Annotated in this window: 40 protein-coding genes, 1 tRNA gene and 1 pseudogene (1 of these 42 running past the window's edge); 20 read left to right on the top strand and 22 right to left on the bottom strand. The window is 69.6% G+C overall.

Annotation, left to right across the window (positions count from 1 at the left end; translation table 11 throughout):
* The 3 genes from F787_RS0108115 to rpsU form a co-directional block, all read right to left on the bottom strand.
* Positions 1 to 818, bottom strand: the 5' portion of a protein-coding gene (locus tag F787_RS0108115; RefSeq protein WP_019021733.1) for an FAD-dependent oxidoreductase. Its footprint begins 592 nt before the window's first position; only the first 818 of its 1,410 coding nucleotides appear in the window; it begins with the start codon at positions 816 to 818; the stop codon falls past the left edge of the window.
* 109 nt (positions 819 to 927) lie between these two features.
* Positions 928 to 1,377 carry a GatB/YqeY domain-containing protein gene (locus F787_RS0108110; RefSeq protein ID WP_019589802.1) on the bottom strand — a complete coding sequence of 150 codons (450 nt, stop codon included), beginning with the start codon at positions 1,375 to 1,377 and terminating at the stop codon, positions 928 to 930.
* A 68-nt stretch (positions 1,378 to 1,445) separates the two neighbouring features.
* Positions 1,446 to 1,661 (bottom strand): 30S ribosomal protein S21, encoded by a 216-nt coding sequence (gene rpsU, locus F787_RS0108105; protein ID WP_018870999.1) that lies wholly within the window; start codon positions 1,659 to 1,661, stop codon positions 1,446 to 1,448.
* Positions 1,662 to 1,896: 235 nt separating this feature from the next.
* Between rpsU and aroB the strand changes: the two genes are divergently transcribed.
* The 10 genes from aroB (at position 1,897) to F787_RS0108055 (ending at position 17,493) form a co-directional block, all read left to right on the top strand.
* Positions 1,897 to 2,994 (top strand): 3-dehydroquinate synthase, encoded by a 1,098-nt coding sequence (gene aroB, locus F787_RS0108100; protein ID WP_019589803.1) that lies wholly within the window; start codon positions 1,897 to 1,899, stop codon positions 2,992 to 2,994.
* Entirely contained in the window at positions 2,984 to 4,171 is a 1,188-nt protein-coding gene (locus F787_RS0108095; protein ID WP_019589804.1) for a deoxyguanosinetriphosphate triphosphohydrolase, read from the top strand. The genes aroB and F787_RS0108095 overlap by 11 nt, the downstream gene beginning before the upstream one ends.
* A 5-nt stretch (positions 4,172 to 4,176) precedes the next feature.
* Positions 4,177 to 5,925 (top strand): SPOR domain-containing protein, encoded by a 1,749-nt coding sequence (locus F787_RS0108090; protein WP_028491872.1) that lies wholly within the window; start codon positions 4,177 to 4,179, stop codon positions 5,923 to 5,925.
* Positions 5,926 to 6,067: 142 nt separating this feature from the next.
* Positions 6,068 to 10,528 carry a glutamate synthase large subunit gene (gene gltB, locus F787_RS0108085; protein WP_028491871.1) on the top strand — a complete coding sequence of 1,487 codons (4,461 nt, stop codon included), beginning with the start codon at positions 6,068 to 6,070 and terminating at the stop codon, positions 10,526 to 10,528.
* A gap of 169 nt (positions 10,529 to 10,697) precedes the next feature.
* Positions 10,698 to 11,294 carry a Uma2 family endonuclease gene (locus F787_RS0108080; RefSeq protein ID WP_028491870.1) on the top strand — a complete coding sequence of 199 codons (597 nt, stop codon included), beginning with the start codon at positions 10,698 to 10,700 and terminating at the stop codon, positions 11,292 to 11,294.
* A 204-nt stretch (positions 11,295 to 11,498) separates the two neighbouring features.
* A complete protein-coding gene (dnaG, locus tag F787_RS0108075; protein ID WP_028491869.1) occupies positions 11,499 to 13,319 on the top strand; it encodes a DNA primase in 1,821 nt (606 codons plus the stop codon).
* 188 nt (positions 13,320 to 13,507) lie between these two features.
* A complete protein-coding gene (rpoD, locus tag F787_RS0108070) occupies positions 13,508 to 15,391 on the top strand; it encodes an RNA polymerase sigma factor RpoD (RefSeq protein ID WP_028491868.1) in 1,884 nt (627 codons plus the stop codon).
* A gap of 121 nt (positions 15,392 to 15,512) precedes the next feature.
* Positions 15,513 to 15,589, top strand: a tRNA-Ile gene (locus tag F787_RS0108065).
* A 352-nt stretch (positions 15,590 to 15,941) separates the two neighbouring features.
* Positions 15,942 to 17,282, top strand: coding sequence for a nuclear transport factor 2 family protein (locus tag F787_RS0108060; RefSeq protein WP_028491867.1), 1,341 nt, complete (start codon positions 15,942 to 15,944; stop codon positions 17,280 to 17,282).
* A gap of 25 nt (positions 17,283 to 17,307) precedes the next feature.
* Positions 17,308 to 17,493, top strand: a complete 186-nt coding sequence (locus F787_RS0108055) for a hypothetical protein (protein WP_019569558.1) — start codon at positions 17,308 to 17,310, stop codon at positions 17,491 to 17,493.
* Positions 17,494 to 17,552: 59 nt separating this feature from the next.
* Here F787_RS0108055 and F787_RS0108050 read toward each other — a convergent pair whose 3' ends face one another.
* From F787_RS0108050 to F787_RS0107975, 16 genes are all read right to left on the bottom strand, one after another.
* Entirely contained in the window at positions 17,553 to 20,789 is a 3,237-nt protein-coding gene (locus F787_RS0108050) for a DEAD/DEAH box helicase (RefSeq protein WP_231373419.1), read from the bottom strand.
* A gap of 68 nt (positions 20,790 to 20,857) precedes the next feature.
* A complete protein-coding gene (locus tag F787_RS0108045; protein WP_019021722.1) occupies positions 20,858 to 21,124 on the bottom strand; it encodes a type II toxin-antitoxin system RelE/ParE family toxin in 267 nt (88 codons plus the stop codon).
* The gene (locus F787_RS0108040; protein ID WP_026300806.1) at positions 21,108 to 21,353 is read right to left on the bottom strand and encodes a DUF6290 family protein; all 246 of its coding nucleotides are present in this window, start codon (positions 21,351 to 21,353) and stop codon (positions 21,108 to 21,110) included. Before F787_RS0108040 ends, F787_RS0108045 begins: the two co-directional genes overlap by 17 nt.
* A 163-nt stretch (positions 21,354 to 21,516) precedes the next feature.
* On the bottom strand, positions 21,517 to 22,218 hold the full coding sequence (locus F787_RS0108035) for a hypothetical protein (RefSeq protein WP_019589813.1): 702 nt from the start codon (positions 22,216 to 22,218) through the stop codon (positions 21,517 to 21,519).
* Positions 22,219 to 22,237: 19 nt separating this feature from the next.
* Positions 22,238 to 24,373 carry an adenosylcobalamin-dependent ribonucleoside-diphosphate reductase gene (locus F787_RS0108030; RefSeq protein WP_051246090.1) on the bottom strand — a complete coding sequence of 712 codons (2,136 nt, stop codon included), beginning with the start codon at positions 24,371 to 24,373 and terminating at the stop codon, positions 22,238 to 22,240.
* Between the two features lie 172 nt (positions 24,374 to 24,545).
* Positions 24,546 to 24,965: a hypothetical protein gene (locus F787_RS0108025; RefSeq protein WP_028491864.1), complete on the bottom strand. Its 420-nt coding sequence runs from the start codon at positions 24,963 to 24,965 to the stop codon at positions 24,546 to 24,548.
* A 124-nt stretch (positions 24,966 to 25,089) separates the two neighbouring features.
* A complete protein-coding gene (locus F787_RS0108020; protein ID WP_019021717.1) occupies positions 25,090 to 25,428 on the bottom strand; it encodes a nucleotidyltransferase family protein in 339 nt (112 codons plus the stop codon).
* Positions 25,425 to 25,844 (bottom strand): nucleotidyltransferase substrate binding protein, encoded by a 420-nt coding sequence (locus F787_RS0108015; protein ID WP_028491863.1) that lies wholly within the window; start codon positions 25,842 to 25,844, stop codon positions 25,425 to 25,427. Before F787_RS0108015 ends, F787_RS0108020 begins: the two co-directional genes overlap by 4 nt.
* Positions 25,845 to 25,905: 61 nt before the next feature.
* Positions 25,906 to 27,969: an exodeoxyribonuclease V subunit alpha gene (gene recD, locus F787_RS0108010; protein ID WP_028491862.1), complete on the bottom strand. Its 2,064-nt coding sequence runs from the start codon at positions 27,967 to 27,969 to the stop codon at positions 25,906 to 25,908.
* Positions 27,966 to 31,754 (bottom strand): exodeoxyribonuclease V subunit beta, encoded by a 3,789-nt coding sequence (recB, locus tag F787_RS0108005; protein ID WP_042805792.1) that lies wholly within the window; start codon positions 31,752 to 31,754, stop codon positions 27,966 to 27,968. The genes recD and recB overlap by 4 nt, the downstream gene beginning before the upstream one ends.
* Positions 31,751 to 35,311 carry an exodeoxyribonuclease V subunit gamma gene (gene recC, locus F787_RS0108000; RefSeq protein ID WP_081694111.1) on the bottom strand — a complete coding sequence of 1,187 codons (3,561 nt, stop codon included), beginning with the start codon at positions 35,309 to 35,311 and terminating at the stop codon, positions 31,751 to 31,753. The genes recB and recC overlap by 4 nt, the downstream gene beginning before the upstream one ends.
* 74 nt (positions 35,312 to 35,385) lie before the next feature.
* Complete coding sequence (locus F787_RS0107995; RefSeq protein ID WP_028491859.1) at positions 35,386 to 36,075, bottom strand: 2OG-Fe(II) oxygenase; 690 nt, start codon at positions 36,073 to 36,075, stop codon at positions 35,386 to 35,388.
* A gap of 227 nt (positions 36,076 to 36,302) precedes the next feature.
* Entirely contained in the window at positions 36,303 to 38,204 is a 1,902-nt protein-coding gene (locus F787_RS0107990) for a diguanylate cyclase (RefSeq protein ID WP_028491858.1), read from the bottom strand.
* A 91-nt stretch (positions 38,205 to 38,295) separates the two neighbouring features.
* On the bottom strand, positions 38,296 to 39,054 hold the full coding sequence (locus F787_RS0107985) for a molybdopterin-binding protein (RefSeq protein WP_028491857.1): 759 nt from the start codon (positions 39,052 to 39,054) through the stop codon (positions 38,296 to 38,298).
* A gap of 48 nt (positions 39,055 to 39,102) precedes the next feature.
* Entirely contained in the window at positions 39,103 to 40,197 is a 1,095-nt protein-coding gene (hemH, locus tag F787_RS0107980) for a ferrochelatase (RefSeq protein WP_028491856.1), read from the bottom strand.
* 71 nt (positions 40,198 to 40,268) lie between these two features.
* A complete protein-coding gene (locus F787_RS0107975) occupies positions 40,269 to 40,865 on the bottom strand; it encodes an HNH endonuclease (RefSeq protein WP_028491855.1) in 597 nt (198 codons plus the stop codon).
* A 349-nt stretch (positions 40,866 to 41,214) separates the two neighbouring features.
* Between F787_RS0107975 and F787_RS0107970 the strand changes: the two genes are divergently transcribed.
* The 8 genes from F787_RS0107970 to F787_RS0107935 all read left to right on the top strand — a co-directional run bounded on the left by F787_RS0107970 (position 41,215) and on the right by F787_RS0107935 (position 54,363).
* On the top strand, positions 41,215 to 42,345 hold the full coding sequence (locus F787_RS0107970; protein ID WP_018869262.1) for an NAD(P) transhydrogenase subunit alpha: 1,131 nt from the start codon (positions 41,215 to 41,217) through the stop codon (positions 42,343 to 42,345).
* A complete protein-coding gene (locus F787_RS0107965; RefSeq protein WP_018869261.1) occupies positions 42,342 to 42,650 on the top strand; it encodes an NAD(P) transhydrogenase subunit alpha in 309 nt (102 codons plus the stop codon). Before F787_RS0107970 ends, F787_RS0107965 begins: the two co-directional genes overlap by 4 nt.
* The gene (locus tag F787_RS0107960) at positions 42,647 to 44,035 is read left to right on the top strand and encodes an NAD(P)(+) transhydrogenase (Re/Si-specific) subunit beta (protein ID WP_018869260.1); all 1,389 of its coding nucleotides are present in this window, start codon (positions 42,647 to 42,649) and stop codon (positions 44,033 to 44,035) included. Before F787_RS0107965 ends, F787_RS0107960 begins: the two co-directional genes overlap by 4 nt.
* 394 nt (positions 44,036 to 44,429) lie before the next feature.
* On the top strand, positions 44,430 to 46,664 hold the full coding sequence (locus tag F787_RS0107955) for a primosomal protein N' (RefSeq protein WP_028491854.1): 2,235 nt from the start codon (positions 44,430 to 44,432) through the stop codon (positions 46,662 to 46,664).
* 94 nt (positions 46,665 to 46,758) lie between these two features.
* Entirely contained in the window at positions 46,759 to 48,522 is a 1,764-nt protein-coding gene (argS, locus tag F787_RS0107950) for an arginine--tRNA ligase (protein ID WP_028491853.1), read from the top strand.
* Positions 48,523 to 48,526: 4 nt separating this feature from the next.
* Positions 48,527 to 49,129 (top strand): SPOR domain-containing protein, encoded by a 603-nt coding sequence (locus F787_RS0107945; RefSeq protein ID WP_019589830.1) that lies wholly within the window; start codon positions 48,527 to 48,529, stop codon positions 49,127 to 49,129.
* Between the two features lie 2 nt (positions 49,130 to 49,131).
* Positions 49,132 to 53,088 carry an ATP-dependent RNA helicase HrpA gene (hrpA, locus tag F787_RS0107940; RefSeq protein ID WP_028491852.1) on the top strand — a complete coding sequence of 1,319 codons (3,957 nt, stop codon included), beginning with the start codon at positions 49,132 to 49,134 and terminating at the stop codon, positions 53,086 to 53,088.
* 18 nt (positions 53,089 to 53,106) lie between these two features.
* Positions 53,107 to 54,363: an FAD-dependent oxidoreductase gene (locus tag F787_RS0107935; RefSeq protein ID WP_028491851.1), complete on the top strand. Its 1,257-nt coding sequence runs from the start codon at positions 53,107 to 53,109 to the stop codon at positions 54,361 to 54,363.
* A gap of 18 nt (positions 54,364 to 54,381) precedes the next feature.
* Here the strand turns inward: F787_RS0107935 and F787_RS0107930 are convergent, their stop codons facing one another.
* Genes F787_RS0107930 through F787_RS0107920 form a run of 3 tightly spaced genes read right to left on the bottom strand, consistent with a single transcriptional unit; the run spans position 54,382 to position 56,720 of the window.
* Positions 54,382 to 55,734 (bottom strand): ATP-binding protein, encoded by a 1,353-nt coding sequence (locus F787_RS0107930; protein WP_042805789.1) that lies wholly within the window; start codon positions 55,732 to 55,734, stop codon positions 54,382 to 54,384.
* Positions 55,735 to 55,755: 21 nt separating this feature from the next.
* Positions 55,756 to 56,457: a response regulator transcription factor gene (locus tag F787_RS0107925; RefSeq protein WP_018869253.1), complete on the bottom strand. Its 702-nt coding sequence runs from the start codon at positions 56,455 to 56,457 to the stop codon at positions 55,756 to 55,758.
* A complete protein-coding gene (locus F787_RS0107920) occupies positions 56,454 to 56,720 on the bottom strand; it encodes a hypothetical protein (protein WP_018869252.1) in 267 nt (88 codons plus the stop codon). The genes F787_RS0107925 and F787_RS0107920 overlap by 4 nt, the downstream gene beginning before the upstream one ends.
* A gap of 131 nt (positions 56,721 to 56,851) precedes the next feature.
* On the opposite strand from F787_RS0107920, the gene F787_RS0107915 reads away from it, so the two are divergent.
* Both F787_RS0107915 and F787_RS15630 read left to right on the top strand, forming a co-directional pair.
* Positions 56,852 to 57,187, top strand: coding sequence for a DUF2288 domain-containing protein (locus tag F787_RS0107915; protein ID WP_018946743.1), 336 nt, complete (start codon positions 56,852 to 56,854; stop codon positions 57,185 to 57,187).
* Between the two features lie 235 nt (positions 57,188 to 57,422).
* Positions 57,423 to 57,671, top strand: a pseudogene (locus F787_RS15630) (IS110 family transposase); the annotation flags it as partial.

Genomic DNA, 57,671 nt, shown 5'->3' with positions numbered 1-57,671 from the left:
CCCATCACTTCGCGGATGTTGGACACCAGGAACGGCAGGGCCGGATAGACCCCGGGCAGATCCTCGCCGGGAAAGCCGCCCTGCATCGCGTTGTAGGTCCCCATGCCGAGGAAGACCGCGTCGTATTCGTCCAGCAGCGCCTGGAACTCCACGTCGCGGCCGATCTCGGTATTCAGGCGAAACTCCACGCCCATGCCCTCGAGCAGTTCCCGACGGGTGCGGATCACGTTCTTTTCCAGCTTGAACGGGGGGATCCCGAAGGTCAGCAGCCCGCCGATCTCGGGGTAACGGTCATAGACCACCGCCTCGACACCATTGCGCGCGAGGATGTCGGCACAGCCGAGACCGGCCGGCCCGGCGCCAATCACCGCGACCCGCTTGCCGGTCGGCACCACATCCGACAGATCGGGCCGCCAGCCGGCCTTCAGCGCCTCGTCGGTGATGTATTTCTCCACCGAACCGATGGTGACCGCGCCGAAGCCGTCATTCAGGGTGCAGGCACCCTCGCACAGGCGGTCCTGCGGGCACACCCGGCCACAGACCTCCGGCAGGGAGTTGGTCTTGTGCGACATCTCGGCGGCGGCAAACAGATTGCCTTCCTCCACCAGCTTCAGCCAGTTGGGGATGAAGTTGTGGACCGGGCACTTCCACTCACAATAGGGATTGCCGCAGGCCAGGCAGCGCCCGGCCTGCTGGCCGGCGGTGGCGGGATCGAACTGGCCGATGATCTCGCCGAACTCGTGGATGCGGATTTCCGCGGGGGTCTTCTGGGGATCCTGGCGCGGGAGGTCCAGGAACTGCATCGGATTGGTCGCCATGGGTCAGTCGCTCCAACGAAACGGGGTCGGGGCCACAACGGCCGGAGGGGGCCCGGCACCGGCGCGGCAGGTCATACGAGGACAACATTTGACACGGGCCCGTCCGGGGTCAAGATTTCCCCAGTGCTGCGCGGACCTTGCCGCTGACGGCACCCATGTCGGCACGCCCGAAGACCCGAGGCTTGAGTACGCCCATCACCCGGCCCATGTCACCCGGGCCCTCGGCCCCGGTCTCGGCGATGACCTCGGCAATCACCGCATCCAGCGCGGCGTCGTCGAGCGGCTCGGGCATGTAGGCCTCCACCACGTCAATCTCCGCGGCCTCACGGTCGGCGAGATCGTCGCGCCCGCCCTGACGGTACTGCTCGATGGAATCGCGCCGCTGCTTCAGCATGCGGTTGAGGATCGCGAGCACGGCGTCGTCGTCCGCGTCGCGGCGCTCGTCGACTTCGAACTGGGAGATTTCCGCCTGAATCTGACGCAGGATCGCCAGGCGGTCCCGTTCCCGGGCCCGCATGGCCTGTTTCACGTCATCCTGCAACCGGGCCTTCAGCGACATTCGGCATCCCTCCTCGCAAGGATTCATGCGCAAGCCACGGGCCCGGTCGGGCCGGGGCTCCGCGGGGTTCAGTACAGCCGCGGCCGACGGGTCATGTCGCGCGAATTCTTCTTCAGCTGCCGCTTCACCGCGGCGGCCGCCTTGCGCTTGCGCTCGGCCGTGGGCTTCTCGTAGTACTCGCGGCGGCGGACTTCGGCCACCACACCGGCCTTTTCACAGGTGCGCTTGAAACGGCGCAGGGCAACCTCGAAGGGTTCGTTTTCGCGGACTCGAACGTGCGGCATACAATCTCCGGTTACAGCATTGGTTTCGACGAAACGGTGTACGTTAAGCCATGGCCGGCACACACGCCCGCCATGCAGAACGAAGCATGATAATCCAGGACAGCCCCTTTGGAAAAGCCCGTGACTCGGGAAACGCGGATCCATGTGCACGTTCGCGCTCGAGTCGCGTTTCACGAGACGCACAGGTTCACGGGCCTGACTTACGAGCACGCGACGTGCACGCTATGATGACCCTATGGAAACCTTGAACGTCGAACTGGGCGAACGCAGCTACCCGATCCACATCGGCCCCGGCGAGGCCGCGCGGGCCGAACGTTTCGCTCCGGTGCTGGAGGGACGGCGCGTCGCGGTCGTCACCAACAGTACCGTGGGTCCGCTGTATGGCGAGCGCCTGCGCGCCAGCCTGGCCGCGGCCGGTGTGCGCGGCGAGCCCCTGTGGATCGAGCTGCCCGACGGCGAATCGCACAAGACCCTGGCGACGGTGGAACAGATCCTGACCCGGCTGCTGGAGGCCCGCTTTGACCGCGGCAGCCGTATCGTCGCACTGGGGGGTGGCGTGGTGGGCGACATCGCCGGTTTTGCCGCCGCGATCTACCAGCGCGGAATCGACTTCGTTCAGGTCCCGACCACCCTGCTCGCGCAGGTCGACTCCTCCGTGGGCGGCAAGACCGGGGTCAACCACCCGCTGGGCAAGAACATGATCGGGTCCTTCCACCAGCCGCGCGCGGTGGTCATCGACACCGACAGCCTGCAGAGCCTGCCGACCCGCGAGCTGCGCGCCGGTCTCGCCGAAGTCATCAAGTACGGCCTGATGCAGGACGCGGATTTCTTCGCCTGGCTGGAGGAACACCTCGACCGCCTGCTCGCCCTGGAACCCGAGGCGCTGGCCCACGCCATCCGCCGCTCCTGTGCCTGCAAGGCCGAAGTGGTCGCCGCGGACGAACGCGAATCCGGCCGCCGCGCCCTGCTCAACCTCGGCCACACCTTCGGCCACGCCATTGAAACCGGCATGGGCTATGGCGCCTGGCTGCACGGCGAGGCGGTAGGCACCGGCATGGCCATGGCCGCCCGGATGTCCGCGCGCATGGGCTGGCTGGCGCCGGCCGACGCCGCGCGCGCCGAGGCCCTGATCCACCGCGCCGGCCTCGACACCCACCCGCCGGCGGAACTGGATGCCGCCCGCTTCCGCGAACTGATGGGGATCGACAAGAAGGTCAGCGAAGGGCGCCTGCGGCTGGTGCTGCTGCGCGGGCTGGGCGCCGCCGAGCTGACCGCCGAGTTCGACGACCACGCGCTGCAACACACCCTCGACGAGACCGCCCGTGCCGCCTGAGACCGCCTCGATCGCCCGCACCCCGAACGGCGTCGGCCTCGCCCCGTGGGCGGCCGCCCCGGAGCGGACACGCGGCCGCCGGCATCCGGAAGACGCCCCGCGCCACCGCAGCGAATTCCAGCGCGACCGCGACCGGATCGTGCATTCCAGCGCCTTTCGCCGTCTCGAGTACAAGACCCAGGTGTTCATCAGCCACGAGGGCGACCTGTTCCGCAACCGCCTCACGCATTCGCTGGAGGTCGCGCAGATCGGGCGCTCCGTCGCCCGCGCCCTGGGCCTCAACGAAGACCTCACCGAGGCGGTCGCGCTGGCCCATGACCTGGGCCACACCCCGTTCGGCCACACCGGGCAGCACGCCCTGAACGACTGCATGCGCGAACATGGCGGCTTTGAACACAACCTGCAGTCGCTGCGGATCGTGGACCACCTCGAGGCGCATTACGCGGACTTCGACGGCCTCAACCTGACCTTCGAGACCCGCGAGGGCATCCTCAAGCACTGCTCGCCGGAAGACGCCCGCATCCTCGGCGAGGTGGGCGTGCGCTTTCTGCAGCGCGGCCAGCCATCGCTGGAGGCCCAGCTGGCCAACGTCGCCGACGAGATCGCCTACAACAATCACGATGTCGACGACGGCCTGCGCGCCGGCCTGCTGCAGCTGGACCAGCTGATGGAAGTCCCGCTGTTCCGCGACTGCCTCGACGCGGTGCGCGCGCGCTACCCGAGGCTGGAGGCCCGCCGCGTACAGCACGAAACCGTGCGGCGCATGATCGACACCCTGGTCCAGGACCTGGTCACCACCAGCCGCCACGCGATCGAGAGCAGCAGCCCGGAATCGATCGACGCCGTGCGCGCGGAGAGCGGCCCGCTGATCCGCTTCAGCCCGGAGATGGCCGAGCGCAACCGCATGCTCAAGACCTTCCTGCGGGAAAACCTCTACCGGCATCACCAGGTCCATGGCGTAATGCACAAGGCGCGCCAGATCATCCTCGACCTGTTCGCCGCCTTCGACCGCGACCCGCGCCTGATGCCGGAGCACTACCAGCGCCACGCCCGCGCCCTGAGCGAGGATGATCCGCACGGACAGCAGCGCGCCATCGCCGACTACATCGCCGGCATGACCGACCGCCACGCCATCCGCGAACATCACCGCCTGTTCGACCTCGGCACCCTGACCTGACCGCCATGGCACTCCGCGACCAATGCCTGGAACAGCTGGGCCTGCGCACCGACCCGTTCGCGGAGGTGCCCGACGCGGACTTCCTGTACACCGATCCGCTGCTGGACGGAGTCCTGGAATCCGCACGACAGGCACTGGAGCACCCCGGTGCCGTGGTTCTGCTGACCGGCGACAACGGCTCCGGCCGCAGCCTGCAGCTGATGCGCCTGCTCGGCATGCTGCCCGAGGGCTACGAACTCATCGCCTTCAAGGCACGCATCAACACCCATTTCGAGTCGGTGGACCTGACCATCCGCAACTACCTGCGCTCGCAGAACGCGGATGACCCCGATCGCTCGCTGACCGAACTGCTCGCCCAGCGGGTCGTCGACGGATTCGTACCGGTGATCGCGATGGACGACGCTCACCTGGTGGGCACCGACATCGTCAACAACCTGCTGCGCATGCGCTCGGAGATCCTCGAGCAGCATGGTCGCGCACCGCGCATCGTACTGGTCGGCGGCGCGGGACTCCTGCGCCGCCGCCTGTACCTGCCGGACCCGGGTGACGAGGACCAGCTGACCCGCCTGAGCCTGCGCGCGTTCAACCTCGAACAAACCGCCGCCTACCTGCGTCATCGCCTGCTGGCCGCCGGCGCCGAAGATCCGGATACCCTGATCCCGCGCGAGGCCGTGCAGCGCCTGCAGACCGACAGCCAGGGGCTGCCGGGCGCCCTCAACCGCGAGGCGCGGATCCTGCTGGAAGCGAAATGCCGCCCGGCACCGGGCACGGCTGCGGCCCCTGCAGGCATGTCCGCCGGAGAAGCAGCCGCCACCGATGCCGCCGACGCCGGCGACAAACAGGAAGTTGCGGAATCCGGGACGGCACGGTCGGGAACCGAACCCGGGCCCGCCCCCGATCCCGGAGAAAGCCTCCGTGCCAGCCGCGACGGCGACGATTTCACCCCGGCCGCCTTCGCCCTGCGCGGCGAGCGCGATACCCCGGACGCCGCCGCCGGAACCACGGCGGAGGACCCGCCCCTCGCGCCGGCAGAAGCACAACCGTTCTGGAACCAGCGCTGGTTCGTTCCCGCCGTAGCCGCCACCGTGGCCTTCGGGATCGCCGCCCCGCTGCTGTGGCAGCTGCTGAGCGGCTCGCCCGAGCATGCCCCGGAACACGAGGAACGGGTGGAACTGCCCCTGCCGGAACGCCCGGACCAGCAGGACGCGGCCACCGACCCGCCCCTCGAAGCGGAAGAGCCGTCACCGGAGATCGCCCGGCTGGAACCGGAGCCCATCCTGCCCCCGCCAGCCACCGACGAACCGGCGGAGATGCCGGAAGAACCGGCCCCGGAACCCGAACCGGAACCCGAACCGGAACCCGAACCGGAGCCCGAACCGGAGCCCGAGCCCGAGCCCGAGCCCGAGCCGGCCGATCACACCACCGAAGCCCTGGCCGACGCCGAGGGCGACGACGAGCGCCTGCAGGGCGACCTGGAATGGCTCGAGGGTCAGGATGCCTCGCGCATGACCATCCAGCTGGTGGCCGCGCCGGACATGGACACCGCGCGCGAATACGCGGAGCGCCACAATCTCGGCGGCATCCGCTACATCCCCACCCGCACGGGCGGGAACGACTACGTCGTCATCCTCGCCGGCGCCTTCCCCGACCGGGACGCTGCGGAACAGGCGGCTGCCGAGCTGCCGGACAGCGCGCGGGACGCCGGCACCTGGATCCGCTCAATGGGTTCGGTCCAGGAGGCGGCCCGCCGCTGACACCGGTCCCGGGGCAGGGCTGTCCACTCCACCTGCGCGTGTAATTGCACCCCTCCGGTTTGCCGGAACACGATCATTCCGGTATATTCCTGCGCCCCTTTTTCCAGCCTGGTGCATACGCACCACGACCGGAGGCCTATCGATGCAGCAGACCCGACTGACCGGCACCCTCCATCGCCCCGAATTCGAACGCGACAATTGCGGATTCGGCCTCATCGCACACATGGACGGGCAGGCCAGCCACTGGGTACTGGAAACTGCAATACGGGCTCTCGAACGGCTGACGCATCGCGGCGCGATCGCCGCCGACGGCAAGACCGGCGACGGCTGCGGCCTGCTGATGCGGACCCCCGAACCGTTCCTGCGCCAGCTCGCGGATGAAGCCGGCATCGCGCTGACCGAACGCTTCGCCGCCGGCCTGGTGTTCATCAACCCCGAGGCCATCACCGAGACCCGCGCCGCGGTGGAAGACGCCCTCGACCGCGGCGGCCTGACCCTGGCCGGCTGGCGCGAAGTTCCGGTCGACCCCGACGCCTGCGGGGCGGAAGCCCTGCGCACCCAGCCGCACGTCCTCCAGCTGTTCGTCAATGCCCCGGCGGAGATGGACGGCGACGCCTTCGAACGCGCCCTGTACGTCGCGCGGCGGCGCGCCGAGATGGCGATGGCTTCGGACCCGGTGTTCTACGTGCCGAGCCTGTCGGCGCGGGTACTGTCGTACAAGGGTCTGGTGATGCCGGCCAACCTGCCGGTGTTCTACCCCGACCTGCAGCGTCCGGAGCTGGAAACCGCGATCTGCGTGTTCCACCAGCGCTTCTCCACCAACACCTGGCCGCAGTGGGGCCTGGCCCAGCCGTTCCGCTTCCTCGCCCACAACGGCGAGATCAACACCGTGCAGGGCAACCGCAACTGGGCGGTCGCGCGCCAGCACAAGTTCGCCAACGAGCTGCTGCCCGAACTTTCCGAACTGGAACCGCTGGTGAACCTGGAAGGTTCCGATTCGCAGAGCCTCGACAACATGCTCGAGGTCCTGCTGGCCGGGGGCATGGACCTGTTCCGTGCGATGCGCCTGCTGGTCCCGCCGGCATGGCAGAACGTCGCGCACATGGATCCGGATCTGCGCGCGTTCTACGAGTACAACTCCATGCACATGGAGCCCTGGGACGGCCCGGCCGGCATCGTGCTGACCGACGGCCGCTACGCCGGCTGCACCCTGGACCGCAACGGCCTGCGCCCGGCGCGCTACGTGCTCACCAAGGACCGCCATATCACCCTGGCCTCGGAGATCGGCGTGTACGACTACGCCCCCGAGGACGTAGTCGCCAAGGGCCGCCTGAAGCCCGGACAGATGCTCGCCGTGGATACCGAAACCGGCGATCTGCTGCAGCCGGAGGACATCGACCGGATCAACCGCAAGCGTCAGCCCTATCGCCAGTGGCTGCGCGCGCAGGTGCACCACCTGAAAAGCCAGCTGGACGACAACCAGCTGTTTTCCGGTGAGCCGATGCCCGCCGACCGCCTGGAGACCTACGAGAAGCTGTTCGACGTCACCTTCGAGGAACGTGACCAGATCCTGCGCGTACTGGCCGAGGCCGGCCAGGAGGCCGTCGGCTCGATGGGCGACGACACCCCGTTCGCCGTGCTGTCGCAGCAGACCCGTTCGCTGTACGACTACTTCCGCCAGCAGTTCGCCCAGGTCACCAACCCGGCGATCGATCCGCTGCGCGAGAGCATCGTGATGTCGCTGGAGACCTGCTTCGGCCGCGAGCAGGGGCTGTTCGAGGAAACCCCGGAACACGCCCACCGGCTGGTGGCGGATTCTCCGGTGCTGTCCGAGGCGAAATTCCGCGAACTGTGCAACGCCACCGACGATGCCTTTCGCGTTGAACGCCTGGACCTCAACTACGACCGCCAGCACCACGGCCTCGAATCGGCGCTGAAGCAGCTCACCGAAGACGCGGTACAGGCGGTGCGCGACGGCGCCGTGATCCTCGTACTATCCGACCGCGCGATCGATCGCGAGCGCCGGCCGATCCCCGCGGCGCTGGCGGTCGGCGCGGTGCATCACGCCCTGATCGCCGCGCGCCTGCGTACCGACGCCAACATCGTCATCGAGACCGCCACCGTGCGCGACCCGCACCACTTCGCGGTCCTGATTGGCTATGGCGCGACCGCGATCTATCCCTATCTCGCCTACTCCGCGCTGCACGGCATGAGCGAATCCGGGGAAATCCCGGGGGTGGACGCCCTTACCCTGGCGCAGAACTATCGCAAGGGGATCAACAAGGGCCTGTTCAAGATCCTGTCCAAGATGGGCATCTCGACCATCGCCAGTTACCGCGGGGCCCAGCTGTTCGAGATCGTCGGTCTCGCCGACGAGGTCGTGGAGACCTGCTTCAAAGGCACCACCAGTCGCATCCGGGGCACCCGTTTCACCGATATCGAGGAAGACCTGGATACCCTCGCACAGCGTGCCTGGAATCCGCGCAAGGCGCCCAAGCAGGGCGGGCTGCTGAAGTACATCCACGGCGGCGAATACCACGCCTACAACCCGGACGTGATCCAGACCCTGCACCGCGCGGTGCAGTCCGGTGACTACGGGGTGTACCAGGAATACGCAGCCCTGGTAAACGAACGCCCGGTGGCGACCCTGCGCGACCTGCTCAAGCCGCGCGAGGACATCGAGCCGATCGAGGTCGACGAGGTCGAATCCGAGGCCGACATCCTGCCGCGTTTCGACTCCGCCGGCATGAGCCTGGGCGCGCTGTCGCCGGAGGCCCATGAGGCTCTCGCCACCGCGATGAACCGCCTCGGCGGGCGTTCCAACTCCGGCGAGGGCGGCGAGGCCGTCTCCCGCTACGGCACCGAGCGCATGTCCAAGATCAAGCAGGTGGCCTCCGGCCGCTTCGGCGTGACCCCGCATTACCTGGTCAACGCCGAGGTGCTGCAGATCAAGGTCGCCCAGGGCGCGAAGCCCGGCGAGGGCGGCCAGCTGCCGGGCCACAAGGTCAACAAGATGATCGCGGAGCTGCGCTATTCGAATCCGGGCGTGGCCCTGATCTCGCCGCCGCCGCATCACGACATCTATTCCATCGAGGACCTGGCGCAGCTGATCTTTGACCTCAAGCAGGTGAACCCCAACGCCCTGGTCTCGGTGAAGCTGGTCTCCGAGGCCGGCGTCGGCACCGTGGCCGCGGGTGTGGCCAAGGCCTACGCCGATCTGATCACCATCTCCGGTTACGACGGCGGCACCGGGGCCAGCCCGCTGACCTCGGTCAAGTACGCCGGCACGCCGTGGGAACTGGGCCTGGCCGAGACCCACGCGACCCTGCGCGGCAACGACCTGCGCGACAAGGTGCGCCTGCAGACCGACGGCGGCCTGAAGACCGGGCTGGACGTGATCAAGGCCGCGATCCTCGGTGCGGAGAGCTTCGGCTTCGGCACCGGGCCGATGGTCGCGCTGGGCTGCAAGTACCTGCGCATCTGCCACCTGAACAACTGCGCCACGGGTGTCGCCACGCAGGACAAGGTGCTGCGCATGAACCACTTCATCGGCCTGCCCGAGATGGTCATGCACTACTTCCAGTTCGTCGCCCGCGAGACCCGCGAATGGATGGCGAAACTGGGCGTGCGCAGCCTGACCGACCTGATCGGCCGCACCGACCTGCTCGAAGTCCTGCCGGGCGAAACGCCCCGGCAGCAGCACCTGGCCATCGACCGCCTGCTGGAGACCGGCGACCTGGACGACAAGCCGCGCTTCTGCAAGGAGCCGAAGAACGAGCCGTTCGACAAGGGCGAACTGGCCGAACGGATGGTCGCCGACATGCTCGACGCCATCGAAAACAAGGCCGGGGGCGAGCACCACTATCAGTGCAGCAACACCGACCGCTCCATCGGCGCGCGGCTCTCCGGCGAGATTGCCCGGCGCCACGGCAACCAGGGCATGGCCGAAGCCCCGCTGCAGGTACGCCTGCAGGGCACGGCCGGGCAGAGCTTCGGCGTCTGGAACGCCGGCGGCCTGCACCTGTACCTGGAAGGCGACGCCAACGACTACGTCGGCAAGGGCATGACCGGCGGCAAGCTGGTGATCCGCCCGCCGGAAGGTTCGGGCTTTGCCAGCCAGGACACCACCATCATGGGCAACACCTGCCTGTACGGGGCCACCGGGGGCAAGCTGTTCGCCGCCGGCCAGGCCGGCGAGCGCTTCGGCGTGCGCAACTCCGGGGCCATCGCGGTGGTGGAAGGCATCGGCGACCACGGCTGCGAGTACATGACCGGCGGGGTGATGACCATCCTCGGCGGCACCGGCGTCAACTTCGGTGCCGGAATGACCGGCGGCTTCGCCTTCGTGCTCGACCGGGAGAACGACTTCCCCGACCGCATCAACAACGAGCTGATCGACCTGCACCGCCTCGACACCGAGGACATGGAGGCCCATCGCAACTATCTCGAGGAACTCATCACCGAGTTCGTGCACGAGACGGACAGCGCCTGGGGCCGCGAGATCCTCGAACAGTTCGACAGCTGGCAGGGCTCCTTCTGGCTGGTCAAACCCAAGGCCGCCGATCTCAGCGGCCTGCTGGCCAACCTGCGCCAGGCGGCCTGAGCAGACCCGCCCCGGGGATGCGCAGTAACCACGGGCCCCGCAAGGGGCCCGTTCTGTTTGCGGGTCCCCTCCTTACCCCGGCCCGCGTCCGCCCGGATGCCACTGGACGCGGCGGACCCGCGGGTCAATACTGGAGGGAGTCACGTCATTCGTGGTACGGAGGCAGCCGATGGGAATGGCCAACGCCCGGACGTTCACGCCGGTGGACGAATACCTGCAGGGAGAGCGGGAGACCGAGATCCGGCACGAATACGTCAATGGCACCGTCTATGCCATGGGCGGGGCCAGCCGCAATCACAACATCGTCACCATGAACCTTGGCACCGCATTGCACGCCGCCCTGCGCGGCGGCCCGTGCCAGACCTTCATGGCCGACATGAAGGTGCATCTGCGCCTGGGTGACGACGAGCTGTTCTACTATCCCGACGTCATGGTCGGCTGCGACCCGGACGACCGTCACCGCTACTATCTCGAACGCCCGCGGGTGATTGCCGAGGTGGCCTCGCCGGCCACCGAACGCGTCGACCGCCGGGAGAAGCTGCTGGCCTACACCCGGCTCGACAGCCTCGCCACCTACCTGATCGTCGAGCAGCAGCGCCCGGCGGTCCAGGTCTATCGGCGAAACGCCGGCTGGGCCGCGGAACACCTCGGCGCCGAGGACCGTCTGGAGCTCCCCGAGCTGGAATGGAGCCTGCCCGTGGAGGAGCTCTACACCGGCATCGACCCCGACGCCGTCGCCGAGGACCCCGCCCCGCCATACCGCTGACCCCGCACCTGATCGGCCGGAGGGCCGGCCTCCCACGGCCCGGGCCCGCCCCCTGTGCGGTGATGTAGGAGCGCAGCCCTCTGCGCGATCCGGCGCTCCGACCGCGGTCTCCGGCGGGCCAATGGTCCCTGCGGGTGCGGGCGCGGTATCATGCTCGGCCACGCCCCGCCCCGGGGCGGACTCTCCCGTCCGGCGACGAGGACCATGGCAGGCCGCATCCCTCAGGCATTCATCGACGAGCTGCTCGAGCGCACCGACATCGTGGAGGTGGTGCGCCGGCGCGTCAGCCTGAAGAAGGCCGGCAGCGAATACGCCGCCTGCTGCCCGTTCCACGGCGAAAAGACCCCGTCGTTCTACGTATCCCCGCAGAAGCAGTTCTACCACTGCTTCGGCTGCGGCGTGCACGGCACCGCCATCGGCTTCCTGATGGATTACGAGAACCTCGGCTTTCCCGAGGCGGTGGAACAGCTCGCCGAACAGGCCGGCCTGGAGGTCCCGCGCGAACACGACGACAGCCCGCGCCAGGATGCCACCGCGCCGCTGTACGCGGCGCTGGAAGCGGCGGCGGAGTACTTCGTGCGCCAGCTGCGCGAGACCCCGCGTGCGGTCGATTACCTGAAAAACCGCGGTATCGACGGTGCCACCGCGCGCGATTTCCGCCTCGGCTGGGCCCCGGCATCGGGGCTGCTGCAGGCCCTGTCGGACCGCTTCTCCCCGCAGCAGCTGGTAGATGCCGGCCTCGCCGCGCGCCGCGACAATGGCGACCTGCGCGAACGTTTCCGCGCCCGCATCATGTTCCCCATCCGCGACCGGCGCGGGCGTGTCACCGGCTTTGGCGGGCGCCTGATCGACGACGGCGAGCCCAAGTACCTCAACAGTCCCGAGAGCACGGTCTTCCACAAGGGACAGACCATCTACGGCCTGTTCGAGGCCCGCCGCGCGCAGACCCGGCTGGATCACCTGGTGGTGGTCGAGGGGTACATGGACGTGGTCGCGCTGGCCCGCAGCGGCTACCACCGGGCGGTCGCCTGCATGGGGACGGCTCTGGGACGCAGCCACTTCGACGTACTGTTCCGCCAGGTCGGCCACCTGACCCTGTGCTTCGACGGCGACGCCGCCGGACGCCGCGCCGCCTCGCGCGCGCTGGAACAGGCACTGCCGGTGATGCAGGGCATGCGTGAGGTCCGTTTCCTGTTCCTGCCCGAGGGCGACGACCCCGACAGCCTGGTGCGCCGCGAAGGCCTCGCCGCCTGGGAACGGCTGCTGGAGCAGGCCCTGCCGCTGTCCGAGGCGCTGATCCGCCTGCTGCGCGACGAACACCCCACCGACACCGCGGAAGGGCGCACGCATTTCGCCCACGCCGCGGTGCGCCGCATCGCCACCACACGCGACCCGCTGTTCCGCGAACTGCTGTGCGAACGCGTCGCCGAGGAAAGCCATCTCCCGCGCGAGCGCCTGGAGGAACAGCTGCAGGCTGCCGCCGCCTCCGCCGACGCCGGTTCCGCACGCGGGCCCGGACCCGCGTCGGGGGCCAACGCCCCGCCGGCCCACGACCCGGAGATGACCGCCCGGCCACCGGCCGGCACCTCCTCACGGAGCGAGCCGGCCGGCGCCGGGGGCCGCCGCAGCTCGTCGCTGTGGGCCGCACTGCTCGCACGCATCCTGCAGCATCCGGAACTGGACTGGGACACCCCCGCCCTGCGCGAGCTGGCGGCGGCCAGCGGCGAGGCCTCCGGCACCCTCGGCCGACTGCTGGAGGCCCTGGGCGAGCAGCCGCGGCCGGATACCGCGCGGCTGCTGGAGCGATTCCGCGAACACCCGCGCTTCGAACGCCTGTTGTCGCTGGCCAGCGCCGAGCTGCACGACGGCGAAGACGGGATGACCCGTCAGGTCGCACTGGACGCTGCCGACCAGCTGCTGCGGCGCCACTGCCGCGAACGCATGCGTGAACTCACCGCTTCCGGGAGTCTGGATACGGAACAACGCGACGAACTCGCGCGTCTCACCTCCATCCTGCAGGGCTGAAGGCGAGACCGCGCCGCAGCCACAGCGGCAACCCATGGCCCCTTGAAATCCCCGTTCGTGCCCGCATCCATTTGATTGCACGAACCATTTTTCGCGCGCCTCGCGGGGCGAGCAATATAAGACAGTTCTGCTATAATGCAGGGTTCACTTTTCGAAGCCGAACGACGAACCTCGGAGATCAGATCGCGATGAACCGTGAAGAGCAGCAATCCCAGCTCAAGGAACTCATTGCCAAGGGCAAGGAGCAGGGATACCTCACGTATACCGAGGTGAACGACCACCTGCCCGAAACCATCATCGACTCCGACCAGGTCGAAGACATCATCGCGATGATCAACGACATGGGCATCGAAGTCCACGAGCAGGCCCCGGACGCCGACAGCCTGCTGCTGTCCGACGGCTCGGTGTCCGCCGACGAAGACGCCGAGGACGCGGTCGCCGCGCTGGCCTCCGCCGACAGCGACTTCGGCCGTACCACCGACCCGGTGCGCATGTACATGCGCGAGATGGGTACCGTGGAGCTGCTCACCCGCGAGGGCGAGATCCGCATCGCCAAGCGCATCGAAGAGGGCCTGATGCAGGTCCTGTTCGCGCTGGCCCACCATCCCGGCGCGATCGACAAGCTCATCAAGGATTACGATCAGATCGTCGAGAACGGCAGCCGCCTGACCGACCTGGTGGTGTCCTTCATCGAGCCCGACGGCACCAATGGCGAGGCCGTCGCCCGTGGCCTGGCCGAAGAGGTCGACGTCAAGGAGCAGCCTCAGCCGAAGAAGGAAGAGGCCGCCTCGCCCGAACTGGACGCCATCTCCGAGGCCGTGGACGAAGCCGACGAAGAGGCCGGCGAGCCGGTGGACAACGGGCCCGACCCCGAAGAGGCCCGCCAGCGCTTCGAAAAACTGCGCGAACTGCACGCCCGCGCCCACGCCGCCTTCGAGGCCGGCGACATGGAGGCCTACGCCACTGCGCGCGAGCAGACCGCGAAGTACTTCATGGAGTTCAAGCTGGTGCCGCGCGTGGTCGACCAGCTGACCCAGGAACTGCACGAGACCATCGACCGGATCCGCAAGCACGAACGCCGGATCATGGACATGGCCGTGAACCAGGCGCACATGCCGCGCAAGACCTTCATCGACGGCTTCCCGCGCAACGAGACCAACCTCAACTGGATCCGCGAGATCCAGAAGGAAGGCAAGGGCAAGTACGTCAGCGCGCTGGGTGACTTCGAGGAAGACATCGTGCGCACGCAGAAGAAGCTGGCCGAGATCGAACGCGAGGCCAGCCTCAGCATCTCCGAGATCAAGGAGATCAACCGCCGCATGTCCATCGGCGAGGCCAAGGCGCGCCGCGCCAAGAAGGAGATGGTCGAGGCCAACCTGCGCCTGGTGATCTCCATCGCCAAGAAGTACACCAACCGCGGCCTGCAGTTCCTCGACCTGATCCAGGAAGGCAACATCGGCCTGATGAAGGCGGTGGACAAGTTCGAATACCGTCGCGGCTACAAGTTCTCGACCTACGCCACCTGGTGGATCCGTCAGGCCATCACCCGCTCCATCGCGGACCAGGCCCGGACCATCCGTATTCCGGTGCACATGATCGAGACCATCAACAAGCTCAACCGCGTCTCCCGCCAGATGCTGCAGGAGATGGGCCGCGAGGCCACGCCGGAAGAGCTGGCCGAGCGCATGGAGATGCCCGAGGACAAGATCCGCAAGGTGATGAAGATCTCCAAGGAACCGATCTCCATGGAGACCCCGATCGGCGACGACGAAGACTCGCACCTGGGCGACTTCATCGAGGACGAGAAGGTCGCTTCGCCGACCGAATCCGCCGCCCAGGAAAGCCTCACCGAGGCCACCCGCGAGATCCTGTCCACGCTGACCCCGCGCGAGGCCAAGGTCCTGCGCATGCGCTTCGGCATCGACATGAACACCGACCACACCCTCGAGGAAGTCGGCAAGCAGTTCGACGTCACCCGCGAACGCATCCGCCAGATCGAGGCCAAGGCCCTGCGCAAGCTGCGCCACCCGACCCGCGCGGAGCTGCTGCGCACCTATATGGACGCCGAATAACCGGTGTCCCCGCCCGTCCCGCAGACGGGCCAGCCCTCCACGATGCGGCGCCCTGCCCCCTCGGGGTAGAATGGCGCCGCTGTCGTTTGCGGCCCCGCGCCGCAGACCCACCCGAGCACCCGGGCCTGTAGCTCAGTTGGTTAGAGCAGAGGACTCATAATCCTTTGGTCGTCGGTTCGAGTCCGACCGGGCCCACCACTCGCTTGCGCTCCTGCTGGGCGGGTCGGACTATTCCAGTCGCGCGCCTGCCGGCGCACGCCGTTCCGGCCTCGCGAAGCCATGCTTCGCGTCGCTACGCGACCGGCCTCCACCCAACCGGGCCCACCACTCGCTTGCGCTCGCGCCGTTCCGTGAACGGATTCCCGGCAAGTCCGCTGGCCCGCTCCGCATCGGTGTCGTATGGTGAGTGGGGTAATATATCCAGCCTGGCTGTTGGGTTGGTGCGACTTCCATTTCAGCCGGACACACCTCTGGAATCAATCTCGCCCGTACACCATTTCTGACACCCCCGGACTCCTGTCGGAGCCTGCCGGCCATTGAGGATCCCCCGATGCCCAGAACCGTTGCCCCGCCGCTCAAAAGCTGCCGTCACGCCCTCTCGACGCTTGCCCTTTGCGCCACGACCGTCTGGGCCGCCCCGGCCCTGGCCGGGGACGACCCGGTCGCCTTTTTCGAGGAATACTGGGGGACGAAGGTCGACTTCAGCGACCGGGACGCGCTCGAGCGCTTCTACAGCGCCGAGGCCCTGAGCGAACTGGAGGGATTCACCGACGGCGAAAAGGCGATGCTCAAGGAGCTGGGCGCCCAGCTGGAGCTGTTCAAGACCTCCACCGAGATCGCCGGGATCGATGTCATCGACGCGGACGACGATCAGGCGCGGATCGAGGCCGACCTTCGCGTCACCGACGAGGACGCGCGCCGGGAGATGGCCTCCGGGCTCGACGCCGATATCCGGCTGACCCGCCAGGACGGGGAGTGGCGCATCAACGAAGAGCACTTCCACATGCGGAGTCCGGAACGCCGTGGCGCGGGTGACCTGGAATGCCCCGAGGACGCGGTGGTGGGCAACCCGGACGCCCCGAACCACCTCACCGTCACCGATGGCGGCCGGAGCTGGGAACTCCGCTTTGAAAAGGCCTCGCTGGTCGCCACGGAGACCCGCCCCCGCCTGGACCTGGCACAAATCGACACCACCCCGTGGCGGCTGGTCTTGCCGCACCTCAACCTCGACGAGTCGGAACAGGAAGTCCGGATCAGCGTGCCCACATCCGCCGAACCGCATTGTTTCGATCTGCCGGAGGGGATGCGTGGACCGGACGGAGACATCGTTGGCCGCCTGGTGTTCGATGAGCCCCCGGCTCAGGGGCAGACCGAGTACAGCGCCCGCATCGAGATCCCCGCCGACCAGGGGGACTTCGGGGTGCGGGGGACCATCGAGCAGGGCCTGCTGGTCGAACCCACGCACGGCGATGCTGAAGCGGGGTCGTACTACATCGACAACGGCGACGAGCTGGCGATCGAACGGGGCCTGTTCTTCCACCGGCCTGCGGACAATGCGGTGCAGGTCATCGGCGTATACCCCATGGCCAGTGGTCGCGGTTGGAGTACTTTCCGCGGAAGTGTGGGGCAATTCGACGGGGAACCCGGGGTCTACACCAGCACCCAGCGCAGGCATTTCGATGGCGAGTTTCAGGATGTAACCGAAATCACCCTGGTGCACGCCTTCTCCGAAGATCGGGTGGAGATGGAACGCCGACGGCTGCCCGCGGACGACATGCCCGATGGCGAACTGACCCTTGAGGAAGCCGGCGATCTGGGCGAGGCTCATTGGTATCTGGTCAGAGACGAGCTGATCACCGACCCGGATCTCGAGCGCGTCAGCACCCCCTGATCCCCACTGCCGGAGGCACAGAACCATGATGCGACTGATCTTCACCCTGCTGCGCATGCGCCGTCTGATGCGGCTCTACCGCATGTTTGCCGGCGGCGGCCGGAACCGATCCCGGCGGCAGCACCAGCCCCGGGAATCCGGCTCGCGGGACAAGCCGCATCAGAGTGCTCCGGGCACACCCAACCGTGACCCGGACGATCACCAGCAATGACCGGGTCCTGACAACCCCGCGCCCCGGGGCAAGCCCGGGGCCCTTCTCGAAACGGGTGCTCAGTCGCCCGTGAGCAGCTCCTGCAGGGTTTCCGCGTCCAGCGGTGGCTGGTCGTCATCTTGACCCTTGCCGCCATACACGTGGTCGGCCAGATGCTGCTTGCGCTCCTGAAGGCTCAGAATCTTCTCCTCCACCGTTCCTTCGATCACCAGCTTGTACACGAACACCGGTTTGTCCTGACCGATGCGGTGCGCGCGGTCCGTCGCCTGAGCCTCCACCGCGGGATTCCACCAGGGATCGTAGTGGATGACCGTATCCGCCTCGGTGAGATTGAGCCCTACCCCGCCCGCCTTGAGGCTCACCAGGAACACACTGGCCTGCCCGGAGCGGAAACGCTCGATCGCCCCATCGCGCTTGCGCGTCTGCCCGGTCAGCTTGCTGTAGGCGATTCCGCGTTCCTCCAGCGCGTGCTGGATCAGACCCAGCATCCGGGTGAACTGGGAAAACAGCAGGATCCGGCGCCCTTCATCCAGGAGTTCCGGCAGGATCTCCAGCAGCAGCTCCAGCTTGGCCGAGGGGATACCACGAGTATCGTGCCCGCCGCTCTGCACCAGTCGCGGGTCGCAGCACACCTGACGCAGCTTCAGCAGGGCATCGAGGATGGTGATATGGCTGCGCGCCAGCCCCTTGCGGGCCACCGCATCGCGAACCTTCTTCTCCATCGTCAGACGGATGCTCTCGTACAGGGTCCCCTGGCGGCTCCCCATGCGCGTGGTCCGCAGCAGCTCCGTGCGGGGCGGCAGCTCCCCGGCCACCCGGTCCTTGGTGCGGCGCAGCATGAACGGAGACACGCGGCGACCGAGCCGACCCATGCGCTCCTGATCGCCCTCCTCCTCGATCGGCTTGCGGTACTGCTGACGAAAACGTTTCTGATCCCCCAGAAACCCCGGCAGCAGAAAATCGAACTGCGCCCACAGTTCGCCCAGGTGGTTTTCCATGGGCGTCCCCGTCAGACACAGCCGATGCCGCGCCTCCAGGCTGCGCACCACCTGCGAGGCCCGCGCCCGCGGGTTCTTGATCTGCTGCGCCTCGTCCAGAATCAGGCAGTGCCACGGCTGCGCCTGCAGCACCGCGTGATCCCTTGCCAGCAGGGGATAGGTGCTCAGCACCAGATCGAACTCGGTCAGCCGCTCGAAGTACTGCTTGCGCTGCGGCCCCTGCAGCACCAGCACCTTCAGCTGCGGCGCAAACTGCTCCGCCTCGCGCTGCCAGTTGCTCATCAGGCTGGTGGGCGCAATGATCAGGCTGGGCCGGTCCATGCGGCCGGCTTCCTTCTCCGCCGTCAGGTGCGCCAGGGTCTGTACCGTCTTGCCCAGACCCATGTCGTCGGCCAGCACGCCGGACAGGTCATACTCGCGCAGGAACTGCATCCAGTTCAGGCCCTGCTGCTGGTAACCGCGCAGCTCCCCGTGAAAACCCGACGGCAGATCCACCGACCGAATGCCCTCGAAATCCTTCAGGCGCTGTGCCAGACGGTACAGCGCCTCGACACCGCCACCGCGGACCGGGGTGTCTCCCATCTCCAGCAGGCGCGGCGCATCCAGCCGCGACAGCGCGAGCCGCTCGCCGGCGTCGTCCACCTCCCGGTCGAACAGCTCGAACACCGTCTGCAGCACCGGACGCAGCCGGTCTCCCGGCACCGCCACGTAATGGCCCCCGCCGGTATCCAGATAGAGCGTCTCCGGCAACTCGTCATCGGGCGTGTATTCTTCCAGCAGATCCGTCAGCAGCGGCAGCAGCGGGACCGATCGCCCGTCGACCTCCAGGTCAAAACGCAGGTCGAACCAGTCCATGCCGGAGGGCTCCACCTCGGCCCCGATCCGGTCCGCATGCTCCAGCGTCGGCAGCTCTTCCGTCCCTTCAACGATCTCCCATCCCCGCTCGCGCAGCCCCGGCAGCACCTGCTCCTGAAACTCGAACCACCGCCGCACGGCCGCCGACGACAACAGCCCGTCTGCGGGATCATCCCCCGCCAGGCGGAAATGCCCCGGCCGCCCCTCAACGGACTGCAGCAGCCCCGAAGCCTCCAGCGTGGCCCGCGCCGCAGCCTCCTCCTCCGCATCCCGCGCGATACGCAAGACCCGGTCTTCCTCCTCCAGCACCGGAACCGTCGATTCATCTCCGGGCTCCAGGACGGCATCGTCATAACGGAAGCCCAGCCCCGCTGCGGCCGACTCCGGGCGGCCCGAATCAAACAGCAGTACCAGCCGCGGAACCGGCGCCAGCGTGCATTCCTCCACCGCCACCGGAACGGGCGTGGGCAGGCCCGCATCCTGCAGCACCAGGCGCCGGCTCACCGCAGCGGCCGAATCGGCCGGCACCGGCGGCGCGGACTCCAGATTGGCCAGATGCTCCCGATCCAGCCCCGGCGGCAATTGCAGCACACCCGCCTGCTCCGATGCCGGATCCACATACACCGGCGGGTCCAGGTCGGGGAACATCTCCAGCTCCGGACTGGCCACGCGCAGGAAATACCAGTCCCCCTGCGCGACCCACTCCAGCTCCAGATCCCGCACGGGCCCCGGCTGCAACGGCCCCTGCCGATCCTCGCCCCAATAGCAGCGCCCCGTCTCCAGCATCGCCAGCAGGGCCGTCGCACCGGCGCGCCCCCGGGGTTTCGGCTCATCCCACAAGTCCCACGCGCACGCCATCAACAACCGGCCGATCTCCTGATCGTCCGCCGACGCCCAGCTCGAACGGCCACCCACCGGCATCGCCAGCGACTGCGCCTTGACCCGACGCCCGACTCCCCATTTCCCGTCCTTGCGCCGACGCGAAACCACCAGCGACACGTCCAGCTGCCCTGAATCCAGTGGATGGGGCTGCAGCACATACTGCAGCTGCTCCCCGGAAGCGGGCGCCGGAGCCGGTTCTGCCTGCGAACCGCGCGCCAGCCACGTCCCGAAATCCTCCCCCGCGGCGCCCGCCGACCACCGTTCTTCCTGTGCGCGCCAGGCCAGCACGGCCGCGACCACGTGCTTGCAGTTGAAGCCAACGGGGCAGTCACAGTGCCCCACGACGCGCGGCCCCTCATCAAACAAAACCATGACGTGCTGATCGTACATACGCCGGCCGCTGCCGCGGCACCGGCCGTACAGATGCACCTCGTCCGATCCGGTCTCTTCCACGGACCGCAGCTGCACCCGCCCCGACTCGAAATATTCGACACCGCGCCGAAAGCTGCCCGAATCGAACTGGCTCGCCAGTTCCCGCACACTGTCCCCAAACGTAGACATTGATGAACTCCGCCAGAACCGATGGTGATGGCAGTCAGGCGCATGACATTCACGGGTGGAAGCCCGGGTCAGTCGTAAACCTCTCTCCGATGACCAATCCGCACCACCAGCACGACAAGCAACTCGTCGCGCAGCTCGCAGACCACCCGGTAATCGCCGACCCGATAGCGCCATAGCTCGGAAAACCGCCCCTTGAGGGGCTTGCCGAGCGTTCTCGGGTCGTGCATGTGGGCGACACGCCGTTCCAGATAATGGCGGATGCGCTTTCGCGCCTGCTGATCGAGTTTCTGCACCTCCTTTTGAGCGGAACGTGCGTACTCAATCCTCCACGTCACGCCAGAACTCCTCGGAGCCGATCACCTCTTCCTCCCCGCTTCGGACACGTTCCAGCGTCTGCTCGGCGAGATAGATGTCCTCCAGATCCTCCAGGTGTTCCTCGATGGCCTCGCGGATGTAATAAGTGGTCGTGCGCCCCGTCTTTTCGGCCAGCACTTTCAAGCGTGCATACGTCTCTTTCGGGAGCCGAACGGCCGTTTGCCGAGTATCTTCTGTGCGTATGCCCATGGCCCATACTCCTTCGGGATGCGTGCATACCAATATACATTCCCCGATCGCACCATGGAACTGCCCCGGCAGCCGGACCCCACGGTCAGCTTGCGATACCCCTGAGTTTCCGGGCCTGCCCCCACGGAACCAGGCGCACCCGGGCAAACGCCGAAGTATTTCCCTAGCACTTCGAGTAACCACAGTCGCGGCAGGTGAGGCAGCCGTCGATGAGGACCCGTTCGCCGCCGCACTGCGGACACGGGCCCATCCCGGAGGGCACGGGCAGGGACGGTTCCGCCCGGTGTGCGCCGGTGGCCCCCGGGGATCCGTCTCGGTAGAGGGCGGCAAGCTCGCGCAGCGGGCGGGGGTGGCCCTCCGGGTCGAGGAAGCCGCGGCGCTGGAGGATACGCTGCAGGGCGTGGGCGATGGCAGCGACCTCGGAGGGGTGGTACAGCGGCTTGCCGTATTCGTTGGTGCCGCAACGCACCGGACCGCGATCCCAGGTCACCTTGCGCAGGTCGCGCAGGGCGCGGGCGGCGTAGCCACCACGGGCCGCCAGCGACAGGCTGCGCATGGTGGCGGAGATCCACTGGCAGGACTCGGAGTGCTGGCCGGTGGGCAGGAAGAACTCGATCGGGCGCTCGATGGTCACCGTCTCGCCGCCCACCGTGCCGGACACGGCCACGAAGCTGACCACCAGGTAGACCGTCTGCGGCCCTTCCTGGGTCCAGTAGCGGACCTTCTCGGTGACCGACTCGAGCTCGCCCTCGGGGCGCGACGGGATGCGCTTGCCGACCGGGTCGTCGTCGCCAGCCGGCGCCGACTCGCCCTGCGGAATATCCGAGCGGCGAAACGCGATGATGGGCTGATCGATCCGGTGCATGGTTTTCTCCGCAACGCCGTTACAGGTCGTCGTAGTAGCCCTCGTCCAGCGCGGCATAGAGGTTGGCGGCAGTGTGGACCTGGCCTTCGTATTCCACCTCTTCGTCGCCCCGCAGGGTCACCTCCTGCCCGTCTGCGAGCGTAAAGGTATACCAGGTGCTGCGCAGGCGCTCGGGGTCCATCAACACGCCCATCTGCGCCTGCGGATTGGGCCGGTAAGTGGTGCACCCCTTGAGCCCCGCACGCCAGGCCTGCAGGTAGACTTCCTGGAACGCCTCGAACGGGATATCGCTCGGGACATTGAGCGTCCTGGAGATGGCTGAATCCACCCACGGCTGCGCGGCCGCCTGCATACGGATGTTGGCGTCCACACCGATCCGGTCGGCGGTGATGGCGCTGGCGGGGAGATCCCCCGGCCCCGCCTCGGCATCAACCAGGGCGCGATAGGCAAGCAGCTCGTACGAGTAGCAGTCGACGGCTTCGCGGGTACGCCGTCCGGGGCGGCGGATGTTGCGCGTGGTGTGGTGGAGGAAGGTCGGTTCGATCCCGTTGCTGGCGTTGTTGGCCACCGAGAAACTGATGGTCCCGGTGGGTGCGATCGAGGTGGCGTGGGTAAAGCGCGCGCCCTCCTTCGCCAGCGCGTCGACCAGCTCCGGATCCTCCCCGGCGATGCGCTGCATGTATTCGCTGAAACGGGCGTGCAGTTCGCGCCCCTTCAGCACGTCCCCGACGCGGTAGCCGGCCTCGGCCAGCGCCGGCTGACGCCGGAGCATGTCCGCGGTCAGCGTGAAATCCTCGTCCATGACCGGCGCCGGACCCTTCTCCCGCGCCAGCGCCAGCCCGGCGCGCCAGCTCTCAAGCGCGAGCCGTCGACAGACCTCTGCGGTGAAGGCGGCGGCCGACTCGGAGCCGTAGGTCTCGCCCAGCATCGCCAGGGCCGAACCGAGCCCGAGGATGCCCATGCCGTGGCGTCGCTTGCGCAGCATCTCCGCGCGCTGCGCCTCGAGCGGCAGCCCGGAGATATCCGCGACGTTGTCGAGCATGCGCGTGAACACGCCCACCACGCGCTCGAAGCGTTCCCAGTCGAACGCGGCGGAGTCGGTAAACGGCGCGGAGACGAACCGCGTCAGGTTCACCGACCCCAGCAGACAGGCCCCGTCCGGCGGCAGCGGCTCCTCGCCGCAGGGGTTGGTCGCGCGGATCACCTCGTCGAACCAGGCGTTGTTCTGGCGGTTCACCTGATCGATCAGGATGACGCCGGGCTCGCCGACGTCGTAGGTGCTGCGCATCAGGGTCTGCCACAGCTCGCGGGCGCGCACGCGGCGGTAGATGCGGCAGGCGACCCGACCCCGTTCGTCGATACGGTAATCATCCTCGATCACCGGCCAGTCGCGATAGACGATGTCGGATGCGGCCACCCGGCCCTGCTCCACGGGCAGCAGCGGGAAAGCCAGGATCCATTCGTCGTCGCGCTCGACCGCCTCGAGGAAGGCGTCGCGCACCAGCACCGAGAGATTGAACTGGGTCAACCGCCCCTTGCGGCGCTTGGCCAGGATGAAGCGCTCGATGTCCGGGTGTCCGATGTCCAGCGTCGCCATCTGCGCCCCGCGGCGCCCGCCGGCCGCCCCGATGGTCTTGCAGGTCTGGTCGAAGATCTGCATGAACGCCACCGGCCCGTTGGTCGGAGCCCCCAGCCCGGCCACCGGCGCCCCCTTCGGCCGCAGGGTACTGAAGTCATAACCGATGCCCGCTCCTGCCTTCAGTGTCAGGCCGGCGGCAGTATTGGCATCGAGGATGGCCTGCAGGGAGTCGTGGATCGTGCGCGAGACGGTGCAGTTGATCAGCGTGGTGCGCGACTGGCGATCTTCAGCGCCGGCATTGGCGAGGATGCGCCCGGCCGGCACGGCACCATGCGCCAGCGCCCAGCGGAACTCGCGCTCGACCTCGGCGCGTTTCTCCGGCGCCTCCACCCCGGCCAGGGCACGGGCCACGCGGTCGAACATCGCCTCCACCGAGGCGTCCACCGGCTCGTCATCCGCATTGTGCAGCTGGTAACGCTCGGCCCAGATCGAAGCCGACGAGGGCTGCAGCGGCACGTCGGGCGACGTGTCTCCCGGGAACCGGACACTGCCTTGCGATTGTCGGCCCTTGCCCATGCTGACCTGCCACCATGCATCCACTGCGGGGGGCGCCCCCCGTGTTCCATCATGGGCGCCCGTGTCCGGCGCCGCAACATGGCCGCCGCCGGTGGCTGCTGGAGCTCCTGGAATGCAACAGTGGCAGGTTCGTCCTTGTGCAAGCGGCCCGGAACCGTCCCGGCCGCTGCGTTCAGTCCCCCTGCGCGCTGATCACGCCCCGCTGGAGGTCGATGGTGATCCGCTTGCCCTCGATGACCGTGGCGCAGGCCAGCAGGAAGATCTCCACGAACTCGTTTCGTTCTTCCTCCGGCATCTCGGTGGAGGCATTGAAGGTGCCGAACATGGTGTCGTGGGCACCGGCCGAGTAGAGGATCAGCCGCTGCATGGCGTCCTGGTCGTCCGGCGATGGCGCGGCGGTGTCCAGGGTCGGCTCGCCCACCTTCTCCTTGATGGTGGAGTAGAGGTGGAACAGGTACTCCGCCGCGCTCTGGCGCCCCCGCCGGTCCTGCAGGGTGAAGTTGGCGGAGACCTCCTGGCCACTGCGGGCGCGCAGGACGATGTATTTCGGCTCGGGCTGATCGTCGGCGTACGGATTCAGGATATCGGCCACGGTGTCTCCGGATCGGGATGGGCGAACGAGCCCGGAGGGTACGAGACACCCCGGGAGATTTCCACGGCGGCCGCGCCCGCCGAGGGGTTATCCACCCCGATGCCCGGGCGATGTGCGGACAGCTTCACCCGGCGGGGATGTCCGAAGGACACAGCTCCACCGCCACCCGGCGGATGTGGCCGCGCAGGTCTTCTTCCTCGATCTGATGCCAGAGCGAAAGATCCACCTTCCACGGCAACAACAGATCATCGATCTCGCCCTCGATCCGGAGGAGGTCGCGCACACCGAGACTATCCGCCTGCAAACACAGATCGATATCCGAGGCCTTGCGCCAGGTCCCCTTCGCGCGCGAGCCGTACAACCACACGCCGGTAATCTCCGGCCAGCCGGCGAACACCGCGCACAGGCGAGTGACGACATCGGCCGGCAACCCGGACTTCATGGCACTGGCCGCTGCCGTCATGCCCGCCCTTCCAGCTCGCCCATGCGCCTCGCGAACGCATCGAACAGCGCGTGATAGCGCCACACCACCTGCTCGGCGATCTCGCGGGCCACCTTCTCGTTATAGGCATGGGCCGTCAGATTCCGGCTGCGGATCATCTCCATCCAGCCTTCGCCATCTTCGACGAGCCCCTTCGCAAAGGCTTCCCGGATCGCGTCGCGCGAGCCCGTGATCGCGGTATTGCCCTGCCAGGCGAAATAATCCTTCATCACGTTCCAGGCCAGCTCGTGATTGAACTCGAAGGCCCGGATCAACCCCTGGCGTTCCAGATCCGACAGCTCGCGCTGCTGCGCCAGACGCACGGCACTCTCCAGCTGTGCCAGGACCCGCCGGAAATTCGCCAGGCGCTGTTTCCAGCGCACATCCGGATCCGCCATTACTACCTCCTTTCGCGTCGGGTCACGCTCTATCTCGTCTCGCCTGTCACGGCATTCACCATTACGGACTGCTCTCGAGCCAGCGGTGCAGGCCGCCGCCGCGGCGGATGCGGCGGCCGGCGGCGGTTTCGAGGCGGCCGGGGCGGGATTCCAGCAGGGTGAAGCGGCGGCTGGCGCGGGTGATGGCGGTGTAGACCAGCTCGCGGGTCAGGATCGGGCTGTCGGTGTCCGGCAGGATCAGGGCCACGTGGTCGAACTCGGAGCCCTGCGCCTTGTGCACGGTCAGGGCGAAGGCGGACTCCACGCCTTCCAGGCGGTTGGGCGGGATCCAGCGCACCCGACCGTCGGTGGCGAGGAAGGCGACCCGCAGCACCCGCGACTCCGGCCCGGAGGAGGCTTCGTCGTCCTGCGGCCCGTCCGCGCCCGCGGCCAGCCAGCGCGGCACGGCCAGCGCGATGCCGATGTCGCCGTTGATCAGGCCCAGAGCGTAGTCGTTGCGGGTGACGATCACCGGCCGCCCCTCGACCCATGTGCCCTCGCCCGCCAGCAGGCCCCACTCCCGCAGGGCCGCCGCGATGCGGCGGTTCAGCTGCTCCAGTCCCCGGGGGCCGCGACGCACCGCGCACAGCAGCTGGAAATGCCCGTGCGCCTGCAGCGCCTCGCACGCCCAGTCCTCCCATGCACTGCGCGCGGCCCCGCCGGCGGGCCGCAGCCGCGCGAGGGCCTCGAGGTAATGGCGATACCCGGCAGCCTCGCGCTGCGGGTCGCCGTCCAGCACCCGCGCCAGCCAGCCACGCCCGTCGCCGGCCTCCAGGGTCAGCCGATCCACCGCGCCATCGGGCGTGGGCAGGCGCACCTCCCCGGCCCGGCCCTCGTTGACCGCCGTGGCCAGCTGGCCGATGCCGCTGTCGGCATCGAAACGATGGCTGTGGCGCAGCATCACCACGTGCTGATCCAGCGCCTGGCCGGCGCCGTCCTGCAGCGCGGTCGGGATCTCCGCGCCGGCATGTGCCTTCAGCCAGGCCACGGTCTCCGGGGTGTAATGCCCGTCGGATGCGCGGGCACAGAGTTCGCCCATCACCGCGCCGGCCTCCACCGAGGCCAGCTGGTCGCGATCGCCCAGCAGGATCAGGCGCGCGTGACGCGGCACCGCCGCCACCAGCGCGGCCATCAGTTCCAGATCGATCATCGACGCCTCGTCCACCACCAGCACGTCCACCGGCAGCGGGTTCGCCGCGTCGTGGCGAAAACCGCGCGCCCCCGGACGCGCGCCCAGCAGGCGATGCAGGGTCACCACCCCGGCGGGGATGCGGCTGCGCAGGCGCTCGCCGTCGGGCAGGGCCTCGAGGTTCAGGCGGTCCAGCGCCCCGCCCACCGAGGCATTGAGCCGCGCGGCGGCCTTGCCGGTGGGCGCGGCCAGACGGATGCGCAAAGCCTCGCCGTCGCCCTGCAGGCCCTGCAGCAGCGCCAGCAGGCGCAGCACGGTGGTGGTCTTGCCGGTGCCGGGACCGCCGGTGATCACGCCGAAGCCGCTGCCGGCGGCCAGGGCACAGGCAATGCGCTGCCAGTCCGGGCCGTCCCCCGGTGCCGCGGCGGGAAACAGCCGGTCCAGCCATTGCCGGGTGCGGGCGGGGTCCAGGGCCTCGCGCCAGGCGGGTGCGTCTTCCAGCCGGGCGCGCACCGCCTCGCCCACCCGGCGCTCGGCCTCCCAGTAGCGGCGCAGATAGAGCTGGCCCCGGGCACGCACCAGCGGGCTGGCGCCCGGCGCGTCGTCGGCGCACAGCCGCGCGTCCGCCAGCGCCTGTTCCAGTTCCGCCCGGGTGGTTCCGCGCAGGGCCTCGGAGGGCAGCACCGCGGTGGCCGCCTCGCCCTCGGGCGGCAGCGCCAGGGTACGGTCGGGGGCCTCCAGCAGCGCGTCCAGGTCGAGACACACATGCCCGCGCCCGGCCTGATGGCTGGCCAGCGCCGCCAGCAGCAGGGCCAGCGGCTCCAGCTCCGGGAGTTCCTCGTGCAGCAGGCGCACCAGCGCGCGGTCCACGCCGCGCAGCCAGCCGGCCTGTTCCCATTCGGCCAGACGCGCGAGCACCCCGGCGGCATCCGGCCGCGCCGCGATGGCCGCAGTCATGCCCCGGCCTCCGTGGAGCGCACCGCCGGGCGATCCGGACCTTCGGCGAAGGCCCGGTCCAGCCACTCGATCAGCTCGCGCGGCGGGCGCTGATGGAACACGCCCCGCCCCGGCGCATCCACCCCGCGCAGGAACAGATAGACCCCGCCGCCCATGTGCGTGTCGAAGTCGTAGCCGGGCAGGCGGGCCTTCAGCAGGCGGTGCAGCGCCAGGGTGTAGAGCACCAGCTGCAGGTCGTAGCGGTGATCCAGCACCGCCGCGTTCAGCTGCGCCGGGGTATAGGCCTCCGGCCCGGCCCCCAGGCGGTTGGACTTGTAGTCGGCCACGTAATAACGCTCCCCGTGCCGGAACACCAGATCGACGAAACCCTTGAGCATCCCGTTGATCCACTTGCGCCCGGCCGGCGGGCGCGACTCCCCGGGCAGGACATCACGGCGCACCGCCGCATCCAGGGTGTCGCTGTGCAGCCAGCGGGTCTCGAACAGGAACTCGAGCTCGGCCTGATAGCTGTCCAGCCCCGCCAGCGAGAACCCCGCAGCGCCGTCCAGCGGGAACTCGGCCGCCAGCAGGTCGTGCATCCAGCCCTCCAGCACCGGCACCCAGTCGTCCCAGCCGCGGGCACCACAGCGCCGCGCGACCTCGGCGTGCAGACGCGCGGGATCCCCCGCCACCCGCGCAAAGCCCTGTTCGCCGGCCCATTCCAGCAGCCCGTGCAGGAAGGTGCCGGGCTCCGGGCCGTGCGGGAAATCGTGGTGCCCGCCGGCCGGGGCCGTGGTCACCGCCCCGGACTCACGATCGCTGTCCGCGTCGAGGTCACGCCCACCGGCATCCTCGCGCAGGATGTCCTCCTCGGCGGTATCCGGGGCATCGGGGCCGGCATCGGCGAGCGCGGCACTGTCGTCCGGGCCCGGCTCCTCGCGCCGTGCGATGGCGCTGTAGCTGGCCACCCACCAGGGCTCGCGCACCCGGCGCCGCGGGACCCGCGCGGGCCCGGTGGCCGGCGCGGCCTCGCCCGCGCGGCAGCGTTCGGCCGCCGGCGGCGGCAGCGGCTCCACCCGCACATGGCCTTCGTCGTCGCGCAGTTCCTCCATGCGCGCGGCCAGCGCCGGCGGCTCCACGCCCTCCGGGCCGAACAGCAGGTAGCCGACGGCCGTGCGGTGCAGATCGCTATCCTTGCGGTTGCCGTGGCGCACGGGCGCGATCGCCATCCAGCAGGCGTGGCGGGCGCGGGTCATGCCCACGTACAGCAGACGCAGATCTTCGGCGCGCTGCTCGCGCTGCTGGCGTTCCTTCGCCGCGTCGTCCATGTGAAACCGCCACTGCGGGGCCGCGCCCGGCGAGCGGTCCAGGAACGGTACGTCCTTGCTGGTCACCTCACGGAAACCGCAGACGAATGGCAGGAACACCAGCGGGTACTCCAGGCCCTTGGACTTGTGCAGGGTGACCACCTTGACCAGGTCCTCGTCGCTCTCCAGGCGCAGGATCTGCTCGTCACCGGGCGCGAAATCCGCATCGCGATGCTCGGCCAGGTGGCGGATCAGTGCCTGCTCGCCGTCCAGCTCGGCATCCGCCTCCTGGAGCAGCTCGCTCAGATGCAACAGGTTGGTCAGCGCGCGCTCGCCGCCCTCGTCCGCGAGCAGGGCACGCGGCACGTCGAAATCGTGCAGCAGGGCGCGCAGCATCGGCAGCACCCCGCGCGCCTGCCACAGCCGGCGATAGGCGCGGAACTGTTCCACCCGCGCCTCCCAGCGCAGCTCGTCCACGGTCAGCCGGTGCAGCTCCGCCAGCGGCAGTCCCAGGGTCGGCGTCGCCAGGGCCGCACGCAGCAGCCGCTCGCTGGTGGGCTCGGCACAGGCGCGCAGCCAGCGCAGCAGGTCCCCGGCCTCGGCGGTGGTGTAGACCGAATCCCCGCCCGAGAGGTACACGCTGCGCACGCCCCGCTCGCGCAGCGCGCGTTCGATCTCGGCGGCCTCCTTGCGATCACGCACCAGCACGGCCATGTCGCGCGGGCGCAGGGGGCGGAAGCGGGCCTCGCCCGCGTCCCCGCCCTCGACGAAGCCGGTGTGACCGTCCTCGCCGCCGTTCAGCAGCTCCACCATGCGGCTGGCGCAGGCCGCCGCGGCACTCGCCCGCCAGTCGCGGATGCCCACCGGCTCGTCGCCGCCGGCCTGCCACAGGGTCAGCGCGGGCAGCGCGGTGCCATGTTCCGTCAGGCTCTCGGAGCGGCCGCGGGCGGTGACCGGATGGAACGGGAGTTCCCCGCCCCCGAAGCCGAACGCGCCGTCGGGCCAGGCCTCGGCACGAGCGAACAGATGGTTCACGCCGGCCACCAGGGATTCCACCGAGCGGAAATTCTTCGGCAGGGTGTAATGCCGCCCGGCGGTGGCGTGGCGAGCACGCAGGTAGCTGTGGATGTCGGCCCCGCGGAAGCGGTAGATCGCCTGCTTGGGGTCCCCGATCAGCAGCAGCCCGGTGACGTCCGGGTTCTCCTCGATGCGGTACACCTTGTCGAAGATCCGGTACTGGTCCGGATCGGTGTCCTGGAACTCGTCGATCAGGGCCACCGGGAAGCGCTCGCGCAGGGTACGCGCCAGGGCCTCGCCGTCGGGACCGTACAGGGCGTCGCGCAGGCGGGTGAGCAGGTCGTTGAAACCGATCTGCGCGCGCTGCTGCTGGGCACGGCGAAAGCGCCGGTCGATCGCGGCCGCCGCGGCCTTGAGCAGGCGCTCGCTCTCGTCGGCACAGACCTCGGTGTGGTCGTTCAGCGCGATGAACGCCGGATGCAGGTCGGCCGGCAGGGACTGGCCCTTCTTGCGAAACCCCTCCTGCGCCATGCCGGCCGCGCTCATCCGCTCCAGCAGCGGAGTGCTGCCGCCGATACGCGGCTGCAGCAGCCCCGGGGTGTCCGCCCATTCGCGCATCGCCTCCAGCAGCTGGTCGGGGTTCTTGTATCTGGTCCCGTTGAGCACGTCACGATGCAGCTGGCGGAACTGCGCCTCCACGGCCTCGCGGTCCTCGTTCCAGCGCTGCTTCATCGCGGCCAGCCGCTGCAGGCGATCGCCCAGCCAGGCATTCAGCCCGTCCGGGGTGGTCAGCGCCTCGGTGGCCGGCGGCAGCGGTTCCACCCGCCCCAGCAGCGCGCGCACCTTGCCCAGCAGGGCCTCGGGGTGGGCACCCCAGGCCCCGCGCAGCAAAAGCAGGGCATCGACGCTCTGCGGATACATGAAACTGCGCCAGAAGTCCCGCGCCGCCTCGGCCAGCAGTTCGCGCTGGTCAGCCGCCAGCTCCTGACGGAACGGGCTGCCGGAGGCGAAGGCGTGTTCGCGCAGCACCCGCTGGCACCAGGAGTGGATGGTGGATACCGCGGATTCGTCCATCCACTCGGCGGCCACCTCCAGACGCCGAGCCGCACCCGCGCGTTCGTCCGGGTCCGGCCACTGCGCGCGCAGATCGAGGTGGACGGGTTCGGCGCCGGCGACCTGCTCCGGGTCTTCGGCGCGGAACACCCGCGCGGCGGTGGCCAGGCCGTCGCGGATGCGCTCGCGCAGTTCCTGGGTCGCCGCCTCGGTGAAGGTCATCACCAGGATCTGCGGCGGCGTCAGCGCCCCGCAGCCCTCGGGCAGCGGGCCGTGTCCCAGCACCAGACGCAGGTACAGCGCGGCGATGGTGTAGGTCTTGCCGGTACCGGCGCTGGCCTCGATCAGGCGCGAGCCGTGCAGGGGCAAGGCCAGCGGATCCAGCTCGCGCACGTCCTCGTGGGTGTCCGTCCCGGGCGCGTGGGTCATGCCGTCTCCTCCCCGGTGCTCAGGCTGTCGAACAGCGGGCGATACAGGCGCGTGCTCCAGTGCGCCATCGCCGGGTCCGCCAGCAATGCCGGCGGATCCGGCCAGGCGCGCGCCAGCGCCGGGCGCCGGGCCAGTTCGCCGGCCTCGTGGTAGCCGTCCCCTTCCAGCACGCGCAGCGCGGCCGCGTGCGCATCCCGGTCTTCATCCTCGGCCCGCAGCCAGGCCCCGGCCGCCGCGGCCGCCAGCGGCAGCGGGCGTTCCAGCGCGGCGGCCCAGCCTTCCAGCAGGGTCTCCAGATGCGCGCGGGCGGTGGCCCGGTCGAGGGCCACGAAACGGCACTCGGTATCCAGGCCCACCAGCCGGGTCTCGACATCGGCGCGCGCGGCGCAGGCGACCAGGTGACGCACCCAGGTGCCGACCAGCTTGTCGATGCGCCAGGCCTTCTTGTCCTTCAGCCGGCTGACCGTGGATTCCAGCTGCAGCGCCACCCCCTGCGGGGCGTCCTCCGGCGGGATCCGCAGCGCGGCCGGCAGGGCCTCCAGCTGCCAGCCGGCCGCCGCCACGCGCACCGCCGGCAGCGCCGGGGCCCGCCGCGGGAAGGCCTGCAAAGGTTCGGCGATGCGTTCCAGGAGTCGTTCGGCGTCCCCGATCAGTTCCGTGCGCTGCAGCTCGCCGGCCGCCCCCAGCGGCAGGTGCCCGGCGCGCAGCAGGCGACGGGATTCCGCCTCCAGGGTCGGACGGCGCCGCTGCAGCCATGCCTGCGCGTCCTCGTCCGCCTCGATCTCGCCGTCCTCCAGGGCCGTGGCCACCAGCCGCTGGCGCAGCTGCCAGCCCTCCAGCCCCGCCACGCCGAACGGCTCCAGGTCCTCGGTCGCGCCCGGGTCCTCATCGAAATGCACGCCCAGACGCCGGGCGAAGAACACCTCGACCGGGTCCTTCAACAGCCGCACCAGGGTCTCCGGCCCGAGCACGGCGTCCTCCGCCTCCGGTGCCGGGGGTGGCAGGGTTTCGTCCTCCGTCGGCGCGTCCGTTGGCGCAGCGCCCGCCGCCGGGGCGGCGTGCACCGCCTCCCATTCGGCGGCATAGGTGAAATGCCGCGCCGGCGCGGACGCCGGATCCGGATCCTCCGCGGGGAAGTTGACCGGCGCGAAGGGCTGCAGCGGGTGTTCGATGGTCAGCTGCTCCAGCAGGGGCGCCTCGCCCGCGGGCTGCCAGCCGGCCGCCAGATGGTCGCGCAGCTGGGCCACCAGCACCGACGGCGGACGCGGTTCGTTGTCGCGTACGCTGCGCCCCACCCAGCTGACATGCAGATGGTCGCGGGCGGACAGCAGGGCCTCGAGGAACAGGTAGCGGTCGTCCTCGCGCCGCGAACGGTCGCCGGGGCGGTAGTCGCGGGTCATCAGGTCGAAGTCGACCGGCGTCGGGCGCCGGGGGTAGTCGCCATCGTTCATCCCCAGCAGGCAGACCGCCCGGAACGGGATCGCGCGCATCGGCATCAGGGTGCCGAAGTTCACCGCCCCGGCGAGGAAGCGCTGCCCTACCCCGGCCTCCTCCTGGCTCGCCAGCCACTGCTCGCGCACCACGGTCAGCGGCAGGGCCTCGGTCAGGCCGGCGGCGTCACAGTCCTCGCGCCACTGCTCCAGGGCATCCTCCAGACGCCGCAGGCTCAGCAGCTCGTCCTCGTCTTCGCCCAGAAAGAAATCCTGCAACAGGCCGTGCAGGCAGGCGGCCCAGTCCTCCGGGCTCTGCGCGCGGCGCAGGGCCTCCCAGGCCTGCGAGAGCGCCTCGATCAGGTGGTCCAGCGGCCCCAGCAGCGTGGCCGCCAGTCCGCCGCTCTCGGCAAACGGTTCGATGGTCTGCCAGGCCTCGCCGTCGCCCACCGCGTAGCCCAGCAGCATGCGCCGCAGGCCGAAGCGCCAGGTGTTCTGCTCCAGCCCCCCGGGCAGGCCCAGGCCGGCGCGCTGACGGGCATCCAGCCCCCAGCGCACGCCGGAGGCCTCGGCCCAGCGGTGCAGGGCCGCCAGATCGTCCTCGCCCAGGCCGAAGCGCCGCCGCACCGCGGGCACGTCCAGCAGATCGAGCACCTCGCTCACGCCCATGCGGCTTTCCGGCAGGGCCAGCAGGCGTTCCAGCGCGATCAGCACCGGGTCGCGCCCGCGCGGCCCCTGATCGGCCAGGGTGTAGGGGATGTGCCCGGGCTCGTCGGGCCCGCGCTGGCCGAACACCGCGTCGATGTACGGGGCGTACACGTTGATGTCCGGCACCATCACGATCACGTCGCGCGGGCGCAGCTCGGGATCGGCATCGAACAGTGCCAGCAGGCGGTCATGCAGGATCTCCACCTCGCGCAGCGGGCTGTGCGCGACATGGAAGCGTACCGAGGCATCGGCCGGGTCCACCGGCGGCCAGGCCTCGCGGGTCTCGCCGAGCGGGCGCAGCGCGCGGATGTCCTCCTGCAGCTGGTGCAGCAGACAGGCCTCGCCGTGCGGCTCGAAGAAGTCGATACGCTCCCAGTCCAGCCCCTCCAGCACGTGGCGGCGGCGCGCCGGATCATCGTGCTCGTCGAGCAGGGCGATGTAGTCGCGCCCCTGGCGCCCCCAGGCGGCCAGCAGCGGATGGGCGTGGCTGTGCAGCGTGGTCTCGTCCAGCACCTCGGGCATGTCCGGGCGCCGCGCCTGACGCCGGCGGCGGGCGCGCAGCAGATCGCGGTCGGCCACGATGTCGGCCCAGTAGTGCTCGCAGGGGTTGTGCACACAGACCAGGATCTGACACACACCCGCCAGCCCCTCCAGCGCCTCCAGGATCTGCCCCGGCATGGAGGAAATGCCGAACACGATCAGCCGCCTTGGCACCCCGGCGGGTCGCTGCTCGAGATCCGCCACCGCCCGCATGTAGCGCTCGTGCACCGCGGAGCGGCTGACCCACGCCTGTTCGTCGCCCACGTCGTCCAGCAGGGCCCGCCACAGCTCGGCCTGCCAGCGCTGTTCCAGGGCCAGTTCGGGCTCCTCGCCGCGCGCCCCGCGCAGCACGTCACGGCCGTCGGCCCAGTCCGCCAGCCAGTCGGCACGGTACACCTGATACTGGTCGAACAGATCGGCCAGACGCTCGGCCAGCTGGTAACGCTTGCGCAGGTCGCCGCCCGCCTCCGGGCCGTCGTCACGCAGGAATTCGGCCAGCGGGGCAAAGGCCGGGCGCTGCAGCAGCGCCGGCAACAGGCGCATCAGCCGCCACAGCAGCGGGCGCTTGGCGAACGGGGATTCCAGCGGCACCGCCTCGGCACCCAGCACCGCGCGATAGGCGGACCAGATGAAGCGCGAGGGGAGCTGCATGTCCAGCGCCGCGGCGATCCCGCAGCCGGGCGGGTCCGCGTCCGGGTCGGCCGCCAGCGCGTGCCGCAGCCATTGCGCCATGCCGTTGCTCTGCACCAGCACGGTCTCGTTCTCCAGCGGCGCCGGCGGCGCCCGCCGCACCCACTCGACCACCAGCGAGCGCAGCGACTCCAGACGGTTGCCGTGCAGCACCACCATCCCTGGCTGCAGTTCCTCGCTTGCCTCCACGCCCGCTCCTGCCGCTGTCCGTCGTCGTGCCGGCTACCGTCGCAAAAGCCCGCCGGGGTGTCCAGCGAGGGGGCTTACGGCAGCCTGCGATCCAGGCTGTCCAGCGGGTTCGCGATGTCGCGCAGCCCCATCCAGCAGGCGATACTGGCACGCCAGCGGCGGGTGGGGAGCACAGCGTGGGGCATGCTCTGGCTGAGGAAGATCGCGAGGGTGCCGGCCTCGGGGCGCACGCGTTCCAGTTCGCGGGCTTCGTCGCCCTCGCCCTGCGGCGTGTAGAACGCCAGTTCGCCACCATCACGGGCGCGCCAGTGGCGGTTGAGATAGAGCACCAGCGACAGCCGCCGGCGGTTACCCTCGCGAAAGGCGTCCACGTGGCGAGCGTAACCCGTGCCGGGCGGATACAGCGCGAAGTGTGCCTCGCTCTCGAACAGCCCCGGGATCAGGCCGCGAGCGGCGACCCGACGCAGCTGATCCAGACGCTCCAGCAGTTCCCGCTGGGCCGGCGTCGCGCCTTCCAGCCAGTGGATGCGGTCACCGCGTTCGGCGGCATCGTGCCGGCGCTCGCGACCCCGCCCCACCCGCGCGGAGCGCAGGCGTGCGGCATTGCGCAGGGCGTACACCTCCTGGCGCAGGGCATCGGTCAGGCGGTCCTCGAGAAACCCGGGGAACACCGCCCGCCCGTCACGTGCAAGCGTGTCGAGCCAGCCGTCATCCGCCAGCGATGCTGCGGCGAGGGATTCCTCCCGGATGCCGTCCGGCGGCACGGGACGGGGCCCGGCGACCGCGCCGGATAATCGGTGCACCGCCGGGACCGGGGCGGCAGGGGGTATCGCGATGTCCGGGGTGCCGATAGGGGTGCCGATATCGGCGGGACGTGCTTTCATGAACGGGCGGATTCTCTTGCGGGCCCGCCAACCGGGGCGCGGCGGGCATCACTTCGAATATAACCCGTTCCCGCCCTCCCGCAAAGCATCCGCCCTCCGGCCGCGAATCACCCGCCCGCGCCGGCGCCCACGGTCGCATCACCCACGAGCATGACACGGTTGCGCCCGGCGTCCTTCGCCTCGTACAGGGCGGCGTCCGCGGCGTCGATCAGGGCATCGGGTTCGCTCACGGGCTCCGGCCAGGTGGCCACTCCGACGGAGGTGGTGACGGTGCCCAGGCTGCGCCCCTGGTGGAACAGGGCGAGTTCGGCGATGGCCTCGCGCAGTTCCTCGGCGCGATCGCGGGCCCGGTCGCCGTCTGCCTCCGGCAGAATGACCAGGAACTCCTCCCCGCCCAGCCGGCAGGGCAGCTCGGCCCCGGTGAACAGCTTCTGCAGCAGATGGGCGACCGCCACCAGCACCACGTCACCGGCATCGTGGCCGTAGGTGTCGTTGAACTGCTTGAAGTGGTCGACGTCCAGCATCAGCACCGACAGCGGCCGTTCGGCCCGCCGGCAGCGTTCCACCTCGGGCTCGAGCGTCTCGTCGACGAAACGCCGGTTGTACAGGCCGGTCAGCGGATCACGGATGGTCAGGTTGCGCAGGGCCTCGCGCAGGCGGATGTTGGACAGCGCCAGCCCCAGACGCGCCGCGGTGGCGTCCACCAGGCGTTCGTTTTCACCCGCGCTTTCGCCCGGGGAAGCCCCATGCGTCCCGCCCGCCACGTGCAGGACCCCCAGCGTCTTGCCTTCGGCATGCATGGGGGCGCAGATGGAGTCGATCTCCGAATTGCCGTCATGTCGGCAGGCGGGGTTGCGGGCCTCCGGATCATAGGCCCAGGTCCGGCCGAGCCGCAGGGACCAGCAGTCGTCCGGCGCAAAGGTGTCGGGGTGTTCCTCGTGGTGCTCGCCCCAGCCGGTGATGCGCTCCAGCGAGTGTCCGTCTTCGCTGAACAGATAGACCGTGCCGGACAGCCCGGCGAACAGCTCGCCCAGGGAGCGCTGAATAATCGCACGGGTTTCATCGAGGGTGCGGCAGGACTGCAGCAGATCGGTCAGCTCGTTGAGGACGGTCATTTCCTTGCGCTGGCGCTCGAGGCTGGCGGCGCGCTCGGTCGCCGCGTCACTGGCGCGCGCCAGCTGGTCGGTGCGCTCGCGCACCTTCTCCTCCAGCTCGTCCCGCGCACGGGCCAGCTTATGCTGCGTGGCCTCCTGTTCTTTCTCGTAGGTCTCGAGGTTCTCCACCATGCGGTCGAAGGCACCGGCCAGCGTGGTCAGCTCGCTGGCCCCGTGGATATCCCCCACCCGCACGTTCAGCCGCCCGTCCGAGATCTGCCGCGCGGCACCGGCCAGCCGCCCAACCGGACGTCGCACGGCCACCTCGCCGAGCAGCCAGGCGATGCCCAGCGCAAACAGAAACACGGCGCCCAGAAGCAGCAGTGTGCGCTGGAACAGCGCATCCACTTCGGAAAACAGCACGTCGGTGGACAGGCCGACGGTCACGATCCGGCGCTCATCATCGCGGCCGAAGACGGTGTAGGCGTAGCCACGAGTCACGCCGTCCAGACCCGCGCTCTCCAGGGTTCCGGCATGGCCGCCCTGCACCCGCACTTCACGCAGCAGGTCCGCCTCGGCCGAGTCGCCTCCGGCCGGCCCGGCGGTGTCGGGGGCACGCGCGAGCACCCGGCCTTCCGGGTCCCAGAGCGTGGCGACGGGCGTGCGCACGGCGGCGCGGTCCATCGCGGTCAGGTGTTCCACGGCCCCCAGCGGGTCCTCGTGTCCCGCCTCCACCCGCTCCCGGATCACTGCGGCCAGGGTGGCGAGGTTCTCGGCCGCCTGACGGGAATTAATCTCCCGCGCCTCCACGGCTGAGTGGATGATCACCAGGGCAACCGGAATCATGGAGAGCAGGGTGAGCAGAATGAGACGGCTGCGGATCCCCGACAGCCAGGCGTGATAAAGGTTCTTCATCGGCAGGCCCCCTGATTTCGGGGCCCAAGTTAGCGCATTTTGGCGCGACCGTCGCATCCTGCCGGCGGCGGACCGGTCCGCACGGGCGTTCTCAATGCTCGAGGAAGCCGCCGTCCACCAGATGGCGCCGCAGGGCAGCGCAGGCCTCGGTCACGCGCGGCGCGGGCCCCCGCAGCCCCAGCTCCACCTGCGGGGCCCCGCCGCGCATGCGCGGCAGGCAGGAGATGCGCAGGTCGGGGAAGGCCGCCTCCATGGCCTCCAGCACCGGGACCAGGCGACTCTCGGTCACGCCTTCCAGCGTCAGGCCCTCCTCCACCGCCCCTGCAGAGGCATCGCGTCCCGGGAAGCGCTGGTCCAGGACCCAGCGGATCATCGGCTCGGCCATGTCGGGGAAGCCCGGTACGCAGTGATGGCGGGCGCAGGAGAAGCCCGGGATGCCGTTGACCGGGTTGGGGATCAGTTCGGCCCCTTCCGGCAGGTCGGCCATGCGCACGCGATGCGGTCGCGCCTCGTCGCCGAAACGGCGTTCCAGCAGTTCGATGAATTCGGGATGGGGCCGCAATGACAGCCCGAGGGCCTCGGCCAGGCAGGCCCGGGTACGGTCATCCGGGGTCGCGCCGATGCCCCCGAAGCTGAACACGTCGGCCCCGGTATCTGCGGTCTCGCGGAAGGTCCGCGTCAGGCGCACGGGATCATCCCCGACGATGCGCAGCCACGCCAGCTCCAGGCCCTTTTCCGCCAGCGCGGCGGTCAGATTGGCCTGGTGGCGGTCGCGCCGCTTTCCGCTGAGGATCTCGTCGCCGATGATGACCGAGCCAATCTCGATGTTGCGTCCGTCGTGGGGCTCCATCCCGCCCTGCTCTCCCCTGCTGTCACGCCGGTGGCGGCACCGGTCCGTTCAGTTCTCCGCACCCAGCGCCAGGGCACGCTCGCGGGCCGCGGCCCGCTGCTCGGGACTATTGTCCGGATCCCCCAGCCACGGCGCCAGATGCCGCCCGGCGAGTTCGGCCAGGAACTGCAGATGGTCGTCGCGATCATTGAGCGCGGGGATGTAATGGAAGCGCTCTCCACCGGCCTCGAGGAAGATCTCGCGGTTCTCGTCGGCGATCTCCTCCAGGGTCTCCAGGCAGTCGGCGGAGAAGCCGGGGCAGATCACGTCCACCGAACGCACGCCCTGGCCCGGGAGCGCCCCCATGGTCTTGTCGGTGTAGGGCTGCAGCCACTCCTCGCGGCCGAAGCGCGACTGGAAGGTGACCTGCCACTGGTCGTCCTCGAGCCCCAGGGCCTGCGCCAGCTTGTGCCCGGTGGCATGGCACAGGCAGTGATAGGGGTCGCCGTTGAGCAGATAGCGCTTCGGCACCCCGTGGAAGGACATCACCAGCCGCTCGGGCTGGCCGTGCTCCTGCCAGTGTTCGCGCACGCTGTTCGCCAGCGCGCGGATATAGCCCTCCTCGGCGTCGTAGCTGGCGACGAACTGCAGATCCGGCACCCAGCGCCAGCCCTTCAGCACGTCCGCCACGGCGTCGAAGGTCGAGCCCGTGGTCGAACCGGAATACTGCGGATACAGCGGCAGCACCACCACCCGGCGCACGCCCTGGCGCCGCAGCTCGTCCAGCCCTTCCTCGATCGACGGGTTGCCGTAACGCATGCCCAGCGCCACCGGCACGTCCTGGCCGGTCTGCTCCGCCAGGCGCGCACGCACGCCCGCCGTCTGGCGCCGGCCGATGGCCAGCAGCGGCGAGCCCTCGTCGGTCCACACGGTTGCGTATTTCGCCGCGCTGCGCCGCGGACGCACGTTGAGGATGATCCCGTTGAGGATCAGCCACCAGATCGGCCGCGGCACCTCGACTACACGGGGATCCCACAGGAACTGCTTGAGGTAGCGCCGCAGTGCCGGGGCGGTGGGTTCATCGGGGGTGCCCAGGTTGGTGAGCAGCACGCCGGCGTCGCGCGCCTGGCCGTGGCGGTAATCCGACTCTCCGAAGTACTTCATGACGTTCCTTAATGGCTGGATCCGGCGATGCATGGGAGTCCCGGCCACCGCAAAGGTTCAGCCGGCAGCCATCAGGATAGCGCGTCGCCCTCGAGACGTCCCCGCAGCGGGCTGGTCCGCGGGAAATGGGCCTGCAGGAATTCCATCTGGTCCGCCAGCACCCGGCGTCCCTTCAGGTAGATGTACTCGGCATGCGTGGGCGTGAACGGGATCGCCAGCAGCTGCATGCCGGCCTGCTCGGGCGTGCGGTCAGCCTTGTGGTTGTTGCAGCGCTTGCAGGCGGTGACCACGTTCTTCCACATGTCCTGCCCCTGCTGGCTGACCGGGGTCACATGATCGCGCGACAGCTCGCGGGCCGGGAAACGCCGCCCGCAGTACAGGCACAGGTGGGCGTCACGCCGGAACAGGGTGGGATTGTTGAGCGGGGGGACGTAGTTATCGCCCTGGCGGGCACGGGTTCCGTGGGTGGCGATGATGGAGTTGACCTCCACCGAGGACTGGCGGCCGGAACGCGCGTTGATGCCGCCGCGCACGCGATAAAGCGGTCGGCCGCAGGCGTAGGCCACCTGCTCGCAGTAATAAAGCCGCACGGCCTGTTCCAGGCCGATCCACTCCAGCGGCATCCCGGAGGCATCCGTGCGCAGGACCTGATGCTCGGTCGGTAACATGACCTCGCCCACCCTCAAGGAAACACGGATTTCCTCACGCGGCTCACGGTTCCGGCGACACTCGCGCCCGTGAACAAACCGGTGCTTCCTCGGCACGTTTTCGCACAATAAACGGCAGCGGCGCGCAATACAATTTCATCCACATGAACCCTACCGTCGCCAAACTCCGACCCGGACTCCGGTTTATGCGCGACGGCGATTCCGCTACACTCACGGGCTCGTTTTTCGCCGCGGGGCGCTTTCGGCCCCGCGGCATCCGGTTTTTCCACCACCCGCGAGCGCGGTCGTGCCTCCCTTTGCCATTGGGGCCATCGGGATTGCGGGAACGCACGGCCCGGGGAGAAAGCGCATGGCAATCAGACTAACCGTACCCAAGGAGAGTGCCAGCGGCGAACGCCGTGTCGCACTGGATCCGCTGGTCACCGGCAAATTCGGCCAGCTGGGCGTAACCGTTCAGGTCGAGAAGGGCGCCGGCGAAGCCGCCGGTTTCCCCGATTCGGCCTACGAGGGCGCCACCCTGCTGGACACCGAGGCCGCCTATTCACAGTCGGACATCATGGTCCGCGTGGCGCCGCCCACGGTCGATGAGGTCAACCGACTGCCGGAAGGCTCGACGCTGGTGGGGCTGTTCCACGCCCATCGTCATCCCGACGTCGTCCGGGCCATGCAGGAGCGGCGCATCCAGAGCTTTGCGATGGAGCTGATTCCGCGCATCTCGCGCGCGCAGAGCATGGACGCGCTGTCCTCACAGGCGGCCGTGGTCGGTTACAAGGGCGCCATTCAGGGCGCCGACCTGGCCTGCCGGTTCTTCCCGATGCTGACCACCGCGGCCGGCACCATCCGCCCGGCCAAGGTGATCGTGATCGGCGCCGGCGTGGCCGGGCTGCAGGCGATCGCCACGGCCAAGCGCCTGGGCGCGATCGTCGAGGCCTACGACGTGCGCTCGGCGACCAAGGAGCAGGTGGAATCACTGGGCGCCAAGTTCCTCGACCTGGGCGTATCCGCCGAGGGCGAGGGCGGCTACGCCCGCGAACTGACCGCCGAGGAAAAGAAGCAGCAGCAGGATGCGCTGGGCGAATTCATCGCGCAGGCCGACGTGCTGATCACCACCGCGGCGATCCCGGGCCGCGAGTCCCCGAAGCTGGTGCCCGAAGACATGGTCAAGGGCATGAAATCCGGCGCGGTGATCGTGGACCTGGCCTCGGAAGGCGGTGGCAACTGCGTGCTGACGCAGCCCGGCGAGACCATCACCCAGCACGGCGTAATCATCCACGGCCCGCTGAACGTGCCGTCGCAGGTTCCGCTGCATGCCTCCGAGATGTATGCCAAGAACCTGCTGAATTTCCTGACCCCGATGCTTCCCGAGGGCGAATTCCAGCCCGATTGGGAAGACGAGGTCATCGCCCAGAGCGTGCTCACGCGTGACGGCGAGATCGTGCATGCCGCCACCCGTGATGCCATCCAGGGAGCTTCCTCATGATCGAGATCTCAGGTTTCGTAGCGCTGTATATCTTCATGCTCGCGGCCTTCACGGGCTTCGAGGTGATCTCCAAGGTGCCGGTCATCCTGCATACCCCGCTGATGTCCGGTTCCAACTTCGTCCACGGGATCGTCCTGGTCGGGACCATGGTCGCGCTGGGCCACGCCCAGACGCCGCTGGAGCAGGCGATCGGCTTTATCGCCGTGATCCTGGCCGCGGGTAACGCGGCCGGCGGCTACGTGGTCACCGAACGCATGCTGGAGATGTTCAAGTCCAGCAAGGACGACAAGGGAGACAAGGCATGAGTCTGATCATCAACCTCGCCTACTTCGTGGCGGCGGTGCTGTTCATCGTCGGCCTGAAGCAGATGTCGTCGCCGACCACCGCCCGGCCCGGCATCATCTGGGCCGGTGTCGGCATGCTGCTGGCCACTCTCATCACCTTCGTGCACCCGGAGATCTCCGGCGGCGTGAACTACACCCTGATCGTTCTGGGTATCGCCATCGGCGGCGCGCTGGCCTGGTGGAGCGGCAAGAAGGTCCAGATGACCGACATGCCGCAGATGATCGCGCTGTACAACGGCATGGGCGGCGGCGCCGCGGCCGGCATCGGCGCAATCTACCTGCTGCAGGCCACCCCCGAAACGGTCACCACCACCGGCCTCGCCATCGCGGTGATCGGCTCGGTGATCGGCTCGGTGGCGTTCTCCGGCTCGCTGGTGGCCTACGCCAAGCTGCAGGGCCTGATGAAGAAGACCCTGAACTTCCCCGGGCAGCAGCTGCTGAACCTGGTGATCATCGCCCTGGTGGTGATCCTCGGCTTCATGATGGCGCTGGGCGACGGCACCATCGGCGGCGGCACACTGCTGGCGTTCTTCATCCTTTCGCTGGCCTTCGGTGTGCTGATGACCCTGCCGATCGGCGGCGCCGACATGCCGGTGGTCATCTCGCTGTACAACGCCCTCACCGGCCTGGCGGTCGGCTTCAAGGGCATCGTGCTCGACAACCCGGCCCTGATGATCGCGGGTATCGTGGTCGGTGCCGCCGGCTCGCTGCTGACGCAGCTGATGGCCCAGGCCATGAACCGGCCGCTGAAGAACATCCTCTTCAGTCAGTTTGGTGGTGGTTCCGCCGCCGCGGAAGAGGAGATCGAAGGCACGATGAAGGAGATCCAGGCCAACGACGCCGGGATCATGATGGCCTACTCCAGCAAGGTGATCATCGTGCCCGGCTACGGCATGGCCGTCGCCCAGGCCCAGCACAAGATCTGGGAGCTGACCGAGCTGCTGCAGAAGCGCGGCGTGGACGTGAAGTTCGCGATCCACCCGGTGGCCGGCCGCATGCCCGGGCACATGAACGTGCTGCTGGCCGAGGCCGGCGTGCCGTACGACATCATCTATGACCTCGACGAGATCAACGACGAGTTCAAGACCGCCGATGTCGCGATGGTGATCGGGGCGAACGACGTGGTGAATCCGGTCGCCCGGACCAACCCCGATTCGCCGATCTACGGCATGCCCATCCTCAACGCCGACGAGGCGCAGAACGTTATCTGCGTCAAGCGCGGCCGCGGTTCCGGTTTCTCCGGCATCGAGAACCACCTGTTCTATGCCGAGAACAACCGCATGCTGTACGGCGACGGCCAGAAGGTCGCCGCGGAGCTGGTGGCCAGCGTCAAGGCGCTCGGCTGAAGCTCGCGGCCGGAGGGCGGCATCGCCGCCCCTCCGGGACGCCCCGGACGGACCCGGAGACCCGGCCCCTGTGGCCGGGTTTTTTGTGCCGGCACGCCGTGCGCGGCCCGCAACTTGTACACAACCCCTACAGGTCCCGCGCTCGCCCGGCGACCATGGCGCACTTGCAGCAACGTGCGCTCAAACGAGCTTACATAATCTCGATATGTCTTTGTTTTTTAAGTTTTTCTTAGAAAGATGGTCATTCCGTAACCAATTTGTCATCGTCCGCGACAGTACAAGGGTTTAGGAAGTTTCCCACCGCTTCTTCCACAGAGTTATCCACAGGTTCTGTGGAAAACCTCGCCCCACCCACGGACTCGGGAGGCGTGGCCACGTCGCGTACACTGACCCCATGCCCGACACCCCCTCATCCACACCGTCCATCGTCCGGGTCGCCATCGACCGCCCGCTGGACCGCCTGTTCGACTATCGCACGCCGCCGGATCGCGACGTGCGGCCCGGCATGCGCGTGCGGGTCCCGTTCGGCCCCACCCGCCTGACAGGGGTGGTGATGGAAGCGGGGGTCACCAGCGAGATGGAACCCGAGCGTCTGCGCGCGGTCAGCGAAGTGCTGGACGCTACCCCGATCCTCCCCGACTCGCTGCGTGAACTGCTCGGCTTCGGTGGCCGGTACTACCACCATCCGATCGGCGAGGTGGTGCTGGGGGCCCTGCCACCCGCCCTGCGTCGCGGCCGGCCGCTACCGGAAGCCGCCACCCCCGAACCGCTGTGGGCGGTAACCGAGCAGGGACACCGCGCCCTGGCCGACGGCGCCGTGGGCGGCGAACGACAGCGCGCCATCCTCGCGGCGCTGGCCGACCCCGACAGCGCCCCCGGTGGTCGCCTCGATCGTCCGACCCTGGCCGGCATCCTCGGCCGCCGACCCGCCCCGCGCGAGCTGGAACGCCTCGCCGAACGCGACTGGCTGGAGTGCCGGCCCCCGGAACACCCGATGGACGCCCCGCCGGAGGCCGATAGTGCGGCGGCGCGACCGCTGACCCCCGAACAGCAGGCCGCGGTGGACGCGCTCACCCCCGGCGAAGCCCGCCCCCTGTTGCTGGAGGGCGTTACCGGGTCCGGCAAGACCGAGGTCTACCTGCGCATGGCGGAACGGGTCGTCGCGCGTGGCGAGCAGGTGCTGGTGCTGATCCCCGAGATCGCCCTGACCCCGCAGCTGGCGGCCCGTATCCAGGCGCGCTTCCCCGGCCGGGTCGCGCTGCTGCACTCCGGCCTGGCCGAGGGCGAACGGCTGCGGGCCTGGGCCAGCGCGGCGCGCGGCGAGGCCCGGGTGGTGGTGGGCACCCGTTCGGCGTTGTTCACGCCGCTGCCCGAACCCGGCCTGATCGTGGTCGACGAGGAGCACGACGCCGCGTTCAAGCAGCAGGACGGCTTTCGCTACAACGCCCGCGACCTGGCCATCAAGCGCGGCCAGCTGGAGGGCACCCCGGTGGTGCTGGGCTCGGCCACGCCGACCCTGGAGACCCTGCAGGCCGCCCGCCAGGGCCGCTACACCCACTGCCCGCTGCGCACCCGCCCCGACGGCACGGCCCCGCCGCGGATCGAGGCCGTGGACACCCGGGTCCACACCCCCGACGAGGGGCTGACCTCGCCGCTGCTGGACGCCATGCAGGCCACCCTCGCCGGCGGTCAGCAATGCTTCGTCCTGCTCAACCGTCGGGGCTATGCCCGCACGCTCGCCTGCGATCACTGCGGCTGGGTGGCCGACTGCCGCCACTGCGACGCCCGCCTCACCGTGCATGCCGGCAACCCGCGGGCGGTCTGTCACCTGTGCGGGCACCACGAACCGGTCCCCGACCGCTGCCCGGACTGCGGGGCCGAACTGGCCCGCCGGGGGCTGGGCACCCAGCGCCTGGAACAGGCCCTGGCGCGGCACTTCCCGCAGACCCCGCTGATCCGGCTGGACCGCGACAGCATTCGCCACAAGGGGGCGCTGGAGGAGGCCCTGGAGCGCATCCGGTCGCTGGACGCGGCGATCGTGGTCGGCACCCAGATGCTGGCCAAGGGCCACGACTTCCCGCGCGTGGGGCTGGTCGGCGTGATCGACGTGGACCAGGGCCTGTACTCGGTGGACCTGCGCGCCGCCGAACACACCCTGCAGCTGATCGTGCAGGCCGCCGGGCGCGCCGGACGCGGCGAAGCCGGCGGACGGGTGCTCCTGCAGACAGGGCACCCGGAGCATCCCCTGATACGCGGTCTGGACGCCGCAGACTACACCGCCATGGTGCGCCCCCTGCTGGACGAACGCGCGGAGAGCGGCTTCCCGCCCTTCGGTCATCTGGCCCTGGTGCGGGTGGAGGCCGAGGACGCGAACACCGCGGAAAACCGCGCCGGCGAGGTGGCCGCGCCCCTGCGCCGCGCGGCCGCGTCCGGCGTGCGCGTCCTGGGTCCTGCCCCGGCCCCGCGCCACCGCGTGAACCGGCGCTACCGCGAGCAGATCCTGGTGCAGTCCGGCGACCGCCGTGCCCTGCACGCGACCCTGCACCAGGCACGCCGGGCCTGGGAGGGGCTGACCCTGCCGCGCGAGGTGCGCATCGCCCTGGATGTGGATCCGGTCAGTCTCGCCTGAAGCCGCCCTGTTCGCCTGCAAGCAGGCGAACAGGGCGGCATCGAGGGCCCCAAGGGGTTAGAATACGCGTTTTGCCAGCACGGACCCGCGACCCTTGAAAGACACCCTGACCCAGGCCCTGGAAACCGCCCTCGCAACCCTCGTCGCCGACGGCCGCGTGCCGGCCGATCATGGTGTATCGGTGGAGGTCAGCCGCGCGCGCGACCGCGAGCACGGCGACTTCGCCAGCAACCTCGCCATGCAGCTGGCCAAACCCGCGCGCAGCAAGCCGCGCGACCTGGCCGAGGCCCTGACCGCCGCAATGCCCGAGGTCCCCGGCCTGGCCAGCACCGAGATCGCCGGCCCCGGCTTCATCAACTTCCGCCTGGCCGCCGATGCGCGCACGCAGGTGCTGGGGCACATCGCGGAACGGGCCGGCGATTTCGGCCGCTCGAACGCCGGCGGCGGACGCCCGGTGCAGGTGGAATTCGTCTCCGCCAACCCCACCGGGCCGCTGCACGTGGGTCATGGCCGCGGGGCGGCCTTCGGTGCGACGGTCGCCGACCTGCTGGACTTCTCCGGCTACGACGTCACCCGCGAGTACTACGTCAACGACGCCGGGCGGCAGATGAACATCCTCGCGGTCAGCGTGTGGATGCGCTATCTGGAGCGCCACGGCGTGGAACTCCCGTTCCCGGCCAACGGCTACCGGGGCGACTACATCTACCCCGTCGCCGATGCCCTGACCCGGCACATCGGCGACCGCGGCGTGCATCCGGCCGCGGACGTCACCCGTGACCTGCCGCCCGACGAGCCCGACGGCGGCGACAAGGAGACCTACATCGACGCGCTGGTGACGCGCGCGCGGGACCTTCTGGGCGAGGCGCTGTGGGACGAGTTCTTCGAAGGCGGCCTGAACGCCATCCTCGAGGACATCCGCGACGACCTGCGCGAGTTCGGGGTGGAATACCAGTGCTGGTTCTCCGAACGCAGCCTGGCCGACTCCGGCGCGATCGACGCGGCGGTGGAGGACCTGCAGGCGCGCGGCGCGCTGTATGAACAGGACGGCGCGCTGTGGTTCCGCTCCAGCGACTACGGCGACGACAAGGACCGCGTGGTGCGCCGCGAGAACGGCGACTACACCTACTTCGCCTCCGATATCGCCTACCACCGCGAGAAGTTCCAGCGCGGCTTCGAGCGCGTGATCAACATCTGGGGCGCCGACCACCACGGCTACGTCCCGCGCGTGCGCGCCGCCCTGCAGGCCCTGGGCCTGGAGGCCGACCGCCTGGACGTGCTGCTGGTGCAGTTCGCGATCCTCTACCGCGGGGGCGAACGCCTGCCGATGTCCACCCGCGCCGGGCAGTTCGTCACCCTGCGCGAGCTCCGCGACGAAGTCGGATCGGATGCCGCGCGCTTCTTCTACGTGCAGCGCCGCTGCGACCAGCACCTGGACTTCGACCTCGACCTTGCCAAGTCGCAGTCGAACGACAACCCGATGTACTACATCCAGTACGCCCACGCGCGCATTAGTAGTGTGCTGCGCACCGCGGGCGAACGCGGGCACCAGCCCGCCGCAGCACAGGCCGACGGCCTCGCCGAACGGCTCGTCGAGCCGCACGAGGACGAGCTGCTGGACCGCCTGGACCGCTTCCCCGAGGTGGTCGCGGCCGCCGCGCAGGCCTGCGAGCCGCACCAGATCGCCCAGTACCTGCGCGAACTGGCCGGTGGCTTCCACACCTATTACAACGCCGTGCCGTTCCTCAACGCCGGAGACGACGAGCTGATCCGGGCCCGCCTGGCGCTGGTGACCGGCATCAAGCAGGTGCTGGGTAACGGCCTGCGCCTGCTGGGCGTGCACGCCCCGGAGCAGATGTAACCCCATGGCCCAGGCCCGCAAGGTACGCCGCAAGCCGGCACAAAAGAAAGAACGCGGTCCGCTGCCCGGCTGGATCTGGCTGCTGGCCGGCCTGCTGATCGGGCTGGGCGTGGCCGCAGTGCTGTACCTCCAGGGGGCGGATCGCCCCGACAGCCTGAGCGACTGGCTGAGCGAACGCGATCGCCCGGCGGCCGAACCGCGCCCGGAACCCGTGCCCGACCCCGCTTCCGAACGCGAGCCCGAGCGCGAGGAGCCGCGCTTTCGCTATTACGAACTCCTGCCCGAGGACGAAGTCACGGTGCCCGACGCGCCCGCCCGCGACGATGCGGATACGGACGCCCCGCCCGCACCACTGGATACACCGGATGCCGACGGGCCGGTGGTGCTGCAGACCGGCTCGTTCCGGCGCGCGGAGCAGGCGGACGAGATGCGCGCCCGGCTGACCCTGCTGGGCCTTTCCCCCGAGGTCCGCGAAGCCGAGATCGACGGCGACACCTGGTACCGCGTGTACCTCGGGCCGTACAGCGATCCCGACCGCACCCGCGAAGTCCTCGAGCGGCTGCGCTCGGAAGGCATCGAGGCCCTGCGCCTGCGCGACCGGGGCTGACCATGGAGACCGGGGAGAGCGCCGCGCCGGATCTCGACGCGCTGTCCGCCGAAGTCGACGGTCTCCAGCGCATTGCCGAACGGCGCGACCTGCAGGACCTGCTCCGCCGCGCGCGACGCCGGCGCGACCGTGGCCAGGCGTTCGACCGCCTGGCCCGCAACCTGCAGCAGCGCCTCGCGACCGAACAGCAACGCGAGGCCGCGGCCGAGGCGCGTCGGCCGCAGCCCGTATATACCGGGGATCTCCCGGTGCACGCGGAACGCGAGCGGATCATCGAGGCGATCCGCACCCACTCCGTGATCGTGCTCTCCGGCGAGACCGGTTCCGGCAAGACCACCCAGCTGCCCAAGCTGTGCCTGGAGGCCGGACGCGGACGCGGCGGCCTGATCGGCCACACCCAGCCGCGGCGCATCGCCGCGCGCTCGGTGGCCGCACGCATCGCCGAGGAGCTGGGCACCCCGCTGGGCGAGGAGTCCGGCGCCGCGGTGGGCTGCAAGGTCCGCTTCTCCGACCGCACCGGGCCGGACAACTTCGTCCGCCTGATGACCGACGGCATGCTGCTGGCCGAGATGGCCCACGACCCCGAGCTGCTGGCCTACGACACCGTCATCGTCGACGAGGCCCACGAGCGCAGCCTCAACATCGACTTCCTGATGGGGGTCCTGCAGCGCCTGGTGCGCAAGCGCCCCGAACTGCGGGTGATCATCACCTCGGCCACCCTGGACCCGGAACGCCTGTCGCGGTTCTTCGACGACGCCCCGATGATCGACGTGCCCGGGCGCACCTACCCGGTGGAGCTGCGCTACCGCCCGCTGGAACCGGATGCCGCAGACGACGACGAAGACGGTGACGGCGGCGAACGCGACCTGTTCACCGGCATCCGCGACGCGGTGCGCGAATGCCGCCGCGCCGGCCCCGGCGACATCCTGGTGTTCCTGCCGGGCGAACGCGAGATCCGCGATGCCCACCGCGCCCTGCGCGGCGAGGAATCCGCGCCCGACACCGAGGTCCTGCCGCTGTACGCCCGGCTGTCGGCGCGCGAGCAGTCGCGAGTGTTCCAGGCGCACTCGGGCCGGCGCATCGTGCTCGCCACCAACGTCGCCGAGACCGCGCTGACCGTGCCCGGCATCCGCTACGTGATCGACTCCGGGCTGGCCCGGGTGTCGCGCTATTCGTGGCGCACGCGGGTGCAGCGGTTGAGCCTCGAACCGGTATCGCAGGCCGCCTGCGACCAGCGCGCCGGCCGCTGCGGCCGCCTCGGGCCGGGGGTCTGCATCCGCCTGTTCTCCGAGGAGGACTACCAGCAGCGCCCGGCCTTCACCGACCCGGAGATCCAGCGCTCCAATCTGGCCTCGGTGATCCTGCAGATGGCCGCGCTGAAACTGGGCGACCCGCGGCGCTTCCCGTTCGTCGACCCGCCGGATTCGCGCCTGATCAAGGACGGCTACCGCCTGCTGGAGGAACTGGGGGCGGTGGATGCCGGCCATCGCCTGCAGGAGCGCGGCCGCCAGCTCTCGCGCATGCCGGTGGATCCGCGTCACGGGGCGATGCTGCTGGCCGGCGCGGACCATGGCTGCGTGACCGAGACCGCCACCATCGCCGCGTTCCTGTCCCTGCAGGACCCGCGCGAGCGCCCCGCCGATGCGACGCAGGCGGCCGACACCGCACATGCCGAGTTCCGCGTCGAGGGCTCCGACTTCATGGGCATGCTGCGGCTGTGGCAGGCCTGGCACGATGCGCGCGAGGCCCGCGGCTCGAACGCCCTGAAGCGCTGGTGCCGCGAGCACTTCCTCAACTTCATGCGCATGCGCGAATGGCAGGAGCTGCGCAGCCAGCTGCTGCGCCTGGCGCGCGACATGGAACTGCACCCGGGCCGCGCGACGGCCGAACCCGAGTCCGTGCACCGCGCCCTGCTGAGCGGGCTGGTCAGCCAGATCGGGCAGAAGACCGAACGCGGCGACTACCTCGGCGCGCGCAACCGCCGCTTCCAGATCCATCCGGGCTCGGTGCTGGCGAAGAAAAAGCCCAACTGGGTGGTCAGCGCGGAGATCGCCGAGACCACCCGGGTGTACGCCCGCGAGAACGCGCGCATCGAACCCGACTGGCTGCTGGAGGTGGCCCCGCACCTGCTGCGCCATCATATCTTCGAGCCCCATTTCCAGCGCCGGAGCGGGCGCGTGGGCGCCTACGACCGCATCACCCTCTACGGCCTGGTGGTCGCGGCGAAGAAGCCGGTGGACTTCGCCCGCCACGACCCCGAGGAGGCCCGGCGGATTTTCATCCGCGAGGGGCTGGTCGGCGGCCAGCTGCGCACCCGTTCGCGCGGCGTGCGCGCCAACCGCGAGGCGGTGGCCGCGATCACCGAGGAGGAGGCCCGCGGCCGGCGCCGCGACCTGCTGGCCGAGGAGGACCGGCTGTTCGAGTTCTACGCCGCGCGCATCCCGGAGGACGTGCGTGACGGCCCGTCGTTCGAGCGCTGGGTGCGCAAACGCGAGCAGGAGGACCCCGATTGCCTGCGCATCGACCCCGCCGAGCTGCGCAACGAACCCGAAGAATCCCTGCCGCAGGGCGCCTACCCCGACCACCTCGAACTGGAGGGCCTGCGCCTGCCGCTGCATTACCGCTTCGAGCCCGGGCAGGAAGACGACGGGGTGACCGTGGACGTCCCGGTAGCGGCACTCAACGCGGTGCCGGACTGGCTGGGCGACTGGCTGGTGCCGGGCCTGCTGGAAGAACGGGTCACGGCACTGCTGAAGAGCCTGCCCAAGAGCCTGCGGCGGCAGTTCGTGCCCGCTCCGGACTTCGCCCGCGCCGCGCTGGCCCGGCTGGAGCACCGCCAGGGCCCGCTGCTGCCGGCGTTGGCGGAAGAACTGGAGCGCATGACCGGCACCGCCATCCCGCCCGATGCCTGGCGCCCGGACACGCTCGAACCGCACCTGATCCTGCGCTTTCGCATCCTCGACCCGGAGGGGCACGAGCTGACCGCCGGGCGCGACCTGCCGGCGCTCAAGGCCGAACTGGGCGGCACCGCGGAGGCCACCTTCGACCCCGGCCCGACGAGCGGCCCCCAGCGCGAGGGCATCACCGAATGGGACTTCGGCGCATTGCCGGAGAGCGTGGAACAGGAACACCAGGGCGCCCGCATGCGCGCCTTCCCGGTGCTGGTGGACCGCGGTGACTGCGTGTCACTGGAGCTGGAACCCGACCCCGCCACGGCCGAACGCCGCCATCGCGCCGGGCTGCGTCGGCTGTTCCTGCTGGCCCTGCGCCCGGCGGTGCGCGATCTCAAACGCCAGCTGCCGGACATGGACCGTGCCAGCCTGCATTACGCCACGCTGGGACAAGGCCGGGGTGAGGGCATCGCCCTGCGCGACCAGGTACTGGAGGCGGCGGCCGACCGGGTGTTCCTCGCCGACGCCCCGGAACAATGGCCGCGCGATGCCGAGGCCTTCGCCGAGCGTCTGGAAGCCGGGCGCAGCGAACTGGGCCCGACCGCCACCCAACTGGCCCCCCTGGCGGCCGACATCCTCGCCCGCTGGCACGACCTGCGCAGCCGGCTGCACGGCGATCTGCCACTCTCCTGGATCGAGGCGGCGCGCGACATCCGCGATCAGCTCGACGCCCTGGTCCCGCCGGATTTCCTGCTGAGCACCCCGCCCGACGTGCTGCCCGAGTTCCCGCGCTACCTGCAGGCCATCGACCGGCGCCTGGAGCGCCTGACCCGGGCCCCGGACAAGGACCGCGCCGGCCGGGTGGCGGTGGAACCGCTGTGGCAGAAGGCCCGCGACCTGCTGGAACGTCGCCCGGATGACCCCGATGTCCTCGCCTTTCGCTATCGCATCGAGGAGTTCCGCGTATCGCAGTTCGCCCAGGAACTGGGCACCCGCGAGAAGGTCTCGGCACAGCGCCTGGAACGCGAGTACGACACGCTGATCAAACGCTTTGCCGGATCTTTGTAGGCAACGGGAGGGGAGCGCATGCATGTGGTGGTCATCGGAGCCGGCGTGATGGGGGTCACCACCGCGTGGTATCTGCGCGAGGCCGGACTCGATGTCACCCTGCTGGATGCAGCGACGGAACCGGCGGCCGGCGCCAGCCACGCCAACGGCGGCATGCTGCACGCCAGCCATGCCGAGCCCTGGAACACCCCCGGCGTGGGCCTCGATCTGCTGCGCTATCTGGGGCGCGAGGATTCCCCGCTGCTGATGCGCCCGCGCGCCCTGCCGGGACTGGCCGGCTGGGGCCTGCGTTTTCTGTGGCACAGCCGGCGTTCGGCCTTCCAGCGGCACGCCCTGGTCAACGCCCGCCTGGCCGCCTTCTCCCTGCGCGAGACCCGGCGCCTGAATCGGGAACTGGCCGGCTCCGGCCTGGACTTCGACTTCCGCGAGTCCGGCATCCTCAAGGTCTTCCGCGACCCGCAGAGCCAGGCCCGCAATCGGCATGCGGCCGAGGCCATGCAGGACGAGGGCGTGCGGTTCGAGGCCTGGGAAACCGAGCAGGTGATCAACCGCGAACCGGCGCTGGCCGGGGTGCGCGACGAACTCTGCGGCGGGCTGTATTTCCCGGATGATGCCATCGGGGATGCGCGCCGCTTCACCACCGGACTGCTCGAGCTGGCGCGGGACCGCGGCCTGCGCTACCGGCCCGCGACACGCGTGCGGCGACTGCGCACGTTCCAGGGGCGAATCGACGCGATCGAGACCGATGAGGGACCAATCGCGGCCGATGCCTGCGTAGTCGCGAGCGGACACGAGGCCCCGGCGCTGCTGCGCCCGCTCGGGCTGCACCTGCCGGTGGCCCCGGTGAAGGGCTATTCCCTGAGCCTGACGATGGATGCCTCACGGCGACTGAACCTGCCGCTGATCGACGACGCCAACAAGGTGGTCATGACCCCGCTGGGCGATCAGCTGCGGCTGGCCGGCACCGCCGAGTTCGCCGGCACCGACGCGCGCATGGAACCCCGACGCGCAGCCAACGTGCTGGCCCAGTGCCGGCGCACGCTGACCGCGCTGCCGGCGGAGCTCGACCGCGAGACCATGGCCCCGTGGGCCGGGCTGCGCCCGATGAGCGATCGCGGTACGCCGATCCTGGGTCCCACGGCGGTACCGGGCCTGCATCTCAATACCGGCTCCGGGCACCTCGGCTGGACCTTTGCCTGCGGCGCGGCGGCGCTGGTGCGCGACGGCCTGCTGGGGCGGGCACCCGAGGCCTCGCTGGAGGACTTCCGGCTCTGAGACGGGCGCACACGGGCCTCAGTCGCCGACCGGGGCGAACACCAGCCGCAGCCGCGCGCCACCCAGCTCCGGCGCACGCTCGATCTCCAGCTGACCACCATGATCGCTGACCAGGGTGTGGATGATGCTGAGCCCCAGGCCCTGGCCCGCCGCCTGTCCGTCCGCGTCTTCGCGCGTGTCGGCCCGCTGGCCGCGTTCCAGGACCCGCTCGCGATCGGCCGGGTCGATCCCGGGCCCGTCGTCATCCACCGTCAGCACGGTTTCCCGCTCATCGCAGTGTGTGGTGATCCGCACCCGCGAGCGGGCGTGGCGCACCGCGTTGTCCAGCAGATTCCCCAGGAGTTCAAGCATCGCGCCCGAATCCATGCGCAGGGCACAGCCCTCCGCCACATCGGTCTCCAGCGACACCCCCTGGTGCTCCGCCAGCCGCCGCAGGGCGCGGCAGGTGCGCTCGATCACCGGGGCCAGCGGCTCGGGCGTCTGGAACGGCACCGGGCCCACCCGCTGGGCCTGGTTGAGCTGGTGCTGGACCATCGCCTGCAGGCGGTCGACCTGGCGCCGCAGGTCCTCGTGATCGGGGGCGTGTCCTTCCAGATTCAGGCGCAGCGAGGCGATCGGGGTCTTGAGACTGTGGGCAAGATCCGCCAGTGCGTTCTGCTGGCGCACCAGACGCTCGCGCTCGAAGTCGATCAGGTCGTTGATGGAACCGGTCAGCGCCCCGATCTCGCGCGGATACGGTCCCTCCAGATGCACCCGGTCACCGTGGCGCAGGGCGTCCAGCTCCGCGCGCACCCTGCGCAGCGGCCGCAGTCCCCAGAACCACAACGCCAGGATCAGGGCCACGATCAGCGACAGGGTCATGGTCAGCAGGCCCTGCCACAGGCTGTAGCGGTAGCTCTCAACCTGCTCGTCGAATGCGCTGCGATCCTCCAGCATCTGGAACACCAGCGGCACCGATTCGCCATCCAGCTGCCAGCGCACCGTCATGCTGTAGGCAAAGTATTCGTCGCGCGTCCAGTCATTCAGTTCGGTGGCCACCGCCGACGGCGAACGCCAGACGGTATCGCCGGCAGGCCCGAGGATGCGCGCATACAACCCGCCGCCGGGCAGCTGCAGCCGGCTCTCCGGCAGCATCTGCGGCACCCGCACGTCGTCTTCCGCGAGCACCTCGACCATGCCCATCAGCAGCAGCACCTGCGCCTCCAGCCGGGTTTCGGCCGCGTCCGCGGCATTGTCGCGAAAGGCGGTTTCCAGCACCCATGCGGTCAGCACCGAGAACAGCAGCACCACCGCCACCGCCACCAGCCCCATGCGCAGGAGTAACGGCGCGCGGGCGGCGCGATCGGCCAGGGAACGCTCGGCAAGGGCCATGGAGGGGCGTGACGTAACCGTTCAGGCGTCGGCCGAAGCGGCGTCGGGCTGCAGGGCGAAACGATAACCGCGGCCGCGCAGGGTCTCGATCACGCCCAGCCCGCCGTCCGGGTCCAGCTTGCGCCGCAGGCGCCCGATCAGCACCTCGATCACGTTGCTCTCGCGGTCATCGTCGTGCTCGTAGAGATAGTCGGCCAGGGCGTCCTTGCTCAGCACCCGGCCGGGCTGGCGGGCCAGATGCAGCAGCAGGCGGTACTCGAAGGTGGTCAGGCTCACGCCCTCGCCGTTCAGCCACACGGCATCGGAGGCGGTGTCGATCACCAGCGGGCCAAAGCGCAGCGCCTCGTGCCCCGACTGCAGGCTGCGCCGCGCCAGCGCGCGCAGGCGCGCCACCAGCTCCTCCACGTGGAAGGGTTTGGTCAGGTAGTCGTCGGCGCCTGCCTCCAGACCCTCGACCTTGTCCTGCCAGCGGTCACGGGCGGTCAGCACCAGGATCGGCAGCCGCGGCTTGTGTTCGCGGGTCCGGCGGATCACGTCCAGGCCGTCCATCCCGGGCAGACCCAGGTCCACCACGGCGATGTCACAGTTGTATTCGGTCAGCAGATACAGCCCGGTGTCGCCATCGGCGGCGGTGTCCACCCGGCAGCCCGATTCCTGCAGCTCTCCGGCCAGCTGGCCGCGCAGCGCCGAATCATCCTCCACCAGCACGATTCGCAGGTTCATCGCTGCACCTCCGTGCCCTGTTCGATCCGCAGCGTCCGGACCTCCTGATTCTCGGTCAGGATACGCACCACGAAGACCCGTACGCTGCCCTCGCCGTCATTTTCCCGGGCCGAAAGGATCCGCCCGGGATACAGCGCCTCCACCTGTTCGACCGCCTCGTCCAGCGTCCACACCGGGTTGCGATCCGCCCCGTCCTCGCGCGCACCGGCGCCCCCCGCCAGCAACAGGATCAGAAGGAACACCACGGGGGCAAGACGGGACATTCGGATTCCCCACACACTGGACAACATCAACAATCTCTCCCTGACTGAGTTCGACGGACGGTTGCAGTGCCAAGGGTATCCGCCTAGCCTGAACCGCATCTGAAATCCGCATGCGACACAGCCGAGCCACCATGTCCGAACCCAGCGATCTTCCCGTCGAACCACCGGCCGACCCCGAGGCCGAAATCCCCATCGAGGAGGAGGCCGGCCCCATCCGCTGGAGCGAGCTGATGCCCCATTTCGCCCGCGGTGTCGTGATTCGCGTGGCGCCCGAACTGGACCTGATCGAGGTGGCCCGCGCCTTCCGTGACGATGCCACCCACGAGGTCAGCGCGTGGCTGACCAGCGGCCAGGTGGCGCGCGCCTCCGACGAGGACGCCCGCCGCTGGACCGAGGCCGATCCGGTGTTCACCGCAATCGTGGCCGCCCCGTGGGTGCTGGCCCAGGAACGGACGACGGCGCATTAGGCGGGTCGGCCCTGATCGGCCGGAGGGCCGGCCCCCTACCCCCCGACCGTAGGAGGCCAGCCCTCTGGCCGATCAGGGGCCACCCCCGGCGCCGGATCGCGCAGGGGGCTGCGCTCCTACAAGCCCCCAGCCGTAGACATGATGGATTGACCTGCCCGACCTCGAGAGCGTGGGTTATGTTCTCGGGGTTGGGACAACCACCTTCAACACAGAGCCAATATCGAGGGGGCAGGTCATGAACCAGTTTAGCGCGGAAGGGATGAAGGATGCAGGGCCGGTGTCGGGTCTGGCCGGCGTGAGGCAGGCGGTGGAGCAGGCCGCCGATGTGTACGGCGTCTACATCGGGCTGGACGTGCACAAGGAGACGATCGCGGTGGCGGTGGCCGAGTGCGGTCGTGGAGCGCCGGAGTATTACGGCGAGATTCCCAACACGCCGAAGAAGGTGGCCCGGCTGCTCGAGCGGCTCAGCGCCCGGTACGGCGGC

The organism is Thioalkalivibrio sp. ALE19, from assembly GCF_000428605.1.
GTDB lineage: Bacteria > Pseudomonadota > Gammaproteobacteria > Ectothiorhodospirales > Ectothiorhodospiraceae > Thioalkalivibrio.
This window is presented reverse-complemented; position numbering and strand designations above follow the sequence as displayed.

Bases quoted from the DNA above. Each gene is read 5' to 3' on its own strand.
- F787_RS0108090 (WP_028491872.1), top strand. From the start codon at position 4,177: ATGGCACTCCGCGACCAATGCCTGGAACAGCTGGGCCTGCGCACCGAC.
- F787_RS0107935 (WP_028491851.1), top strand. From the start codon at position 53,107: ATGCATGTGGTGGTCATCGGAGCCGGCGTGATGGGGGTCACCACCGCG.
- F787_RS0107915 (WP_018946743.1), top strand. From the start codon at position 56,852: ATGTCCGAACCCAGCGATCTTCCCGTCGAACCACCGGCCGACCCCGAG.
- rpoD (WP_028491868.1), top strand. From the start codon at position 13,508: ATGAACCGTGAAGAGCAGCAATCCCAGCTCAAGGAACTCATTGCCAAG.
- F787_RS0107965 (WP_018869261.1), top strand. From the start codon at position 42,342: ATGATCGAGATCTCAGGTTTCGTAGCGCTGTATATCTTCATGCTCGCG.
- F787_RS0108080 (WP_028491870.1), top strand. From the start codon at position 10,698: ATGGGAATGGCCAACGCCCGGACGTTCACGCCGGTGGACGAATACCTG.
- rpsU (WP_018870999.1), bottom strand. From the start codon at position 1,661: ATGCCGCACGTTCGAGTCCGCGAAAACGAACCCTTCGAGGTTGCCCTG.
- F787_RS0107970 (WP_018869262.1), top strand. From the start codon at position 41,215: ATGGCAATCAGACTAACCGTACCCAAGGAGAGTGCCAGCGGCGAACGC.
- recB (WP_042805792.1), bottom strand. From the start codon at position 31,754: ATGACCCACGCGCCCGGGACGGACACCCACGAGGACGTGCGCGAGCTG.
- F787_RS0107945 (WP_019589830.1), top strand. From the start codon at position 48,527: ATGGCCCAGGCCCGCAAGGTACGCCGCAAGCCGGCACAAAAGAAAGAA.
- gltB (WP_028491871.1), top strand. From the start codon at position 6,068: ATGCAGCAGACCCGACTGACCGGCACCCTCCATCGCCCCGAATTCGAA.
- F787_RS0108035 (WP_019589813.1), bottom strand. From the start codon at position 22,218: ATGCACCGGATCGATCAGCCCATCATCGCGTTTCGCCGCTCGGATATT.
- F787_RS0108055 (WP_019569558.1), top strand. From the start codon at position 17,308: ATGATGCGACTGATCTTCACCCTGCTGCGCATGCGCCGTCTGATGCGG.
- F787_RS0108060 (WP_028491867.1), top strand. From the start codon at position 15,942: ATGCCCAGAACCGTTGCCCCGCCGCTCAAAAGCTGCCGTCACGCCCTC.
- F787_RS0108050 (WP_231373419.1), bottom strand. From the start codon at position 20,789: ATGTCTACGTTTGGGGACAGTGTGCGGGAACTGGCGAGCCAGTTCGAT.
- F787_RS0107975 (WP_028491855.1), bottom strand. From the start codon at position 40,865: ATGTTACCGACCGAGCATCAGGTCCTGCGCACGGATGCCTCCGGGATG.
- recD (WP_028491862.1), bottom strand. From the start codon at position 27,969: ATGACTGCGGCCATCGCGGCGCGGCCGGATGCCGCCGGGGTGCTCGCG.
- F787_RS0107990 (WP_028491858.1), bottom strand. From the start codon at position 38,204: ATGAAGAACCTTTATCACGCCTGGCTGTCGGGGATCCGCAGCCGTCTC.
- F787_RS0107955 (WP_028491854.1), top strand. From the start codon at position 44,430: ATGCCCGACACCCCCTCATCCACACCGTCCATCGTCCGGGTCGCCATC.
- F787_RS0108040 (WP_026300806.1), bottom strand. From the start codon at position 21,353: ATGGGCATACGCACAGAAGATACTCGGCAAACGGCCGTTCGGCTCCCG.
- hrpA (WP_028491852.1), top strand. From the start codon at position 49,132: ATGGAGACCGGGGAGAGCGCCGCGCCGGATCTCGACGCGCTGTCCGCC.
- F787_RS0107985 (WP_028491857.1), bottom strand. From the start codon at position 39,054: ATGGAGCCCCACGACGGACGCAACATCGAGATTGGCTCGGTCATCATC.
- aroB (WP_019589803.1), top strand. From the start codon at position 1,897: ATGGAAACCTTGAACGTCGAACTGGGCGAACGCAGCTACCCGATCCAC.
- F787_RS0108030 (WP_051246090.1), bottom strand. From the start codon at position 24,373: ATGGGCAAGGGCCGACAATCGCAAGGCAGTGTCCGGTTCCCGGGAGAC.
- F787_RS0108015 (WP_028491863.1), bottom strand. From the start codon at position 25,844: ATGGCGGATCCGGATGTGCGCTGGAAACAGCGCCTGGCGAATTTCCGG.
- F787_RS0107920 (WP_018869252.1), bottom strand. From the start codon at position 56,720: ATGTCCCGTCTTGCCCCCGTGGTGTTCCTTCTGATCCTGTTGCTGGCG.
- dnaG (WP_028491869.1), top strand. From the start codon at position 11,499: ATGGCAGGCCGCATCCCTCAGGCATTCATCGACGAGCTGCTCGAGCGC.
- F787_RS0107930 (WP_042805789.1), bottom strand. From the start codon at position 55,734: ATGGCCCTTGCCGAGCGTTCCCTGGCCGATCGCGCCGCCCGCGCGCCG.
- F787_RS0108110 (WP_019589802.1), bottom strand. From the start codon at position 1,377: ATGTCGCTGAAGGCCCGGTTGCAGGATGACGTGAAACAGGCCATGCGG.
- F787_RS0107925 (WP_018869253.1), bottom strand. From the start codon at position 56,457: ATGAACCTGCGAATCGTGCTGGTGGAGGATGATTCGGCGCTGCGCGGC.
- F787_RS0108020 (WP_019021717.1), bottom strand. From the start codon at position 25,428: ATGACGGCAGCGGCCAGTGCCATGAAGTCCGGGTTGCCGGCCGATGTC.
- hemH (WP_028491856.1), bottom strand. From the start codon at position 40,197: ATGAAGTACTTCGGAGAGTCGGATTACCGCCACGGCCAGGCGCGCGAC.
- F787_RS0107960 (WP_018869260.1), top strand. From the start codon at position 42,647: ATGAGTCTGATCATCAACCTCGCCTACTTCGTGGCGGCGGTGCTGTTC.